We start from the raw sequence: 57,671 nt of genomic DNA, 5'->3' as shown, positions 1-57,671 counted from the left end.
CTCGGCACTGAAGCCGTGCTCAGCCTTCATTTCGGCAACGAAGGGTTCGACCCCCGGGTGTTCACTGGTGTAGTTGGCGGCCAATAGCCAGGGGCTCACGGCCGTCAGGGCACATGCCAGCGGCAGACGCAGCCAGCGCGAAACAGGTTTGATCATGAAAATCCGCATCTCCGAGCTTTTATCCTTGTGGCATCCATTTACGGTGGGTGTGGATCGACATCAGGATGCCGAACCCGGACAACAATGTCACCAACGAGGTACCGCCATAGCTGATTAATGGTAACGGCACACCTACCACCGGCAACAGTCCGCTGACCATACCGATATTGACGAATACGTAAACGAAGAAGGTCAAGGTAATACTGCCGGCCAGCAACTTGCTGAAACTATCCTGAGCCTGCAGGGTAATGTAGAGCCCGCGCGCGATTACCAGCAGATACACGCAGATCAGCAGGCACACGCCGACCAGACCAAACTCTTCGGCCAACACCGCGATGATGAAGTCAGTATGCCCCTCGGGCAAAAAATCCAAGTGCGACTGAGTGCCCTGCAACCAGCCCTTGCCATAGATGCCGCCAGAACCGATCGCGGCCTTGGACTGAATAATGTTCCAGCCTGCCCCAAGCGGATCGCTTTCAGGGTTGAGAAAGGTCAATACCCGACGCTTCTGGTAACCGTGCAAGACGAAGAACCACATCGCCAGCGCTGCCGGCACCAGCGCCACCAGAGCGCCCAGAATATAGCGCCAGCGCAACCCGGCCAGCAGCAGGGCGAAGACTCCCGAAGCACCGATCAGCAATGAAGTACCCAGATCCGGCTGCTTCAGGATCAGCAACACCGGCAAACCGATGATCAACAGGCTAATGAAAACATACTTGAAGCTGGGCGGCAGAGTACGCCGGCCCAGGTACCAGGCCACACTCATGGGCATGATTAACTTCATCACCTCGGAGGGCTGAAAGCGCATCATGCCGGGAATCGTCAGCCAGCGTTGGGCCCCCTTGGCTTCAGTACCGACAACCAGCACCGCTACCAACAGCATCAAGCCGCCAAGATAGGCCAAAGGCGTCCAGCGCTGCATGAACCGGGGCTGAAACTGGGCGATGGTCAGCATCACGGCCAAACCCACAGCAAAGGCGGCACCCTGACGGTAAAGCATCGCTGTACTGCGCCCACTGGCCGAGTACAGAACGAAGCCAGCAACCGTGGCCAGCACCAGGATCAGCAGCAACAGCCAGGGGTCAACATGAATACGTTGCCAGAACGGCTGCCGACGATGCATTCCCATGGCGGTGGGCGACGCCAGGCTACCCAGAGATTTCATTGACTGGTCTCCGCAGTGAAACTCATCGGTTCCTGGTCAGGCAACAGCCAGGCATCGAACAACTGACGAGCGACCGGCGCAGCAACCCGGCCACCGGACTCACCGTTCTCGACCATCACCGCCACGGCAATCTTCGGATCATCGACCGGCGCAAAGCCAACAAACAGCGCGTGATCACGATGACGCTCCTGCAGGGCCGCCGAGTCATATTTCTCACCTTGGGCGATGGCAACGACCTGAGCCGTCCCGGTCTTGCCCGCCATCCGGTAGGGCGCATTCTGTGCCGCACTGCGTGCAGTGCCTCGCTCACCATGCATCACAGCCTCCATGGCCGCAATGATGAAATCCCAGTCGCCGTCATTGCGCAAATGCACATTATCCGGGGTTTCGCTTTCATCCGGCGCCATACCCTCGGCATGCAGCAAAAGACGCGGCCGCTTCCATACCCCCCGATTAGCGATCAGGGCGGTACTGTGCGCCAACTGCAAAGGTGTGGCCAGCATGTAACCTTGGCCAATCCCGGCGATCAGGGTTTCCCCCGGATACCAGGGCTGACGCCGGGCATTGCGCTTCCACTCACGCGAGGGCATCAGCCCGGCCGCTTCCTCATGCATATCCAGCGACACCCGAGTCCCAATACCAAAGCGGGTCATGTAGTCATGCAGCCGATCAATGCCCAGCTTATGGGCCAGATCATAGAAATAGGTGTCGTTAGAGCGAACGATGGCCAGATGCATGTCAACCCAGCCATCACCACTACGGTTCCAGTTGCGGTACTTGTGGCTGTGGTTTGGCAACTGGTAGAAGCCAGGGTCGAAAACCCGACTGGTGCGGGTCACCACCCCGGTATCCAAACCGGCCAGAGCGACCATCTGCTTGATCGTCGAGCCTGGTGGATAGAGGCCGCGCACAACCCGGTTGAACAACGGCTGATCCAGAGAGTCGCGTAGCGCGCCGTAGTCGGCGTAACTGATGCCAGTGACGAACAGATTAGGGTTAAAGCCAGGCTGGCTTACATAAGCCAGCACCCCGCCGGTCTCCGGCTCGATGGCGATCACCGCACCGCGGCGATTACCAAGCGCATGCTCGGCTACCGCTTGCAAGCGACTGTCCAGATGCAGGGTCAGGTCACGCCCAGGTTCCGGATCAATCCGCTTGAGCACCCGCAATACCCGACCACGTGCGTTAGTTTCGACCTCCTCGTAACCAACAGTGCCATGTAGCCAGTCCTCGTAGTAACGCTCGATCCCGGTCTTGCCGATATAATGGGTGCCAGCGTAGGCGACCTGATCTATCCGGGCCATTTCCTGCTCGTTGATCCGGCCGACGTAACCAACGGCATGGGCGAAATGTTCGGCGAACGGATAGTGCCGAACGAAGCTGGCCTGCACCTCGACCCCAGGCAAACGAAATTGGTTGACCGCAATCCGGGCGATCTGCTCGTCGCTCAACTCGAACACCACCGGCACCGACTCGAACGGCCGGCGGCGAGTTTGGGTCAGGCGCCGTTGAGAGCGCTCGACATCCTCGTCGGAAAGTTCAAGCAGTGACTGCAGCAGGGCGAAGGTCGTATCCAGATCAGTCACCCGCTCCCGGGTGATGTTGAGGCTGAAGCTGGGTCGGTTCTCGGCCAGCACGATGCCGTTGCGGTCATAAATCCGGCCACGGGGCGGCGGCACCGGCTGTACATGCACCCGGTTGTTTTCCGACAGGGTTGAATGGTATTCGTACTGCACCACCTGCAGGTAATACATGCGCGCCACCAGCCCGGCCACCAGCGCCAGCATGAACACAGCCGCCAGCACCACCCGTCGCTGTACAGTACGGGCATCGCTGAGGTGATCCTTGAGCTGAATCGGCTTGGCCATCGATTACTTGTGATATGGGTGGCGGTTGAGAATGGTCCAAGCCCTATAGAGCTGCTCGGCCAGCAGAATACGCACCAGTGGATGCGGCAGGGTCAAAGGCGACAGTGACCAGCGCTGCTCACTGCGCGCCTGCACCTCTTCAGCCAGCCCTTCGGGCCCGCCCACCATCAGGTTGACCGTGCGCGCTTCCAGGCGCCAGCGCTCAAGCTGCTCGGCCAGTTGCTCGGTCGACCATGCACGGCCATTGACCTCCAGGGTCACGATTCGTTCCCCAGGCTGGGTTGCGGCCAGCATCTGCTCGCCTTCACGACGCATCAACCGGGCGACATCGGCATTCTTGCCGCGGGTCGTCAAGGGAATTTCCACCAACTCCAACGGCAGGTCAGGCGGCAGACGCTTGGCATATTCCTGATAGCCGTCCTCGACCCAGCGTGGCATCCGTGATGCCACGCTGATCAGACGCAGGCGCAAGACTGCTTACTCCGGGGTCGGTTGATGCTGGGCACGGCGCGACTCGGCACTTTGCCACAGACGCTCCAAGTCATAGAACTGGCGGGTAGCCGGTTGCATGATATGCACCACGACATCGCCCAGGTCGACCAGCACCCACTCTCCGGAATCCTGGCCCTCAACCCCCAACGGCTGACGACCGGCGGCCTTGGCCTTTTCCACCAGGTTGTCACTGAGCGAGGACACATGACGGGAGGAGGTACCGCTGGCGATGATCATGTAGTCAGTCACGCTGGTCTGCTCACGAACATCGATCTTGACCACATCCTTGGCCTTGAGCTCGTCCAGCTCATGCTCAACCAGTTTGATCAGGTCATCAATCTGCATAATAAGGGTTCAATCCTCAGTCACAGGGCCGTACAGCCCGTTGGTTTCAATATAGTCAAGCACCGCCTCCGGCAACAAAAAACGCGGCGACCGGTGGCTGGCCAGCAAGCTCCGGATATGCGTTGCCGAAATTGCCAGCGGCGTCTGCGCCAGGCAGACAATCTGCCCATGCAGTGCCTTGGCTTGCGCCGGTTCAGCGACCGAGCGGGCCGCCAGCAAATCCTTGAGTACTTCAGGCACGTCCAGATCGTAGTCTGGACGCTGTAATACCACGAGATTGGCCAGCTCCAGCAAACACTCCCAGCGGTGCCAGCTCGGCAATCCGCAGAAGGCATCCCAGCCAACGATCAGAAACAGCGCCACCTCCGGCCCCAACTCCGCACGCAAAGATTCCAGGGTATCCACCGTCCAGGAAGGCTTGTCACGTCGCAGCTCACGGTCATCCACCAGCAGCCCGGAGTCCACACCTGCCGCCAGACGCACCATGTTCAGGCGATGCTCGGCACTGCAGCCGGGCTGCTCCCGATGGGGCGGCCGGGCGCTGGGGATCAGCCGCAGCTCATCCAGCGCCAAAGCCTCATGCACCTCTACGGCACTGCGCAGATGGCCAAAATGGATCGGATCGAAGGTCCCGCCGAGCAGGCCGATACGCATCAGACAATCACTGACGGATATGACCGTCGCCGAATACCACGTACTTCTCGCTGGTCAGGCCTTCCAGGCCCACCGGCCCGCGGGCATGGATCTTGTCGGTTGAAATGCCAATCTCGGCGCCCAGACCATACTCGAAGCCGTCGGCGAAACGGGTCGAAGCATTGATCATCACCGAGCTGGAATCCACTTCGGCCAGGAAGCGCCGGGCCCGGGTGTAATCCTCGCTGACCATCGCATCGGTATGCTGCGAGCTGAAACGATTGATGTGCTCGATAGCGGCATCCATATCCGCGACCACCCGGATCGACAGGATCGGCGCCAGGTATTCAGTACTCCAGTCTTGCTCGCTGGCAGCGATAGCCTGCGGCAACAGTGCACAGGTAGCCGGGCAACCGCGCAACTCAACATCTTTCTGCGCATAACGCAGGGCCATGCGCGGCAAAAACTCAGCCGCCACTGCCTCATGTACCAGCAGAGTCTCCATGGCGTTGCAGACCCCATAGCGATGGGTCTTGGCGTTAAAACAGATGGCTTCGGCCTTGTCCAGATCGGCACGATCATCGACATAAACATGACAGATACCATCCAGATGCTTGATCACCGGCACCCGGGCCTCGCGGCTGATACGCTCGATCAGCCCCTTGCCGCCACGCGGTACGATCACATCGACATACTCGGGCATAGTGATCAAGGCTCCAACGGCGGCGCGGTCGGTGGTTTCCACCACCTGCACGACCTGATCCGGCAAGCCAGCGGCGGCCAGGCCGCGGCGCAGGCAGGCGGCAATCGCCTGATTGGAGTGAATCGACTCCGAGCCACCACGCAGAATGCAGGCATTGCCGGCCTTGAGACACAGACTGGCTGCCTCAACGGTCACATTGGGGCGCGACTCATAGATGATCCCGATGACCCCCAGCGGCACCCGCATACGTCCGACCTGAATCCCAGAGGGAAGAAACTTCATGTCACGAATCGCGCCCACCGGGTCCGGCAAGGCGGCAACCTGGCGCAGGCCTTCAATCATGCCCTGCAACCGCTCAGGGGTCAGGGCCAGACGGTCAAGCATCGCAGCATCCAGCCCGTTGGCTCGACCGGCCTCCAGATCCAGGGTATTGGCAGCCTCAAGCTCGGCAGTAGCAGCCTCAATAGCTTCAGCGGTAGCCAGCAACGCCTGATTCTTGACCGCCGTCGAAGCCCGGGCGATAACCCGCGAGGCCGCTCGGGCCTGGCTTCCCAGCCCCTTCATGTATTCGCTTACCTGTTCGCCACCCATGGACACCACCACTTGCCTGCGTTGCAAAAGGTGCATTATAACGGGCTGCCCTGACACTGGACAGGGCGCAGGCCTGCTATCATCGATTACATGCAAAACCCTGAGACACTGCCCTGGGCCACTGCTCGCCCACTGCCTGACAGCTTCTTCCAGCGCGATGCCCGCGAACTGGCTTGCGCCCTGCTTGGCAAGGTCATTCGCCGCCGCTATCAGGGACGCTGGCTATCGGCCCGTATCATTGAGACCGAAGCCTACCTGCTGGAAGAGAAAGGCAGCCATGCCTCGCTTGGCTATACCGAAGCCCGGCGGGCGCTGTTCATGGACGGCGGTACGCTCTACATGTACTACGCCCGCGGCGGCGACTCGCTGAACTTCAGCGCCGCTGGCCCAGGCAACGGGGTACTGATCAAATCCGGCCATCCACTGCTTGACACGGTCAGCGATCAGGCCAGCCTGCGCCTGATGCAACAACTCAACCCGGCTGCCAACGGCGACTACCGACCAGCGGAAAAGCTCTGCGCCGGGCAGACCCTGCTGTGCAAGGCGCTGGCACTGAAGGTTCCGGACTGGAACGCCCAACGTTTCGACACTGGGCAACTGTTCGTCGATGATGACAGCTATCGCCCGCAGCATATCCTGCAAACTACTCGCCTGGGGATTCCCGCCGGACGCGATGAGCACCTGCCCTATCGCTTTGTCGACGCCAGCTACGCCCGTCACTGTACCCGCAACCCCATGGGCCGCAACCGTATCGAGGGGCGCGACTACCAGCGCCTGAACGCACCATGGAAAGCCTGCTGAGCGACCACCTGAGCACCTGGCTCAGCAGCCATCAGAGCTGGCTGGGGCCGGTGATCTTCGCCATCGCCCTGCTTGAGTCACTGGCCATCGCCGGGCTGCTGGTCCCAGGCGTGGTATTACTGTTCGCAGTAACCGCCATCGCCGGAAGCAGCGACATGTCGATCCCGGTCATGCTTGGCTGGGCCTTTGCCGGTGCAGTCTGCGGCGACCTGCTGAGCTTTGTCCTGGGCCGCCTGTTTCACCAGGACATTCGCCGTCTGCGCCTGTTTCAGCGCTATCCGCAGTGGATCGATCAGGGGGAAGGTTTTTTCCGCCGCTACGGCATGATGAGCGTACTGATTGGCCGTTTCTTTGGCCCGGTCCGGCCGATCATCCCGATGATCGCCGGCATGTTCGACATGCCGTTTTGGCGCTTTTTGGCCGTCAGCCTGCTATCGGCACTGGCCTGGGCACCGATCTACGCTCTACCCGGCTACACTGCCGGACATGCTCTGACCTGGCCGGTGCCACAGTTTTTCTGGCCCCAGACCCTGGCTCTGACCGGCGCACTGGCCGGCCTTGGCCTACTTTGTCTATGGCTACTCAAAGCTCAGCACCGCTGGAGCAACCTGGCCTGCGCCGCGCTGCTGCTGCTCGGCGCCGTCAGCCTGCCAGTGGTCGAGCCCTGGCTGGAGGTGGTGCTGTTCACCAGCGAATACTGGATAAGCCAGCGCGCCCCGCTGCTGGGCTGGCACGCCTGGCTGACACCCTTGACCGACCTGGATACCACCCTCTGGCTACTAGTTCCCGGACTGGCCTGGCTAACCCTGCTCAGCCCCTATCGCCAGCCACTGTTCGCCCTGCTGACACTGGTCATCGCCCTTGGTCTGGGCTGGCTGCTGGAGATGAGTCAACCGGCTCTGATCCTCACCGGCCAGTGGACCTGGCTGGTTGTCGTCGCCATCTGCCTGGGCCGCGACCAAGGCTTCTGGATGCGTTGTCTCTGGCTGCTTTACCCCCTGCTGCTCGGAGCCCCCCTGGCATTTGCCAGCCTGGTGATCACCGACACCAGCATTCTCAGCATGTTGCAGGCCCTGCTACTAGCCCTGAGCGCCAGTGCACTGGCCAGCTGGGCAGTTGAGCGTGGCGCACCGATGCACCGCAGCCAGCGCTGGCGTAACCTGGTGCTACTGGCCTGGGCCCCGCTGGTGATACTCTCAGGCCTGCATTGACCGCAACCAGCGCTCAATCTGCTGCAGGCGCAACAATGGATCGGCCTGAGCCAGCAACTCCAGCTTTTCCTCAACATCCAGCGGCAGCAGATAAGCCAGTTGCCAGGCCAGACGCTGCTGACTGCCAGCCACCGCAGGCAACTTCAGCGCTGCCGCGATGGGATGCTCCAGCAAGGTTGTATGCAAGGCCAGCAAGTCGGCATGGCTAGCCAGTAATTCGGCATCTGGCTGCTCGACCAGCCAATCGACACTGGCGCTGAGCAAACCATCCGACGCGACCTCCACCGCACTCGCTTCGGCCCGCCGCCCTCCTTCGACCCGAATCCCCAGCAGACCATTGTCACGCCGTTCCCAGTCGATGATCCTGGCCTCACAACCCAGCGCCTTGAACCGCACCGCCCCCGGCCCGGCCTCAGCCCCTTCTTCCAGGGTTACCACCACAAATCCGGCATTTTGACGAAAACAGCGGCTGACCATATCCAGATAGCGCGGTTCGAAGATCTGCAGATCCAGCACACACCCCGGCAGCAACACCGTATTCAATGGAAACAGGGCCATCCGTTCAGTCATGCATTCCCCTTTCAGCTTGGTACCATCATTCAGCACACCAATGGTGAGCTCGCCCAATTGACCCTCTCGGCGCGGATTGCAAACATGTCAGCAGACAAGCTCGACCGTCTGTATTAACGTAGCGTGTAGCGGTTATCCGCTACCACCACAATAACAGAGCATGGAGAACGCCATGGCAGCTGCCGTACCCGCTTCCGAACTCACGTCCTACATTGGCAAGGATATGGGCCACTCAGACTGGCTGACCATTGATCAGGAACGTGTCAACCAATTTGCCGAGTGCACCGGTGACCACCAGTTCATTCACATCGACGAAGAAAAAGCCAAGCTGACTCCGTTTGGCGGCACCATTGCCCACGGTTTCCTCTCACTGTCACTGCTGCCGGTCCTGTCTGCCGGCCTGCTGATTCGCCCGCAGGGTCTGAAGATGGCAGTCAACTACGGCCTGGACAGCCTGCGTTTCATCCAGCCGGTACGTGTGGGCTCACGCGTACGCCTGCACGTGACGGTAGTCGATGTAACCGAGAAGAATCCTGGCCAGTGGCTGGTCAAGGCGCGCTCCACTCTGGAGATCGAAGGCGTGGACAAGCCAGCCTTCATTGCGGAAGGTTTAACCCTGTATTTCGTGTAACCCGGTTCGGCCCGCGCCAGCGGGCCGCGCACGCCAAAGTCTATTAATGGCATAGCGAGCTAGAGCCCTGTTTTTAACAACGCAGGGCCGACGCGCAGCAGGTCATGGACGGGCTCTTATAGCTTGATCCCAACATTAACCATCACCGCAGCCGCCCCCAGCAGCACCAGGTCAGCACCGACCCGCTGATAACTGACACCAACCGACGGAATAATCGCCGGCGCAACACCAAAGCGATTGAGCGGAATCTTGTCCCGGTACTCACCTCGATAGCCATGCAGCAAGCCTGCTGTCAGCTTGACATTGAACGGCGTACCCTCGAAGTCAAAACGTTTGCCGCCATAAGCGTAGTAGGAGCGATCTCCGAACGAATGACGAAAGGTCGCAGCGCCCCACAGATAGCTGTCAGCACGATGACGCTCCAGACCGATCAGATCCTGATTGTTGTTGTGGTCGGAGTCGGGGTTGAAATGGGCAGTCCAGACACTACCCTGAACATACCAGTAGGGCTCGGCCTCGACCGGAGCCAACAGCTTGCCGGCCAGCTCGCGGGACGACTCGAGCAAAGGACTCTCATTGGCCTGCCCGGCCACCGCCGGCAGCACAAAACTCCCCATGGCGAACGCCAGCGACGTCCGCAATCTGGTTTTACTGCAAAACATACATAATCCTGAAGGTGTCACTCACCCCAACGGGCAAGCAATGTCTGTTCTATCCCCAACTGGTTGAGGATGCGGGCAACGACGAAATCTATCAGTTCGTCAATGCTGTTCGGCTTATGATAAAAGCCGGGACTGGCGGGCAGGATAACCGCTCCCATCTGGCTCAACTTCAGCATGTTTTCCAGATGAATGCTCGAGTACGGTGCTTCACGCGGCACCAGAATCAGCTGCCGTCGCTCCTTGAGCGCCACATCGGCCGCCCGCTCGATCAGGTTGTTACTGGCCCCAGTGGCGATAGCCGACAGGGTACCGGTCGAACAGGGACATACCACCATGGCCCCAGGCGCGCCAGAGCCAGAAGCGACCGGCGCCATCCAGTCCTGCTTGCCGAACACCCGAATCTGACCCTCGGCAGCGGCCAATCGTTCCGTCAAAAAAACTTCCAGAGCCTGCGGCTTGGCCGGCAACTGCCAATCGGTCTCGGTCGCCACCACCAACTGCGCGGCCTGCGAGATCAGAAATGACACTTCGACATCGGCCCTGACCAGACATTCCAGCAGGCGCAAGCCATATTGGGCACCAGAGGCACCGGTCAGCGCCAGCGTCACCCGCCGCCGTTCAGCCATGCCGAGCCTCCAGCGCCTGAACCAGCTTGCGGTGAATCCCGCCAAAACCGCCATTGCTCATGACCACTACCCGTGCGCCTGGTCGCGCACGCGCCACCACGGCATCGATCAGCGCCTCGATACTGCTCAACACACAGGCCGGCACCGGACTGTCAGCCACGACCTGATCCAGCGACCAGTCCAGCCCTTCGGGCTGATACCAGAGCACTTCACTGGCATCGCTGACACTACCTGGCAAAGCAGCCATATGACTACCCAAGCGCATGGTGTTGGAGCGCGGCTCGATCACCGCAATAAGCTGCGCATCACCAATCTGTGCCCGCAACCCGGCCAAGGTGGTGGCAATCGCGGTCGGGTGATGGGCAAAGTCGTCATACACCCGAATGTCACCAACCTCACCGATCAGCTCCATGCGGCGCTTGACGCTGGCAAAACCACCCAGCGAGGCAATACCCTGCGCCGGAGTCACCCCCACATGCCGCGCCGCCGCCAACGCCACCAGCGCATTGGCAACACTGTGAGCGCCGGTCTGCGACCATTCAACTATGCCCTGCGAGACACCACCGAGCAGCACCTCGAAACATGAACCATCGGCCGCCAGCAGGCGCGCCTGCCAGTCACCGCCATCACCAGTGGTCTGGCAGGATGTCCAGCAGCCCATGTCAATCACTCGCTTGAGCGCCGCATCGGCCTGCGGGTGAATAATCAGCCCGGAGCCTGGCACGGTACGCACCAGATGGTGAAACTGTCGCTCGATCGCTGCCAGGTCCGGAAAAATGTCTGCATGGTCGAACTCGAGATTATTGAGAATCGCCGTCCGTGGGCGGTAATGAACGAACTTCGAGCGTTTGTCGAAGAAGGCGCTGTCATACTCATCAGCCTCGACCACGAAAAACGGCGTCCCACCCAGCCGCGCCGAGATCCCAAAGTTTTGTGGCACACCACCGATCAGAAAGCCCGGCGACATCCCGGCGTGCTCCAGAATCCAGGCCAGCAGACTGGAGGTAGTGGTCTTGCCATGGGTACCCGCCACAGCCAGCACCCAGCGCCCCTGCAGCACGTGGTCGGCCAGCCACTGCGGCCCAGACACGTAGGGCAAGCCCTGATCCAGCACATATTCGACCGCCGGATTGCCGCGCGACATGGCGTTGCCAATCACCACCAGATCCGGGGCCGGCTGCAGATGCGCCGGCTCATAGCCTTCCATCAGGGTAATCCCCTGGGCTTCGAGCTGGGTGCTCATTGGCGGATAGACGTTGGCGTCCGAGCCCGTCACCGTATGCCCCAACTCCCGCGCCAACAACGCCAGCGAACCCATGAAAGTACCGCAGATACCGAGGATATGGAGGTGCAAAGACGGACTCCTTGTGTTGGTCGTGTAACGGCATTAAGGAAACACTGATTAAATCAGTCTAGGTGTTGGCCCAATTGGCGCTGAGTTTGCGTGCAATTAATTCAGTATTTCCTTTTTAAAGCTTCGCGAGATATTACCACGCCCGCCCAACGGCCATGCAAAGCGCACCGCTTTCGGCTATCATGCGCGCCATTGGCCGTAGCGCCCCGCCGCTCCCTGCGGGAACCCCAAAAAACCGCCACCCGATTCAAGCACATGGAGTCAGCATGACCGTCAAAAACGCCTTCTACGCCCAGTCGGGCGGAGTCACCGCCGTGATCAACGCCTCCGCCGCTGGCGTGATCGAAACCGCTCGCCAGCACCCGGACCGAATTGGCAAGGTCTATGCCGGGCGCAACGGCATCATCGGCGCCCTGACCGAAGACCTGATCGACACCAGCCTGGAATCACCCGAAAATATCGCCGCTCTGCGTCACACCCCCTCCGGCGCCTTCGGCTCCTGCCGCTACAAACTGAAAAGCCTGGAAGCCAACCGCGCCGAATACGAGCGCCTGATCGAGGTGTTCAAGGCCCATAACATCGGCTACTTCTTCTATAACGGCGGTGGCGACTCGGCCGACACCTGCCTGAAGGTCTCGCAACTGGCAGAAAAGATGGGCTACCCGATTCAGGCCATCCATGTACCCAAGACCGTCGACAACGACCTGCCGATCACCGACTGCTGCCCCGGCTTCGGCTCAGTGGCCAAGTATGTCGCCACCTCGATTCGCGAAGCCGGTTTCGACGTTGCCTCTATGGGCGCCACTTCGACCAAGGTCTTCATCCTCGAAGTCATGGGCCGTCACGCTGGCTGGATTACTGCGGCCTGCGGCCTAGCCAGCGAAGGTGAAGGTCAACCGCCACACATTCTGCTGTTCCCCGAAGTCCAGTTTGACCAGGTCAAATTCCTGGCCCGGGTCGATGAGTGCGTCAAGACTTATGGCTATTGCGTGATTGGCGTTTCCGAAGGGATCAAGAACAGCGACGGCAAGTTCCTCTCCGAAACCGGCCTGACCGACGCTTTCGGCCATGCCCAGCTGGGCGGCGTGGCGCCGACCATCGCCAAGCTGGTCAAGGATGAACTGGGTTACAAGTATCACTGGGCCGTGGCCGATTACCTGCAGCGCGCCGCCCGTCACATTGCCTCCAAGGTCGATGTCGAGCAAGCCTATGCGCTAGGTCAGGCAGCGGTTAACATCGCCTTGGAAGGCAAGAACTCGGTGATGCCGGCAATCCGCCGCCTGCAGGATGCGCCCTACCAGTGGGATATCATTGAAGCCCCGCTCAAGGACGTGGCCAACGTCGAGAAGTTCATGCCCCGCGAGTTCATCAGCGAAGACGGCCTGCACATCACCGAGGCCTGCCGCCGCTACCTGTCGCCGTTGATTCAGGGCGAAGACTACCCGCCATTCAAGAATGGTCTGCCCGATTATGTGCGTCTGCAGAATCTGGCCGTGGAGCGCAAGCTCCCGGAATTCAAGATCTGATCGCGAAACGGGACGGAACCGAAAAGGGCTGGTATCAACCAGCCCTTTTTTGTATCACTCGAAAGCCGGCACCACGGCGCCCTGATACTTCTCTTCAATAAAGGCCTTGACCTCGGCACTGTGCAGCGCCTGAGCCAGCTTCTGGATCGCCGGGTTGTCGGCATTGTCGACGCGGGTCACCAGGATGTTGACGTAGGGCGAGTCGGAACCCTCTATCACCAACGCATCTTCACTCGGATTCAGCCCGGCCTCCAGCGCATAGTTGGTATTGATCAGTGCCAGATCAACCTGACCCAGAACCCTCGGCAGGGTCGCTGCTTCCAGTTCACGAACCCGGATGCGCTTGGGGTTGTCGGCGATGTCGCGCGGGGTAGAAAGGATATTACCGGCATCCTTGAGCCCGATTAGCCCAGCCTTCTGCAGTAACAGCAGCGCCCGACCACCGTTGGTGGCATCGTTGGGAATCACCACATTGGCGCCATTGGGCAGATCATCCAAGCTCTCGACCTTCCGTGAATAGGCACCGAACGGCTCAATATGCACACCAGCGACGCTGACCAGTTCAGTGCCGCGGCTGCTGTTGAACTCGTCAAGATAGGGCTGGTGCTGAAAGAAGTTGGCGTCTAGGCGTTTCTCCGCCACCTGCACATTGGGCTGGACATAATCGGTGAACACCCGGATATCCAGCTCGACGCCCTCACTGGCCAGGGCCGGCTTGACGAATTCGAGAATTTCCGCGTGAGGCACCGCCGTAGCGGCGATACTGATCTTGTCGGCGGCCTGCGCCGGCAGCACACCAAGACCGGCGGCGACAGCAAAGGCAGTCAGCAATTTTTTCATCATTAAGCTCCTTGTGGGATTTGATTCAGGTGCGCAGCGGATAACCCTGCACCTGTGTTTTCTATTTAAACAGCACATCACTTACGGGAAAAATGCACCACCAGCCGGTCACCAACGCTTTGCAGCACCTGCACCAGCACCAGCAGCAATACCACGGTCACCACCATCACATCCGGCTGATAGCGCTGATAACCATAGCGCACCGCCAAATCACCCAGTCCGCCGCCACCGATCAGCCCGGACATCGCGGTGTAGGACACCAGGGTAATGGCGGTAACCGTGGTCGCCGCCACGATACCCGGCAACGCCTCTGGCAGCAGCGCATTGATCACGATCTGGCGTGGTGTGGCCCCCATGGCCTGGGTCGCCTCGATGATCCCGCGATCGACTTCACGCAGCGCAGTCTCGACCAGACGGGCGAAAAACGGCGTGGCCCCCACAACCAGTGGCGGAATAGCCCCAGCCACTCCCAGCGAAGTCCCGGTGATCACCACGGTAAAGGGAATCATAACGATCAGCAAAATAACGAACGGCACTGAACGAACAATATTCACCAACAGCGACAGCAGACCATAGAAGGCTTTCTGCTCGAACATCTGGCGCGGACCAGTAAGAAACAGCAAAACCCCGAGCGGCAAGCCAAACAACACAGTAAACAGCATTGAGCCGCCTAGCATGCTCAGGGTATCGAGACTGGCCTGCCAGATTTCCGGCCAGTTGACGTTGGGCAGCAGAGCATCCATCAGCGCAGCACCTCCAGATGCACATCGGCCCGGGCAAAGCAGGCCAGCGCCGCCTCGATGTCGCCACCGGTGAGCGCCAGCGTCAACTGGCCATAGGGGGTTTGCTTGATCCGGTCGATACGCCCGGCCAGGATGCTGTAATCCACCCCGGTCTCACGCGCCACGCTACCAAGCAGCGGTGCGTAAGTCGCCTCACCCTGGAAGGTCAGACGCAGGATGCGGCCCTCGACATGGGCAAAATCATCACGCTGCTCGCTTTCATCAACCTGCTCGGATTCCAGTACGAAACGCCGGGTGGTCGAATGCTGCGGATGCAGGAACACCTCGGCTACCGGCCCCAGCTCGACAATCTGCCCAGCGTCCATGACCGCCACCCGGTCGCAAACCCGACGGATCACATCCATCTCATGGGTAATCAGTACGATCGTCAGGTTCAGCTCGCTATTAATCTGAGCCAGCAACTGCAACACCGACGCAGTAGTCTGCGGATCAAGGGCACTGGTGGCCTCGTCGCAGAGCAGAATCTTCGGCCGGGTAGCCAGTGCCCGGGCAATTCCGACCCGCTGTTTCTGGCCGCCGGACAACTGCGCCGGATACTTGTTAGCGTGCTCATTGAGCCCGACCCGCGCCAGCAATTCGTCGACCCGCCGGGCGATCTCGGCGCGCGACAATTCACCCGCCAGTCTGAGCGGCAGCGCCACGTTATCGGCCACGGTCTTGGACGACAGCAAATTGAAATGCTGGAAAATCATCCCGACCTGCTGGCGAAACCGCCGCAACCCGGTAGCCTGTAGCCCGGTGACATCTTCGCCATCAATCACGATCCGTCCACCCGAGGGCTCCTCGAGCCGGTTGATCAGGCGCAGCAAGGTGCTTTTGCCTGCCCCGGAATGACCGATGATGCCGAATACCTCTCCGCGAGCTATTTGCAGATCGGTCGGCTGCAGCGCCGGGATCGACTGCCCAGCAACACGATAGGCCTTGTGGACCTGGTGAAAATCAATCACGCATTAACCTTTTAACAGAATGCAGATATAAGAAGCTGTCGGCCGGCATGTTTGGCCCGCCACAGCCCAGACCGCAAAATCGTCATAAACCGTGCATTATAGCTAGATAAGATAACTAACTCCCAGCACCACGGGACCAGTTGCCAAGCGCGACTACCCGGTCAGTGTTGGCGATTGAAGATTTCCAGCGTCTGGGGCAGGATGTACTGACCGGCACAACAGTACCGGGCACTATCTGACCAGCATCGAGGATTGAGTATGCGAATTGTGCAGGCCGGCGTGGATCGCCTCGACGATATCACCCCGTTGTTCATCAAGTATCGAGAGTTCTACGGCCAGTTGCCCAAGCCCGAAGCATCACGCCGCTTTCTCCATGATCGACTGGTCAACGAACAGGCCATCATCCTACTGGCAGAAGATGAAACCAGCGGCAAGGTATTGGGCTTTGCCCAGTTCATCCCCAGCTTCTCGGCTCTGACCTTGCACCCCAGCTGGGTTCTCAAGGGTATCTATGTGATTGAAGAGGCCCGCCGCCAACTGGTTGCCGATCGCATGATTAACCGCGCCAAGGAGATGGCCCGGGCTGCCGGCATCCAGCGTATGACCGTCATGACTGGCGAAGACAACAGTGCAGCTCAAAGCCTGTATCGCTCCCTGGGTTTTTCCGACGACGCTGACTTCCACTACTTCGCCCTCAAACTCTGACGCCACTTAGCGGGCCAACGCACCTGCCGGTATCTCGCCAGGTGCGTGCATGGCTACCCAGGTGACACCTTCACAGCGGCAAACCAGTACTTTTGCCCATACGACCATAGTTTTACCGGTTTTACTTGGTATCGCCGCCCTGAACGCCTATAATCCCGCCCCAATATTTCACATGCCCGAGTCAGGTATCCCATGAGCTACGACCAGATCCCCGCAGGCAAGGACATCCCTAACGACATTTACGTCGCCATTGAAATCCCGGCTCAGCACGCGCCGATCAAATATGAAATCGACAAGGACAGCAGCACCCTGTTCGTCGATCGATTCATGGCCACCCCGATGTTCTATCCGGCCAACTACGGTTATATCCCCAATACCCTGGCCGATGACGGCGACCCGCTGGACGTGCTGGTGGTAACGCCCTACCCGGTCGCACCGGGTTCGGTAATCCGGTCACGTCCGGTAGGCGTTCTGCACATGACCGACGATGGTGGCGGTGATGCCAAGCTGGTCGCCGTACCGCACGACAAGCTGAGCGTGCTGTACCGTGACGTCAAGGAATACACCGACCTGCCTGAACTGCTGATCCAGCAGATCCAGCACTTCTTCGAGAACTACAAAGATCTGGAAGCCGGCAAATGGGTCAAGATCGACCGTTGGGGCAACGCTGATGAAGCCCGTGCGGAAATCGTTAAGGCTGTGAACGCTTATCAAAAATAAGCGTTCGGCCCCAGTGCCCTGTCCGCTGCATTCAGCTCCGCTCTGAAGCGATAACGAACCTAGCGGACAGGGCACTCCAAAAGCCGGCCACAAGCTGGCTTTTTTTATGCCTGAATAACAGACCTGCTAGAGGAACACTGATTAAATCGTTTCGGTGTTAGCCCAATTGTCGCGGACCTGTTCTGGACACGCCGTGACCCCCCTCCGGGTCCGGCCAACCGATCACAGATCGGTCGGCGTTCGGCTGCGCACGAAGCATGCTTCGTAAACGCTTGCCTCACCCATGGGGGGCTTGACGATGCCCGTTCGACCGCCAGGGATGGCGGAAGTGTCGAAAATGCAGGAGCAATTTTCGACCAGGGCATCGACAGTCCAGAACAGGTCAGCGACAACCGGGCTACTAAGCTTGCGTGTAATCAATCAGTGTTTTCTTAGGAGCCAAGCATGGACGACCGCTATTTTGACCAACTGAGCAGTCATCTGGCGCAGAAAATCTATGCTGGCCCCAAGGGTGCCATTCGTCTGGCCGTACTGACCCGCGACCTGCAGGAGTGGCTGGCAGAGCTGCCGGCACGGCCCCTGCGGATTCTGGACGTAGGGGCCGGGCTTGGCCACATCAGTGCCTGGCTGGCCGCCCAGGGACATCAGGTCACCGTCAGCGAGCCCGCCAGTGCAATGCTCTCAGCCGCTGAGCAACGCCTGCAAGCGGCCGGCACCCCCGCTGTGGCTTACTGGCCGTTGCCGCTGCAGGACCTGCCGGCTCAGGGGCAAACCTTCGACCTGGTCATCTGCCATGCCGTACTGGAATGGCTGGCCGCCCCACATCAGGCCCTGCACCACCTGCGCGCCCTGCTCAACCCGCAAGGCGCCCTGTCGCTGGCGTTCTACAACCGTGACGCACTGATCTACCGCAACCTGATCAAGGGCCAGTTTCGCAAACTTGAGCGCCAACAACTGGCAGGTGTCGGCCAGCGCGGCCTGACCCCACAACACCCGCTGGACCCGCGCGAGGTCCAGCAGTGGGCCAGCCAGGCCGGCCTGCACAAACAGCAGGCCAGTGGTATCCGGGTGTTTTATGACTACATGCCACCACACTGGCAACAACAGGTCAGCCGCGAAGAGCTGATACGCGAAGAGCTGGCCTACAGCCGCCACCCGGCTTACCAGCACCTGGGCCGTTACCTGCATTGGTGGTTACGGGCAGAGTGACCGCTGCCAGCATAAGCACCAGCCACAGCGCCTACGGATTGGGAAACCAGCGATCCTGGCGCCACAGATAGACGAACCAGCCGCCGAGCAAAGCCCCGCGCGCCAGCATGAACAGATGAAAGCCCAGCCACAGGCCATGGTTACCGCTATCACGTAGCAGCCAGGCCACCGGCACATACAGACCGAACACCGCCAGCAGCATGCTGTTGCGCATCGCCCGAGCCCGAGTCGCGCCGATAAACAGCCCATCAAGCAGATAGCTCCAGACCGCGACCAGCGGCATCAACGCCATCCAGGGCAAATAGGCCTGGGCCACTGCACGCACCTCGTCGAGATTGGTCAGGCGATTGATGATCCATGGGCCAAACAGACTGAAAGCCAACACAAAGCCCACGCCAACCAGCAGCGACCAGCCCAGAGTCACCACCAGCACCCGCTTGAAAGCCGCACGATTGCGTTGACCCAGAGCATGCCCTCCCAGCGCCTCAACCGCATGGGCCAAGCCATCCAGGCCATGGGAGGTCAGCAACAGAAAGTTCAATAACACCGCATTGGCCGCCACCACCGCATCGCCCTGGCGCGCACCCTGCAGCACCAGCAGGTAGAACACCAGTTCCAGTGCCAGGGTACGGATCAGAATATCGCGATTGACCCGCAGTAACGGTGCCGCGCCGCGCAGCCGGATCGCCGCCAGCCAGTCCAGCCGCCCCGGATGCTCGGCCAGCAACTGACGCACCAACAGCAAGCCCAGCAGCAAACCCAGATAATCGCTGATCACCGTGGCCAGAGCTGCACCAGCCACGCCCCACCCCAGGCCAACTACCAGCAGCAGGTCCAGCAGCACGTTACTCAGATTGACGGTCAGCAGCAGATACAACGGTGCCCGACCGCGCTGCATACCAATAAACCAGCCCACCAGGACGAAATTGGCCAGCGCCGCCGGCAGACTCCACAGGCGGATTTCCACATACAGGCGGGCTTGCTCCAGCAGCTCGGGCGAGCTGTCGATAAAGTACAGGCCGGCGGCAATCAACGGCGCCTGCAAGACCAGCACCGCCAGCGCGATCAGTACGGCCAGCCACAGCGGTTGTAACAAGACCCGGCGAATACCATCACCATCGCCGCTGCCGCAGGCCTGGGCGGCAAAGCCGGTGGTGCCCATGCGCAGGAAACCGGCTGCCCACAGCACAAAGGTGATCAAGGCAGTGCCAACCGCCACTCCACCCAGGTAATGGGCTCCGTCCAGGTGACCGATTACCGCCGTATCGACCAGTCCCACCAGCGGCACGCTGATATTGGACAGGATCATTGGCGTGGCCAGCCCCCAGACTTTGCGCTGGGTTTCACGATCGCGCCAGGCCTGGCGCCAGCTACCCAGGCCAGATGTCGGGCTTGAGAAGTTCATCAGCCTCCGGCGCGCTTGACCTTGAATCCTTCGGCAGTCAGCAACTCACAGACCAGCTCGGCCTTGTCGCCCTGAATCTCGATCACCCCACCCTTGACTGCACCACCACAGCCGCAGCGGTTTTTCAGACGCTTAGCCAACGTCTTCAGCTCATCGCCAGCCAACAAGACACCACTGACTGTGGTCACGGTCTTGCCACCACGCCCCTTGGTCTCGCGCCGCACCCGTACCACCCCATCTCCCGAGGGCATAGCGGCCTGGCCGCAGCAGCACTGTTCGGCCGGTTGGCGACAGTCAGGACACATGCGCCCAGCATCGGTTGAGTACACCAGGCCACCGAGGGCCTCGAGTCCTTTGGCTTTTTTCATCTATTCATTCCAGCAACTGCCCGGCCCGCCAGCGCTCCAGGGCCAGCAGCGAGTCCGGGGTATAACGTTCATCATCCTGGCGCCAGTCTGTGTCCAGATCAATCCAGCGCACCGCCAGCACCTCTTCCGGCTGCATTTCAATCGGGCCATCCCAGCGACAACTGAATACTGCACCCCACAACCGACTTTCCGGGGCATCGTAGAAAAACCGCCCATGGCTGTGCAAATCGACCCCGGCCACCCCCAGCTCCTCAGCCAGTTCGCGCCGGGCGCCCTCAAGATAACTTTCCCCGGCAGCCACCAGACCGCCTGCGGCGACATCCCAATACCCCGGATAGAGCCGCTTGTGCAGAGTGCGCTGATGCAGGCACAGCTGCCCGGTCGCATTGAACACGAAGATGTAGGTACAGCGGGTAATCAGTCTCTCGCTCTGAACCTGCGCCCGACTGACCTGCGCCAGCGGCTGATCCTGCTCATCGACACTGAGTACCTGCTCAGCCGCCGAGCGGGCCAGATAGGCATCGATTTTCCGACTATCCACGCTCAGCCCTGCTCCAGCAGACGGCGCAGATCGATAAGCGCAGCATTGGCCCGCGACAGGTAATTGGCCATGACCAGCGAATGATTGGCCAGCACCCCGAAGCCGCTACCGTTGAGCACCATAGGGCTCCATAGCGGCGCCTGGGTCGCCTCCAGATCGCGAATGATCTGCTGCAGGCTGACCTGGGCATTCTTTTTGCCCAGCACCTCGGCATAGTCCTGCTCCACCGCCCGCAACAGGTGAACCAACGCCCAGGAGGTGCCCCGCGCCTCATAAAACACATCGTCGATTTGGGTCCAGGGTGTACTTTCACGCGCGCGCCCACTATCGCCCAAAGGTTCGCGACCGACACTGGCCGACAGTCGCTGCGACAGCGAACCGAGCCGGGTGCTGACATCACCTAGCCAACTGGCCAGACTGTCGGCTCGGGGATAAAAGGCCGCCTCGCCCTGCTGCAGACGCTGTTCATAGCTGGCCAGTGCGCGCAGCCCGTCACGGTACTCACTTTCACTGGCGGGCATGGCCCAGCTCTTGTTGTCGAAATGAAAGCGTGGCTCGGCCCGCGCCAAATCACGGTCTTCAGCCGATTGTGACTGCGAGCGGGCCATATCACGACGCAGTGCCCGGGTCATGTCGCGCACCTGCACCAGCACGCCAAACTCCCAGTTCGGCATATTGTCCATCATCAAGCCGGGCGGCATGATGTCGTTGCTGATGAAGCCGCCAGGTTTGTCCAGCAGCGTTGTCATCACCGCCTGCAAGGTCTGCACGGTCAACTCGCCCTCGACTCGCTCCTCACGCGCAGTAACCAGCGGCTCAAGGCCCGGCTCACGACTCCAATACCAGCCCAGCAGCAGGCACAGTAGTACATAGGCCAGTACCACGAGCCCCAGCAGCTTGCTGATCAACGGCCCACCCAGCCAGGCCCGTGCTGACTCCAGACTGTCTCCAAGACGCTCATTGGCGTCCTGCATGGAACGCTTGGCAAATTTCATCGCCACTCTCCCTTGTTATCCGACAACAGGATATCATCTCCCAAGGCCTACTGCCGTGTCCCGCACCCCATTGCCGCTGCGCCCGGAAACAGCCTGGGACAGATTGCCTCTCGGCAGAGCCTGCGCAACTCGATATGATGGCAACAACTCAAAACTCGGATACCCCATGCAGTTGTTACGCCTTCTACTGATTTGCTGGCTGACCTTCGCCGGTCTGGCCCAAGCCAACCCCTTCAGCCAGAGCAGTACAGGCGCGCTCGGGCTGCTTGATGGCAGCGGCGGTCAGGCCAACTTTCTGCCAGTCCATGAAGCTTTCCGCCCGGGTATTGTCGAAGCCGACGCCGAGCGCATTGTGCTCATCTTTGAAATCGCGCCCGAATACTATCTCTACCGTCACCGGCTGGATTTCCAGCTCCAGGGCGGCAGCCAGTCGATCCAGCAGGTCCTGCTGCCCGACGGCCTGCACAAGACCGACGAGTTCTTTGGTGATGTCGAGGTCTACTACAACCAGTTGCAGGTCGAACTGCGGCTGAGCGCCGGCACCCAACCGGGCCGGCAACTGCGGGTTGACTTCCAGGGCTGCGCCGACGCCGGCCTGTGCTACCCACCGGAAACCGTGCTGCTGAATCTGCCTGGAGCAGGAGCAGAACCCACTCTGCCGGCCGCCGGTTCCGGAGTTTTTCAGGGCCTGCTCGACAACCAGCAACTGGGCTGGGCGCTGCTGCTGTTCTTCCTCGCCGGACTGGGGCTGACCTTCACCCCCTGCGTCCTGCCCATGCTGCCGATTCTGTCCAGCCTGGTGCTCGACCGCCAGGATATCGACCGGTTTCGCGCCTGTGCCCTGGCGCTCAGTTATGTACTGGCCATGGCCATCAGCTTTGCCCTGATCGGCTCCCTGATCGGGCTGTTCGGCGCGGCGCTGAACATTCAGGCGCGATTGCAGTCGGCCTGGGTTCTGGGTACTTTCGCCGCGTTCTTCAGCCTGTTCGCGCTGGCCATGTTCGGGGTATTCGAGCTGCGCCTGCCAGCCGTGGTGCGTGAACCATTGGAGCGCCTGGGCAGCCGCACCCGCGGTGGCTCGCTGACTGGTGCAGCCCTGCTGGGCGTGCTGTCGACCCTGGTAGTGTCACCATGCATCTCCGCGCCCCTGGCCGGCGCCCTGGTCTACATCAGCGCGACCGGCGATGCCGTGGGCGGCGCCGCCAGCTTGTTCGCTTTGGCTCTGGGCATGGGCCTGCCGCTGCTGCTGGTGGCGATTTTCGGCAGCGCCCTACTACCCCGCTCCGGCCCCTGGCTGGTCACGGTCAAGCATATCTTTGGCTTCGGCTTGCTCGGTGTCGCCATCTGGCTACTGGAGCGAGTCATACCTGGCCCCCTGAGCCTGGCGTTGTGGGCTGCTCTGGCCGCTGGCTTGGCGGTGCGTCTGGGCCTGTTCGATCGCATGCCGCATGGCGCTGGTGGACGCATTGCCCAGACCCTGTCGCTGCTGGCGGCGGTATACGCTGCGGCTGCGCTATTCGGTGCGCTGGCCGGCGGCAATGACCCACTACGCCCACTGGCACCACTGACTGGTAGCGCAGCCCCTGCCAGCAATAATAACAGCGGCTTTTTTACCCTGGTCGATGATCAGGCCGGCATCGCTCGTGAACTGGCTCAGGCCAAAGCCCTGAACCGTCCAGCCGTCATCGAGCTGTACGCCGACTGGTGTATCAGTTGCAAGATCATCGAACGCCAGGTCCTCAATCAACCCCAGGTGCGCCAGCAGCTGGAGGGTTTTGCCCGCATCAAGCTCGATCTGACCAGCAACAGCGCCGACCAGCGCCAATGGCTTAGCGAGCAGCAACTGTTCGGCCCGCCGGCGTTTCTGTTCTATGACCCTGCAGGGCAGGAACTGCGCGCCCTGCGCCTGCAGGGCGAGGTCGATCTTGAGACCTTCACCAGCCGCCTGAGTGCTATCCCACAAGGATAATTTTCGGCGTATATGCGGGCATCATGCCGGTATCTGATGGCAATCGACTGATTCTGGACAGCGCGCCAGGATTCCGGCAAACTCCAGCCCATAACTGACCCATGGGTCACCACTGTCGCCATTCATGGAACAACAACTAATGGCTAGCATTCTGGTCCTGCACGGCCCCAACCTGAATTTGCTCGGCACCCGTGAACCGGGCGTCTACGGCGCAACCACGCTGGAACAGATCAACCAGCGCCTGCGCGAACGCGCCACCGCACTTGGCCACCATTTGCTGAACCTGCAAAGCAACGCCGAACACGAACTGATCGAACGCATTCATGCCGCGCGCGATGAAGCCATCGACTTCATCATCATCAATCCGGCTGCTTTTACACATACCAGCGTGGCAATACGTGACGCATTGCTGGCTGTGAGCATCCCATTCATCGAAGTGCATTTATCCAACGTGTATAAACGCGAAGCGTTCCGCCATCACTCGTACTTCTCGGATGTTGCCGAGGGCGTGATTTGCGGGCTCGGCGCTCAAGGGTACGAACTGGCCCTGGAAGCGGCAATACACAACATTGAACAACGTAACTGAACAATCTACGCCACCCTACAGCTCTGGAGTGCAAGCACCAATGGATATCCGCAAAGTCAAGAAACTGATCGAACTTCTGGAAGAGTCCGGCATCGACGAACTGGAAATTCACGAGGGTGAGGAATCAGTCCGTATCAGCCGCCACAGCAAGCAGCTTGCCGCTCCCCAGCAGTTCTACGCTCCGCAGGCCCCGGTAGCCGCCGCGCCAGCAGCGCCAGCTGCCGCTGCTGCTCCGGCCGCAGAGGCCCCAGCTACCGAGCCCAGCGGCCATCTGGTTCGCTCGCCGATGGTTGGCACTTTCTATCGCTCGCCCTCACCGTCGGCACCGTCCTTCGCCGAAGTTGGCCAGACCGTCAAGGCAGGCGATGTCCTGTGTATCGTTGAAGCCATGAAGATGATGAACCACATCGAGGCCGACAAGAGCGGCGTGATCCAGGCCATCCTGGTCGATAACGGTCAGCCGGTGGAATTCGATCAACCCCTGTTCAGCATCGCCTGAGCCCAAACCGGAGGCTGCGATGCAAAAAGTCCTGATTGCCAACCGCGGTGAAATTGCCCTGCGCGTTATTCGTGCCTGCAAGGAACTGGGGTTGAAAACTGTGGCCGTGCACTCCACGGCTGACCGTGAACTCATGCACCTGGCACTGGCCGACGAAACCGTCTGTATCGGCCCAGCCAATGCCACCGAGTCCTACCTGAACATCCCGGCGATCATCAGCGCCGCCGAAGTCACCGGCGCCGACGGCATTCACCCCGGCTATGGTTTCCTGGCCGAACGTGCCGACTTCGCCGAGCAGGTTGAGCGCTCCGGCTTCACCTTTATCGGCCCCAGCGCCGAGGTGATTCGGCTGATGGGCGACAAGGTCTCAGCGATCGAAGCAATGAAGAAGGCCGGCGTTCCTACGGTGCCGGGCTCTGATGGCCCGCTGCCGGAAGACGATGACCAGCGCTGCCTGGAAATCGGTCGCCAGGTCGGCTATCCGGTGATCATCAAGGCCGCCGGTGGCGGCGGCGGGCGCGGCATGCGTGTGGTGCACCAGGAAGAGGATCTGCTCAAATCGATCCGCCTGACCCGGACCGAAGCCGGTGCCGCCTTCGGCAACCCGATGGTGTATCTGGAAAAATTCCTGACCAACCCGCGCCACGTTGAAGTCCAGGTGCTCTCAGATGGCCAGGGCAACGCCGTTCACCTGGGAGATCGTGACTGCTCGCTGCAACGCCGACACCAGAAAATCATCGAGGAAGCCCCAGCCCCAGGCATCGACGAGAAGGCCCGGGCCGAAGTTCAGGCCCGCTGCGTCAAGGCCTGTATCGATCTTGGCTACCGTGGCGCCGGCACCTTCGAGTTCCTCTATGAAGACGGTCGTTTCTACTTCATCGAGATGAACACCCGTGTCCAGGTAGAGCACCCGGTTTCGGAGATGGTTACTGGCATCGATATCGTCAAGGAGCAGATTCTGGTCGCCGCCGGCAACAAGCTGAGCATTTCTCAGGACCAGGTAAAGGTCTTTGGGCATGCCATTGAGTGCCGGATCAACGCCGAAGATCCGAAAACCTTCATGCCCAGCCCTGGTACCGTGACGTTCTTCCATGCCCCCGGCGGCAACGGCGTGCGGGTCGACTCACACCTGTACAGCGGCTACAAGGTACCGCCGAACTACGACTCGCTGGTCGGCAAGCTGATCACCTATGGCGCAACCCGCGACGAGGCTCTGGCCCGGATGCGCAACGCCATCGACGAGTTGGTGGTGGACGGCATCAAGACCAACACCGAGCTGCACCGTGAACTGGTCCGCGACCCTGGGTTCTGCAAGGGAGGCGTGAACATTCACTATCTGGAACACAAACTGGGTTTGAAATAAAATCCGCCCAACGCTGAAGACAGGAACCTCAAACAGCTCCAGTCTTCGGTCACAAGCCTCAAAGCCCGGGCCTGCCCGGGCTTCTTTTATTTGGAATGCCCATGTCCTGGCTGCAACTACGTCTTGCCATCTCTCCCGATCAGGCCTCCGACCTGGAAGGTCGCCTGCTTGAACTCGGCGCGGTATCCGTGACCTTCATGGATGCCGAAGATCAACCGATTTTCGAGCCAGATCTGGGCACCACGCCACTGTGGTCCAACACCCATCTACTGGCCCTGTTCGAAGCCGATACCGACCCTGACGCACTGATCAGCCATCTGACCCTGCTATGCGGCGGCCAATTGCCCGATTACAGCCTGGAACAGCTTGAGGACCAGGACTGGGAACGCAGCTGGATGGACAACTTCCAGCCGATGCGTTTCGGCCAGCGGCTGTGGATCGTCCCGAGCTGGCACCAGGCGCCTGAACCTGAGGCTGTCAACCTGCTACTGGATCCGGGCCTGGCTTTCGGTACCGGCACCCATCCGACCACGGCCCTGTGTCTGGAATGGCTCGACAGCGAGCCGCTGGCCGGCAAAACCCTGATCGACTTCGGTTGCGGCTCCGGCATTCTGGCCATCGCCGCCCTGCTACTGGGTGTCGACCAGGCTATCGGTACCGACATTGATCCCCAGGCGCTGGAAGCCTCGCGCGACAATGCCCAGCGCAATGGCATTGCCGACCAGCGCTTTAGCCTCTATCTGCCCGAAGCCATGCCGCCCCAGCCCGCCGAAGTGCTGGTCGCCAACATCCTGGCGGGACCACTGGTCAGCCTGGCCCCGCAACTCGCCAGCCTGGTTCTGCCAGGTGGACGCATTGCCCTGTCCGGTATCCTGGCCGAGCAGACCGATGAGATACTCGCGGCCTATCGCCCCTGGTTCAACCTCGACCCGGTCACGGAACGCGACGGCTGGATACGTGTCAGCGGAGCCCGCCACTTGGCGGCTTGAACCTCTTAAGGGCACAATAGCCATCAATCCTGTCCGATGAAGGCGCACCGTTCCCCATGAGTGAGTTGCTGGTCACACAATGCCCCTATTGTCAGACCCGCTTCCGGCTGTCTCAGGAGCAACTCAATGCCGCCGCCGGACACGTCCGCTGCGGCGCCTGCCTCAAGGTGTTCGATGCCCGCAAGGTACTGGCTGAACCGGCGACCGAACCCGAGCAACCGGCAGCCGCTCCGGCCCAGCCGACCAGAGTGCCGCAACAAAGCAGCCTGTTGATCCATGATGATCTGGAACTCGACGAACTGGACCTGGAGGCCCTGGGGCTCGACGAGTCAATCATCGAAGAGATCAATCCATCACATTCGGCACCACCGGAACTGGCACCCGAGTCCCCTACTCAGTCGCTTCCCCCCCCAGCGCCCGAGCCGGAATACACGGCACCAAGCTCTGAGCGCAGCTCGCCCCCGACTGCAAGCCAACGCTTCCAACCACTGGTGGCTGAACGCGATGACCACGGCGTGTTCCGCCCTGGACACACGCGAGCAGCCCCAGCAGACAAGCCTTCTGTTTTAACCGAGGATGATAACGAGCAGCGCAATGAACCCCGGTTTGGTGAGCACCTAGGACTCGACGACCTGGATGACGAGCCGCTGCTGCTGGACGACCTGCCACGCCCGCGGCGGCGGCGCCGGCACAATGGCTTGTGGACCGTTCTCTGCGTCCTTGCTTTGCTCGGCCTGCTCGGTCAGTACGTCACTTACAACTTCGAGGCTCTGGCTCATGATGACCGCAGCCGCCCCTGGATCGAGCAGGCTTGTCTGCTGGCTGGCTGTGAGTTGCCTGCTCGGGTCGATATAAGTCTGATCCGCAGCAGCAACCTGTTGGTACGCCCGCATCCGGAGTTTCCCCGTGCGGTCGCCATCGACGTTATCCTGTATAACCGCGCCAGCTTTGCCCAACCTTTCCCGGTACTGAGCATGAGTTTCAGTGACAGCCAGGGCCGGGAACTGGCCAACCGCCGGTTCCGTCCGGAGGAGTATCTGGCTGGTGAGCTGGCCGGCGTTACCCTGATGCCCTCGCAGACCCCGATTCATGTTGCCCTCGACATGCTTGACCCAGGCCCGCAAGCGGTCAATTACCAGCTCGACTTTCACAGCCCTTGATACAACACCAGGCATTTGCCTCAGCCCCCAAGACTTGGTAGTCCGCAACCGGACAGGCCGCCCAAAGCCGCCGGTCAATCTGTTCAAATATCGACCAGCTCAGTCTTTATATGGTCACTCTTTACAGGTATGATTGACGGCCTTTTCACACACCAATCAACCTCTGAGCGCCCTGAAATCTTTCTGGCCGGCGTCCTCGGAGACGTGCCACCGCCGACTGGACAGTACAGGGATGGACCATGCAGTGATCAGTATCGGACCTTACCAACTAGCCAATCGCGTTATCCTGGCTCCCATGGCCGGGGTCACCGACCGCCCGTTCCGGCAACTGTGCCGGCGCCTGGGTGCGGGGTTGGTAGTGTCGGAAATGGTCACCAGCGATACCCGACTGTGGCATAGCCGCAAATCGCGCCAGCGCCTGGACCATAGTGGTGAAGCTGAGCCCCGTTCAGTCCAGATCGCCGGCGGCGATCCCGGCATGATGGCCGAAGCCGCGCGCATGAATCAGGACTTCGGCGCCCAGATCATCGATATCAACATGGGCTGCCCTGCCAAGAAGGTCTGCAACAAGGCCGCCGGCTCGGCACTACTGCGCGATGAAACCCTGGTTGCCGAAATTCTCGAAGCCGTAGTCAGTGCTGTACAGATTCCAGTCACCCTGAAAGTCCGCACCGGCTGGGACCGGGACAACCGCAACGGTCTGCGGATCGCCCGGATCGCCGAACAAAGCGGCATCCAGGCTCTGGCCGTACATGGCCGCACGCGTGCCGACCTGTATACCGGCGAGGCTGAGTACGACACCATCGCCGCCATCAAACAAGCCATTAGCATCCCGGTTTTCGCCAATGGCGATATCGATTCTCCAGAGAAAGCCCAACGGGTGCTGCAGCACACCGGAGCCGACGCAGTCATGATTGGCCGCGCAGCTCAGGGACGCCCGTGGATTTTTGCCGAAATCGATCACTATCTGCGTCATGGATGTCACCGCCCGCCCCTGCCACTGCCTGACCAGCATGCCATCCTGCTTGAGCATCTCGATGCACTGCATGGCTTTTATGGTTTCGAGCAGGGCGTACGGATCGCCCGCAAGCATGTGGGTTGGTATTTGCAGACGTTACCCGGCGCTGGGGAGTTTCGCCGGGCATTCAACCGCATCGACGACCCAGCAGAGCAGCGCCAGGCGATCGAGCAGTTTTTCACCCGCTTGTTGGAAGGAGACCTGGCGGCATGACTCTACTCAACACTACAACGATCAACGGAACCCACCCCGTGAGCGACACCAGCGAACCCGGCCTGACTGACACCAGGCCCGACAGCAACGAACGCAGCCGCACCCTGCGCGACAATGTTGAACAAGCTCTGCGCAACTACTTCGACCACCTTGACGGCCAGGACGTAACCGACGTTTACGACATGGTCCTGTCCGAGGTCGAAGCGCCGCTGCTTGAGTGCGTTATGGATTATGTCAACGGCAACCAGACCCGCGCCTCAGAAGTGCTGGGCCTGAACCGTGGCACCCTGCGCAAAAAACTCAAGCAATACGGACTGCTGTAAACACCGGCGCCCTACCTGAATACCCGAAAGCAACCCAGGACCCAAGATGACCGACCAAACCACCCGCCTGCCGGTACGTCGCGCGCTGATCAGCGTGTCTGACAAGACCGGGATCGTTGAATTCGCCCGTGAACTGGCTGCCCTGGGCGTGGAGATCCTGTCCACCGGCGGCACTTTCAAGCTACTGCGCGAACAGGCTATCGACGCCGTTGAAGTGGCCGACTACACCGGCTTCCCGGAAATGATGGACGGCCGGGTAAAAACCCTGCACCCGAAAATCCATGGAGGCATTCTCGGCCGCCGCGATATTGACGGCGAGGTCATGCAGCAGCACGGCATTCAGCCAATCGACATGGTGGTAGTCAATCTGTACCCATTTGCTGCCACCGTGGCCAAGCCCGGTTGCAGCCTGGCCGATGCGATTGAGAATATCGACATCGGCGGCCCGACCATGGTCCGCAGCGCCGCCAAAAACCACAAGGATGTCGCCATCGTGGTGAACGCCAGCGACTACGCAGGCATTCTCGATAATCTCAAGACCGGCGGTTTGACCTATGCCCAGCGTTTCGATCTGGCGCTCAAGGCCTTTGAACACACCGCCGCCTACGACGGCATGATCGCCAACTATCTGGGCAGCATCGATCAGAGCGCCGAACCCCTGAGTACCGAAGGTCGCATCGCCTTCCCGCGCACCTTCAACAGCCAGTTCATCAAGGCCCAGGACATGCGCTACGGCGAGAACCCGCACCAGAGCGCGGCCTTCTATGTCGAGCATGCCGCCGAGGCCTGCGTGGCCACAGCCGTGCAGCTACAGGGCAAAGAACTATCGTTCAACAACGTCGCCGATACCGACGCTGCACTGGAGTGTGTGAAGAGCTTCAGCAAACCAGCCTGCGTGATCGTCAAGCATGCCAACCCTTGCGGCGTAGCTGTAGTGCCGGAGGCCGATGGCGGCATCCGCAAAGCCTATGACCTGGCCTGGGACACCGACAATGAGTCGGCCTTCGGCGGCATCATCGCCTTCAACCGCGAGCTGGACGGCGAGACCGCCCAGGCCATCGTCGAGCGCCAGTTCGTCGAAGTCATCATCGCCCCCAAAGTCTCCGCTGCTGCCCGCGAAGTAGTAGCTGCAAAAGCCAATGTGCGCCTGCTTGAATGCGGCGAATGGGGCCCTGCACGGGCCGCTGGCTGGGACTTCAAGCGGGTCAATGGCGGCTTGCTGATCCAGAGCCGCGACATTGGCATGATCACCGAAGCCGACCTCAAGGTGGTGACCCAGCGCGCCCCGACCGAGCAGGAAATGCACGACCTGATCTTCGCCTGGAAAGTGGCCAAGTTCGTCAAGTCCAACGCCATCGTCTACGCCAAGAACCGCCAGACCATCGGCGTTGGCGCCGGCCAGATGAGCCGGGTCAACTCGGCGCGCATCGCTGCAATCAAGGCTGAGCACGCCGGACTGCAGGTCGCCGGCGCGGTCATGGCCTCAGACGCCTTCTTCCCGTTCCGCGACGGCATCGACAACGCCGCCGCCAACGGCATCAGCGCGGTAATCCAGCCGGGTGGCTCGATGCGTGATCAGGAAGTGATCGACGCCGCCAACGAAGCCGGCATGGCCATGGTGTTTACCGGGATGCGGCATTTCCGCCACTGAGTAAGGGTTACGGCCGCGCCGAAGCCGCATCTGCTGCGTTGCCGGTGACTTCGCCAATGCTCATTGCCTCCAGGCAACTGCGCGTGTCGAAGTCACCGGCGCCTTGCATCTACTGGCTTGATCGCGACCTTGTTTCGAGTTGCTAACGGAAAACCCCAAATGAATTTTGAGGTAACAGCATGAACGTATTGATTATCGGCAGCGGCGGGCGTGAACACGCACTGGCGTGGAAAGTGGCGCAGGATGAGCGCGTCGAGAAGGTGTTTGTCGCTCCGGGCAATGCCGGTACCGCCACCGAAGCCAAGTGTGAAAATGTCGCCATTGATGTGCTGGATCTGGACGCGCTGGTGGCCTTCGCCCGCGACAACGTGGCCCTGACCATCGTCGGCCCCGAGGCTCCACTGGTCGCCGGCGTGGTCGATCGCTTCCGCAGCGCCGGGCTGAAATGCTTTGGTCCAACCGCCGCCGCAGCTCAGCTGGAAGGCTCCAAGGCCTTCACCAAAGACTTCCTGGCCCGCCACCAGATTCCCACCGCCGAATACTGCAACTTCACCGAGATCGAACCCGCGCTGGCCTATCTGCGCGAAAAAGGCGCGCCCATCGTGATCAAAGCTGACGGTCTGGCTGCCGGCAAAGGCGTGATCGTCGCCATGACTCTGGACGAAGCCGAAGCCGCCGTGCGCGATATGCTGGCCGGCAATGCCTTTGGCGAGGCCGGTTCACGCGTCGTGATCGAGGAGTTCCTTGATGGTGAAGAAGCCAGCTTCATCGTCATGGTCGATGGCGAGCATGTGCTGGCCATGGCCACCAGCCAGGACCACAAGCGTGTCGGCGATGGCGACAGCGGCCCGAATACCGGCGGCATGGGCGCCTACTCTCCGGCCCCGGTGGTCACCGACGCAGTGCACCAACGGGTCATGGATGAGGTGATCTGGCCAACCGTGCGCGGCATGGCCGCTGAAGGCAATGTCTATACTGGTTTCCTCTACGCCGGCCTGATGATTGATGCCACTGGCGCGCCTAAGGTCATCGAGTTCAACTGCCGTTTTGGCGACCCGGAGACCCAGCCTGTCATGCTGCGCCTGCAGTCGAGCTTAGTGGAACTGGTCGAAGCCGCCCTTGATACACGCCTGGATCAGATTCAGGCCCAATGGGATCCGCGTCCGAGCCTGGGCGTAGTACTGGCCGCCGGCGGCTACCCGGGCGACTACGCCAAGGGCGCGCCAATCAGCGGTTTGAGCGCTGGCAGTGCCGAAGCCAAGGTGTTCCATGCTGGAACCGCCCTGAAGGACGGCCAGATAGTCACCAGCGGTGGCCGCGTGCTCTGCGCTACCGCTCTTGGCAGCAGCGTACGCGAAGCCCAGCAGCGCGCCTATCAGTTGGCCGCAGATATCAGTTGGGACGGTTGCTTCTACCGCAAGGACATCGGCTACCGTGCGATTGCCCGGGAGAGCTGAGGTTCATAGTGGATTGGCCGGCAGGGACAACCTCCCGGCCGACCAATCCATACCGCTTGCCATGGCCATCAGCTATACTCCCGGCAATATACCGAGCCTGAGTTGCCCGATGCCCATGGACAGGACCCAGTCAACGTGACCGCCTATCGGTTGTTAGTCTGCAGCCTAGTTGGCTTGTTTCTGCTCTTCAGCCCCCTGAGTCAGGCCAGCGGCCATCCACAAACCGGCTTACGTACTTTCGTCGACGCCAGTGGTGAGCTGGATCTGGCCGACATGCTTTCCAACCGTTATATCAACCGCTTCGTTCCCGCTCCGCCAGGACCTCTGCAACTGCCCGGCCAAGGTGCCGCCCTGTGGCTGATGCTGCCACTGGCCGACAATCACCCTAAGTGGCTGGAACTGGACAACCGGGTTATCCCCAGTATCCACTTCTACCTGCTCGAAGACGGTATTCCACGTAGCCGCTTCCACACCGGCGCCTATCAGCCGCCCAGCCAGCGCCCACTTCCCCATGCAGCATTCAGCTTTCCAGTCGAACCCCAGGCTGAAAGCCAGGCCGTCATCTACCTACGTCTGCACAGCGACTATGCCATGACTACCGGCCTGCACCTGCACGATACCCCAACAGCCATTGCCGAACACACTCTGGGGCAGGCCCTGAGCGGAATCCTGGTCGGCCTGATGCTAGCCATTATGCTCCATGGCCTACTCCAGGGCCTGGTTGGTCGCGACTTGTTACACCTGCTGCTGGCCCTGAGCGGACTGATTCTCAGCCTGTCCAGCCTGGGTACGATAGACTGGGCTGCCCGCCAGATTCCTCTGCTATACGGTCCGGCCAGCGATTTTCTCCACTTGCTGGCCATGCCGATCATTCTGCTATTGACTCTGGGCATGCTACCCGAACGCGACCCCACTCCAGCCCGTCGCGCCGTACTGGCCGGGGCGCTGCTTTGCGCCGCCTGTGCTTTGCTTGCCGCGCTGCAACCGGGGCTGATGCCGCATCTGTCCAGCCTGCTGCATCTGGGCGTACCACTGTTCACCATGGCCCTGATCGGTCATCTGTGGCTGCGCCAACAAGGTATCGACCGGACTTTCCTGTTTGGCGCGCTATTGATGATCGCCAGTTGGCTGGTGGAGACCGAACAATTACAGTTGGTTCACCACCAGAATCTGGCCGATTTCGTACTCTGGCTGGCCCTCGTCAGTTTTGCCTGGAGCCTGCACAAACGCCTGCAGCGCCAGCTTGCCAACCAGCGGCGCAGCAACAGCGCCGAGGCCACCCACCAAGCCGAGCGCCGGGCCAAAGCCGAGTTTCTGGCCCGCATCAGTCATGAAATCCGCACCCCTATGAACGGGGTACTGGGCATGAGCGAGCTGCTGCTCGATACCGCGCTGTCGGCCAAGCAACGCGATTACGTACAGACCATTCACAGTTCAGGCAATGACCTGCTCAACCTGATCAACGAAATTCTCGACATGTCACGCCTGGAATCAGGGCAACTGATTCTGGAAAACGTCCAATTCGACCTGCATGCGCTGGTCAATGACTGTTTGGATATTTTCCGCAGCCGGGTCGATGGTCACAGTCTGGAACTGATCAGCTTCGTCCATCCAGAGGTACCCAGAACCCTACAGGGTGATCCGACTCGCTTGCGCCAGATTCTGCTTAACCTGCTCACCAACGCCCTGCGCCACACCAGCCAGGGAGAGATCATGCTGGCAGTAGCCCTGGAAAAGAAATCCCGCGATGAACAGGTACTGCGCTTCGCGGTTCAGGACAGTGGCACCAGCATGCCCAGTGAAGCCCGTGACTGCCTGCTGCGCGCCGACCCGGGCCGCAGTCAGGCCGGACCATATGACGGCAGTGGGTATCTTGGCCTGGCCATCAGCCGTCAGCTCATCCATATGATGCACGGCCAACTCGGCATCAAGCAGGGCAACGAACAGGGCAATACGGTCTGGTTCACCCTCCCCGCTCAAGCAGTCACAAGCCAGACTGAACCCGACAGTGAGGGTCGCTGCCTGCAGGAGCGCAGCGTACTGATCGTCGACGACAACGCCACCTGCCGTAAGGTTCTCCAGCAGCAGACCAGCGCCTGGGGCATGCAGCCGCAAGTTGCCGCCAGCGGCAAAGAGGCACTAGCGCTCTTGCGTAGCCAAGCCAACCTGGGCACGCCTTTCGATATTCTGCTGGTCGATCAGTCGATGCCCGGCATGAGCGGCCTGGAACTGGCCAGCCGGCTCAAGGACGACCCCGGCATTCCCGACGACCTGCTGATCATCATGCTGACCGGCATCAATCAGCTTCCCAGTCGCGTGGTGGCTCGCAATGCCGGTATTCGTCGGGTGCTGAACAAGCCGGTGGCCGGCTATACCCTGCGTACCACCCTGATCGATGAGTGGCTCCAGCATCACGAACAAGCCCATACCGAAGCGCTAACAACGGAGTCCGATGCCAGCCTCGGCACTCCGTTTCGGGTACTGATCGCCGAAGATAACAGCATATCGACCAAAGTAATACGCGGCATGCTGAGCAAGCTCAAGATCGATGCGGAAGCCGTCAGCAATGGTCAACAGGCCCTGGAAGCGGCCAAGAGCGGACGTTTTGATCTAATTCTAATGGACTGCGAAATGCCCGAAATGGACGGTTTTACCGCCGCCGAACGCATTCGTCAGTGGGAGCAGCACAACGGTCGTCAGCCGTTGCCGATCATTGCCCTGACCGCACACATCTTGCCGGAACACCGTGAACGGGCACGCAAGGCCGGAATGGACGGCCACATGGCCAAACCGGTCGAACTGTCGCAACTCAAGGAACAGATGAGTTACTGGATTGAGCGCAGGAGCCTGAAAGCCTGAGCGGCTCAGGCATCACATTGAAAGCCTGGGCATCAGCTCACAATCGCTGACAGACTCAGTCGCCACTCCACTTGAGGCGGCGGCATAGCAGGCGAAGACATTACTCATCAGTTTGACAATCGACATGACAGATTCCTCCTGAAGCTGTTTGATCAGCTTAGTTGGCCCATGTCGACAACGCCATTAGAAAGCCTGTATGACCCTCATAGAGAAGCGTCAGCGCCCCGGACGCTGACGTCCCGGCTTACGCTTGGCCGGCTTACCGGCGCCAGTCTCGCGCGGCGGCAGGCCTGTATGCTGGGTCAGAATGCGTCCGGCCTTCTTGCTGCCGAGCGGTGTCGAGTTCTTGCGTCGGGCACTCTGGTAGCCATCGACCGCTGGCTGGAAAGTCGGGATCAACTGATGCTTGCCATTGCCGATCAGATCGGTCCGGCCCATGGCCTTGAGCGCTTCGCGCAGCAGCGGCCAGTTGTTCGGATCGTGATAACGCAGGAAGGCTTTGTGCAACCGGCGCTGACGCTCACCCTTGACGATGGTCACCCCATCACTCTTGTAGGTCACCTTGCGCAATGGGTTCTTGCCACTGTGATACATCGCGGTGGCAGTGGCCATCGGCGAAGGATAGAAGGCCTGCACCTGATCGGCCCGGAAACCATTGCGCTTGAGCCACAGCGCCAGGTTCATCATGTCTTCATCGGTGGTGCCCGGATGCGCAGCAATGAAGTACGGGATCAGGTATTGCTCCTTGCCCGCCTCCTTGCTGTACTTCTCGAACATCTGCTTGAAGCGGTCATAGGAACCGATGCCCGGCTTCATCATCTGATTCAGCGGCCCCTCTTCGGTATGCTCAGGGGCGATCTTCAGATAGCCACCAACATGATGAGTGACCAGTTCCTTGACGTACTCCGGCGACTCCACCGCCAGGTCATAGCGCAGCCCCGAGGCGATCAGAATCTTCTTGACCCCTGGCAACTCACGGGCCTTGCGGTACAGACCGATCAGTGAAGAGTGGTCGGTATTGAGGTTGTCACAGATGCCAGGGAACACGCACGAGGGCTTACGACAGGCTGCCTCAATTTCCGGACTCTTGCAGGCAACCCGATACATGTTGGCGGTTGGCCCCCCCAGATCGGAAATCACCCCAGTGAAACCCGGCACCTTGTCGCGGATTTCTTCGATCTCACGGATGATCGACTCATGCGAACGGTTCTGGATGATCCGTCCTTCGTGTTCGGTGATCGAGCAGAAGGTACAACCACCGAAACAGCCACGCATGATGTTGACCGAGAAGCGGATCATCTCGTAGGCCGGAATTTTCTCACCACCATAGGCCGGATGTGGCACCCGGGCATAGGGCAGCCCGAACACATAGTCCATTTCCTCGGTCGACAGCGGAATCGGCGGCGGATTGAACCAGACCTCCTGATCACCATGGCGCTGTACCAGCGCCCGGGCATTGCCAGGATTGGTTTCCAGGTGCAACACCCGATTGGCATGGGCATACAGTACAGGGTCGCTCTTGACCTTTTCATAAGCCGGCAAGCGAATCACCGTGCGATCACGCTCCAGACGTGGATGCGGCAGCAACTGCACCACCTGCGCACCGTCATCGGCTTCCGGCTCAGGGCCTTTGGCCTGCTCGACCGCACAGGCGCTGGTGTCCTGAGTATTGATATAGGGATTGATGATCTTGTCGATCTTGCCCGGCCGATCGATCCGACTCGAATCCAGCTCAAACCAGCCCTCTGGGCTGTCTCTGCGAATGAAAGCGGTACCACGAATGTCGGTCAACTGTTCGACTGCCTCGCCGCGGCTGAGCCGCTGGGCGACTTCGACCACCGCCCGCTCGGCATTGCCGAACAGCAGCAAGTCGGCCCTGGCATCGACAAGAATCGAGCGCCGCACCTTGTCCTGCCAATAATCGTAGTGGGCGATCCGGCGCAGCGAGGCCTCAATCCCACCGAGGATGATAGGCACATCCTTATAAGCTTCACGGCAGCGCTGACTATAGACCAGGCTGGCCCGATCCGGCCGGCTGCCACCCTTGCCACCAGCGGTATAGGCATCATCGGAACGGATCTTGCGGTCCGCGGTATAGCGGTTGATCATCGAATCCATATTGCCGGCGGCCACCCCGTAGAACAGGTTGGGCTTACCCAGCTTCATAAAGTCGGCCTTGCTGTGCCAGTCCGGCTGACTGATGATCCCGACCCGGAAGCCCTGAGCTTCAAGCAGCCGACCAATCACCGCCATGCCGAACGATGGGTGGTCGACATAGGCATCGCCGGTGACGATGATGATGTCGCAGCTATCCCAGCCAAGCAGATCCATCTCTTCCTGCGACATGGGCAGAAAGGGTGCCGGACCAAAGCATTCAGCCCAGTATTTCGGATAATCGAACAGCGGTCGTGCCGCCGGCATGCTGGGGGCCAACATCATTACTCCTCCCCGTAGCCCTGGTAGGCGCCGGGGGCAAGGTTCTCGAAACGGGTGTACTTACCCAGGAAGGCCAGTCGGCAGGTACCGATCGGGCCGTTACGCTGTTTACCGATAATGATCTCGGCTATCCCCTTGTCTTGGGTGTCCGGGTGATAGACCTCGTCACGGTAGACGAACATGATCACGTCGGCGTCCTGCTCGATCGCTCCGGATTCACGCAAGTCGGAGTTGATCGGACGCTTGTTCGGGCGCTGCTCCAGCGAGCGGTTGAGCTGCGACAAGGCCACCACCGGAGTATTGAACTCCTTGGCCAACGCCTTGAGTGAGCGCGAGATTTCGGAAATTTCGTTGGTCCGGTTCTCCGAACCACTACCACCGATGCGCATCAGCTGCAGGTAGTCGATCATGATCAGGGCAATGTCGCCATGCTCACGGACAATCCGTCGAGCCCGGGCTCGCATCTCCATCGGCGACAGACCAGCGGTATCGTCAATAAACAGCTTGCGGTCGTTGAGCAGGTTTACCGCCGAGGTCAGACGCGGCCAGTCATCATCGTCAAGCCGACCCGAGCGCACCTTGGTCTGATCAATCCGCCCCAGCGACGATAGCATACGCATGATCAACGACTCACCCGGCATCTCCAGCGAGAACACAAGGACGACCTTGTCGCTGCGCAGCACCGCATTCTCGACCAGGTTCATGGAAAAAGTGGTCTTACCCATCGACGGACGACCGGCCACAATCACCAGATCCGCTGGCTGCAACCCGGATGTCATGTTGTCCAGATCGGTGAAGCCGGTCGACAGGCCGGTAATCGAGCCTTCGCTGTTGAACAGCGTATCGATACGATCAATGGCCTTGGTCAACAGGGTATTGACCGACTCGGGACCACCGGTCTTGGGTCGGCTCTCGGCGATAGCAAAGATCTTGCGCTCGGCCTCATCGAGCACCTCGGTCGCCTGCATCCCCTTGGGATTGAAGGCTGTGTCGGCAATATCAGAACTGATGCTGATCAACTGGCGCAAAGTGGCGCGCTCGCGAATGATCTGCGCATAGGTGCCGATATTGGCGGCCGAAGGAGTATTCTTGGCTAACTGCCCCAGATAGGCCAGACCTCCGACCTGATCAATCAGGCCTTCACGGTCCAGCTCCTCGGCCAGGGTCACCACATCAAACGGCATGTTGCGCGCAGCTAGACTGACCAGTGCACGGAAAATAAGCCGATGATCATGGCGGTAGAAATCGTTGTCGCTGACCTGTTCGGCCACCCGATCCCAGGCGCTGTTTTCCAGCATCACCCCACCCAGCACAGCCTGCTCGGCTTCAATCGAGTGCGGGGGAATCTTTAGCGCACTGGTCTGTAAGTCCAGTTCCGCGGTGCTAGCAACCATCGAATCATTCATCGGGACAGACTCAAAACAGCGACATCAGAAAAAGCAACACGGCGCCTGTCTGCGACAAGCGCCGTGTCCAGTCTAGCGGCAAAGTCCAGGCAAATCATCCGCAACGCCTCAACGTTGGCGACAATTGCCCCAGGCCCGCCTCCAGAGCACTGCTTAGCCGGCGATGACGACCAGCTTGACAGTGGCGTCCACATCGGTGTGCAGCTGCAGAGCGATTTCGAACTCACCAATGGCGCGCAGAGCACCTTCGGGCAGACGAACTTCGCTCTTCTCGATTTCAACACCGGCAGCGGTAACTGCGTCAGCGATGTCACGAGTACCGATCGAGCCAAACAGCTTGCCTTCTTCACCGGCATTGGCGGCGATAGTGACAACCAGGCCTTCCAGCTTGGCAGCACGAGCTTCGGCAGCAGCTTTCTTCTCGGCAGCAGCCTTCTCCAGCTCGGCGCGGCGAGCTTCGAAAGCAGCGATGTTATCGGCAGTTGCCTGAGTGGCCTTGCCGAACGGCAGCAGGAAATTGCGTGCGTAACCAGCTTTAACAGCGACCTTGTCGCCCAGGTTACCCAGATTCGCGATCTTTTCGAGCAGGATAACTTCCATTGCGATGACCTCTTGAAATTCAATCTCGGCCGTTCGAGTCGTCACCGTTGCGCGGCCCTTGTGCCGGCGCCATGCGGGAACGAAAATCGAACAGACTATCAACAAACGCCAACAACATAATCAGGGGGAAAGCAAACTGGGCAAAGACCAGCAGCAGCACATAGGTCACTACCAGCCAGGCGCTGCCCAGTCCCTTCAGACCGACCACGCCATGCACCAGAGCCAGACCGGCCAATACCAGCGGTACGCTGGCCACTGGCGACAGCAGGGCCAACTGACCGAACTGCGGACCGAACACGGTCAGTGCCAGCAGAACAATAGCCGCCACGCTCGGCAGGCGTAGACGATGGAACTCCTGACGGAAACCACCAGGGTTATACAACCCGGCCTGCCAGGAACGACCAATCATCAAGGCTACCAGCGCCATCATGGCGTGTACTGCGCCCATCAGGCCAGCCAGCAGCGGTACCAGCAAGCGCTCCAGGCGCGCCAGTACCGCACTATCGAGTTCGCCCAGCATCTGCGGCAACAACTGCTGAATCTGCCCGGCCAGGGCCTGCAGCGGCTCAGCCAGAAACAGCATCAGCACCAGGGCGTATACCAGCCCCAGCGGTACTGCCGCCAACACTACCGGCACCCAGTCACTGCGCTGACGCAGCAACACAGCCAGGCCCACACTACCAGCAAGCACCAGCAGCGGCGTCAGATCGCCTACAAAAGCCCAGGCCAGCGCTGGCAGCGCGCCCCAGACCATGACCGGCATGGCATCAGCCAGCCCCCGGCGCAGCACGATCAGTGCCAGCGCAGCAGCGCCCAGCCAGAACAGCAACGGAACGGCAGTCGAAACAGCCACCGCCAGGGTGGCCTGTTTGCGACCACGCATGATGTATTCCGCTAACGCGCGCATACCGGTTAAAACCCCTGATTACCTGTGACCGTTAACGATCAACGGCCGTGGCTATCGGTGTAAGGCAGCAGAGCCAGGTAGCGGGCGCGCTTGATAGCAGCAGCCAGCTGACGCTGATACTTGGCCTTGGTACCGGTGATACGGCTGGGTACGATCTTGCCGGTTTCGGTGATGTAGGCCTTCAGGGTGTTGAGATCCTTGTAATCGATCTCTTTTACGCCTTCAGCGGTGAAACGGCAGAACTTTCTGCGACGGAAAAAACGTGCCATGGCAGCGTCTCCTTAAAATTGGAAAAAATGAACCGGAAAACTTACTCGTCGTCGCCGTCTTCGGCGTCGTTGCTGTCAGCATCGTTATCGCTGTCGTTATCGCTATCAGCGCGCTCACGACGCTCACGACGCTCACCACGACCACCATCTTCGGGCTTGAGCATGTCAGACTGTTCGGTGATGGCTTCGTCACGACGGATGACCAGGTTACGAATAACCGCATCGTTGTAACGGAAGTTCTCGGTCAGTTCTTCCAGGGCATTGGCGCTGCACTCTACATTCAGCATGATGTAGTGAGCTTTGTGGATCTTGTCGATCGGGTAAGCCAGCTGGCGACGGCCCCAGTCTTCCAGGCGATGGATCTTGCCACCATCTTCCTCGATGAGCTTGGTGTAACGCTCAACCATGCCGTTAACCTGCTCACTCTGGTCCGGATGAACCAGGAATACGATTTCGTAATGACGCATAGGTGCTCCTTACGGGTTATAGCCAGCCGCCCAATACGGTCTGGCAAGGAGTGGAACATAGGATTGGGCCGGCCATTCTAGAGAACGACCGGGTTACTGGCAAGGGAAAACGCTGGCGCAACCGATCAAGGCTGCGAACGCTGGCGAACCGCCTCGAACAGACAGATACCGGTGGCAACCGAGACATTGAGGCTACTGACACTGCCAGCCATCGGCAGCTTGGCGAGAAAATCACAGTGCTCACGGGTCAAACGGCGCAAGCCGCTGCCTTCAGCGCCCATGACGATCACCGTAGGCACACTCATATCGACCTGATAGATCAACTGTTCGGCCTCGCCGGCAGCGCCGACCACCCACAGTCCACGCTGCTGCAACTGCTTAAGGGTGCGGGCCAGATTGGTCACGGCGACCAGAGGCACGGTTTCCGCCGCACCACAGGCCACCTTGCGCACCACCGGCGTCAACCCGGCGGAACGATCCTTGGGAATAATCACCGCCTGCGCCCCGGCGGCATCGGCGCTGCGCAGACAGGCTCCCAGATTATGCGGATCGGTGACGCCGTCGAGCACCAGCAGCAGTGCCGGTGTATCCAGCTTGTCGAGCAGGTGTCCGAGCATTTCCTCAGACCAGAGCTGGCTCGGTGCAACCTCTGCTACCACGCCCTGATGTACACCATCGGCCAACTGCTCCAACTCGTCAGCCCCCACCCGCTCAAGCTTCAGCCCCTGCGACTCGGCCAGATCCACCACAGCCTGCACCCGCCCATCCAGGCGACCACGCTGCAACAGCAGACGCTTGACCCGCTTGGGATTGCGCTGCAACAAGGCCTGCACCGCATGCAGGCCGAATACATATTCCTTGTCACTCATTTACTATCTACCTGGCCTTGCGTTTACGCGGTGCCCGCCCACCCGGAACCCCCTTGTCGGCAGTCGGCTTGCCCTTGCCCGGCGCCGGAGCCCTGGCTGTCGCCGACTTGCCGGTCTTGGCTTTTTTGCCTGCGACCTTTGCGCCTGACTTGCCCGAGCCCTTACGCTCCGACCTGCCTTTGCCTTCGGCCTGACGCACTTCGGCCATCAACCGTTCGCGCACTGCACGACTGGCATTCGGGTCGGGCTTGAGCGATCCGGCATCGACCACCAACTCGAAATCAATCTTGCGATCATCCAGATCAACCCGAGCCACCTTCACCCGCACCAGATCGCCCAAACGGAAGCTGCGCCCGGCGCGCTCGCCGGTCAGGCGATGGTGAATCTGATCGAAGTGGTAATAGTCGGCCGGCAAGGCGGTGATGTGCACCAACCCTTCGACATAGATGTCACGCAACTCAACGAACAGACCAAAGTTGGTCACCGCAGTCACCAGACCGTCGAAGTCCTCGCCGACCCGATCCTGCATGAACTCACACTTGAGCCAATTGACCACATCACGGGAAGCCTCATCGGCACGCCGCTCGTTCTGCGAACACTGAACCCCCAACTGATCGAGTTGCGGCAATTCATAGGGGTATATCCGCGCCTTGGGAATCACCCCACCACCAGCGCGTTGCACCCGGTCGGTCTTGCGCCGCGAGCGGATCACACTACGAATGGCGCGGTGAGTCAGCAAGTCCGGATAGCGCCGGATCGGCGAGGTGAAATGGGTATAAGCCTCGTAATTAAGGCCGAAGTGCCCAGCATTGTGCGGGCTATATACCGCCTGACTCAGCGAGCGCAGCATCACCGTCTGGATCAACTGGGCATCAGGCCGGCTCTGGATTTTCTGCAATACCGCACTGTAATCCTCGGGCGTGGGATCGCCCTTCTTGCGCGTCAGACTCAGACCCAGCGCCGACAAGAACTGACGCAGGCGCTCGAGCTTTTCCGCCTGAGGAGCATCGTGCACACGGTACAGCGCCGGAATTTCCAGCTCCTGCATGAAGCGCGCGGTGGCAACGTTGGCCGCCAGCATGCACTCCTCGATAATCTTGTGCGCGTCATTGCGCGTGGTCGGCAGAATCTCGGCGATCTTGCGATTCTCGCCAAACAAAATCCGCGTTTCTGTAGTTTCAAAATCAATCGCGCCACGCCCCTGACGAGCCTTGAACAGCGCCTTGTAGAGCTCGTAGAGATCCTTGAGGTGCGGCAGTACCGTAGCGAACTCCTGACTGAACAGCTTGCCTTCCTTGCTACGCGGGTGCTCAAGCATGGCCGAGACCTGGTTATAGGTCAGCCGGGCGTGAGAGTGTATCACCGCTTCGTAGAACTGGAAATCAGTCAGCTCGCCGTGCTTGGAAATAGTCATTTCGCAGACCATCGCCAACCGATCAACATGCGGATTGAGCGAGCACAGACCGTTGGACAAGGCCTCAGGCAACATCGGGATCACTTCGCTGGGGAAATACACCGAAGTACCACGCAGCTCGGCTTCGGCATCCAGCGCCGAACCAATAGTCACATAGTGAGACACATCGGCAATCGCCACATACAGCTTCCAGCCGCCGGAAAACAACTTCCAGCCGCTGGCCTTGTGCGGTTCGCAGTACACTGCGTCATCGAAGTCGCGAGCGTCCTCACCGTCGATGGTGACCAGCGGCAGGTGACGCAAGTCGACCCGTTTGAGCTTATCTTTTTCTTCAACATAATCCTTGAGCCGGGCGGCTTCATCCAGCACCGCCTGCGGCCAGACGCTGGGGATATCGTAGCTACGCAGAGCCACTTCAATCTCAACCCCGGGCGCCATGTAATCGCCCACTACCTCAAAGACTTCACCCTGCGCCGGCCGGTGCAGAGTCGGCCACTGGGTGATCCGCACTTCCACGTACTGACCATGCACGGCTTGGCCGGCACAGCCCGGCGGAATCAGCACTTCATGATTGATCTTGGCGTTATCAGCCACCACGAAGGCAATGCCGTTTTCCTCATAGAAGCGCCCAACCAGGTATTCGTGGGCCCGCTCCAGTACCTCGACGATCGCACCTTCGCTGCGTCCGCGGCGATCAACTCCGGTGACCCGACCCAGCACTCGATCACCATCGAATACGAAGCGCATCTGAGCCGGACCGAGGAACAGATCTTCCCCGCCTTCATCAGGCACCAGAAAACCGAACCCGTCACGATGACCAACCACCCGCCCCTTGATCAGGTCGAGTTTGTCAACGGGAGCATAAGCCCCGCGCCGGGTATAGATGAGCTGGCCATCACGCTCCATGGCTCGCAGGCGACGACGCAAGGCTTCGATCGCCTCGTCATCGTGCAAACCAAACTCGGCCTGTAGTTGAGCCCGGGTCGCCGGCGCACCGCGCTCGGCCAGCAGCCGCAGAATCAGTTCGCGACTGGGAATGGGGTTGTCGTATTTCTCCGCTTCACGCTGGGCGGCCGGATCGAATTGAGTCCAGTCGAGTACCCCGGCGGAGTCGGGGAAACCAGCGTTGCTCGGCACGGAGGCCGAGGCTTTGGATTTGCTTTTCTTCGTCATAGACACCTATTGAACCGCGAAACGACGTTTCATGCACCTTTTATCAATAGCCGTGAATTTTTTTTGCAAACAGGGGTTTACAAGCCCTCCACAGCTTCGTATTATGCGCGCCGTCGACAGGGAAACAGTTGAACACAGCTAACCAAGACTGGTTAAGCTTAGTTCAAACAGCCCAAACGGCACGCCCAGGTGGTGAAATTGGTAGACACGCTAGCTTCAGGTGCTAGTGGCCTTACGGCCGTGGAAGTTCGAGTCTTCTCCTGGGCACCAATTCAAGAAACCGAGTCCTTGTGACTCGGTTTTTTCGTTTCTGCTCCACAACCCTTCTTAGCAGAACACACTTGCTCCCTGCGTGCCGTAAACAGCAAAAAGGCGCCCGCAGGCGCCTTTGGCTTTTTACTCTGCGCTCAGAAAACCTGGCGCAGAATAATGGTCTCGTTCCGATCCGGACCGGTCGAGATAATATCGATCGGTGCACCAACCAACTGCTCGATCCGCTCGATATAAGCCCGGGCATTGGCCGGCAACTGCTCCATGGTCTTGGCCCCGACAGTCGATTCGTGCCAGCCAGGCACATCCTCGTACACCGGCTCCAGGCCGATATAGCTGTCAGCATCGGTCGGCGCTTCGATCACAGCACCCTCGGCATTGCGATAACCCACACAGATGCGAATCACGTCCAGACCATCGAGTACGTCCAGCTTGGTCAGACACAAGCCGCTGATACTATTGATCTCGATTGCCCGACGCAGAATCACTGCATCGAACCAGCCGCAGCGACGCGCACGCCCGGTGGTCGAACCAAACTCATGACCACGCTCGGCCAGGCGTGCACCAACATCATCGAACAGCTCGGTCGGAAACGGACCAGAACCAACCCGCGTAGTGTAGGCTTTGGTAATGCCCAGCACATAATCCAGATACAACGGACCAAAACCCGAACCAGTAGCGGTACCACCAGCCGTGGTGTTGGAGCTGGTCACAAACGGATAGGTGCCGTGGTCGATATCCAGCAAGGAGCCCTGCGCACCCTCGAACATGATATTGGCGCCCTTGCGACGCAACTCATGCAGATGCGCAGTCACATCGGTCATCAGCGGCGCCAGCCACTCGGCATAGCCCATGGCCTCATCCAGAGTCTTCTGGAAGTCGATCGGATCGACCTTGTAGTAATGCTGCAGCGCGAAGTTGTGGTAATCCAGAACCTCACCCAACTTGGCAGCAAAGCGCTCACGATGAAACAGATCAGCCACTCGCAGACCGCGACGCGAGACCTTGTCTTCATAGGCCGGACCAATACCGCGCCCGGTAGTGCCGATCTTGGCCTCACCGCGAGCCTTTTCCCGAGCCTGATCCAACGCCACGTGATAGGGCAGAATCAGCGGACAGGCCGGGCTGATACGCAGGCGCTCACGCACCGGCACGCCGCGCTCTTCAAGCTGGGTCAACTCCTTGAGCAACGCCTCAGGCGACAGCACCACGCCATTACCAATCAGGCACATGACGTTGTCACGCAGGATGCCCGATGGAATCAGATGCAGCACGGTCTTCTGGCCATCAATCACCAAGGTGTGACCGGCATTGTGTCCGCCCTGATAACGCACCACGGCAGACACCTGATCGGTCAGCAGATCAACGATCTTGCCCTTACCCTCATCGCCCCACTGAGTGCCCAGAATGACAACATTCTTACCCATGTTCAGCTATTGCCTCGTTCGTAATGGACTGGCCCACGGCCATTGAATCAGTTAACCAGCGCCACGACCTGCCAGCGGTCGTGACTGAAACGCAGAATTCGATCACACCCATGCTCACGGGCAGCGCCATCGAGCTGCCCCGGCAGCGCGACAATTACCCGTTCGCCCGCCGCCCGCAAAGCGGCCACCTCAGCCTGTAGTCCAGGTTCCTCGGCATAGGGCGCCCAAATACCCGCCGAGCGTCGACCCCGAGCCACCTGCCCCCGCTCGACCAGGAACCGCAAATCGGTGGAAAAGCCCGTTGCCGGACGGGCACGACCGAAGTCGCGACCGATATCATCATAGCGACCGCCCTGCGCAACACTCTGACCCACCCCTGGCACAAACGCCGCAAACACGACGCCCGTGTGGTAATGATAGCCACGCAGCTCACCCAGATCGAAGTACAACGGTACATCCGGATAACGCCTGGACAGCGTCTGAGCAATCTCACTGAGGTCATCCAGCGCAGCCATCACCGATTCCGGCGCACCATCGAGCAGGGCATGAGCCCGTTCCAGCACCTCAGTCCCACCAGACAGCTCGACCAGGCTGCAGAGCATGGCCGCCAATGAAGCCTGGCCGATCTGGGCGGTTAGCACCTTGACCTCATCGACAGCTTTGCGCTGCAACGCATCGAACAGCGCGCGCTCAGCCACTTCATCGAGACTGGCGGCCTGAACCAAACCACGATAGATGCCAACATGGCCGATATCCAGATGCACGCCCTCAACCTGACAGGCGGTCAGGGTTTCCAGCATCAACGACATGACCTCGATGTCACTGGCACTGGAGGCGTCGCCATACAGCTCGGCACCCAGTTGAATCAGACTCCGGGCAGTAGACAGCGGTCTTGGCAGGGTATGCAGCACGCTACCGCAGTAGCACAGGCGGCTAGGGCCTTCGGCACCCAGGGTGTGAGCATCAATCCGGGCAACCTGCGGAGTGATGTCGGCGCGCAGACCGAGCATGCGCCCGGAAAGCTGATCGATCATCTTGAAGGTTTGCAGCTCCAGATCATGCCCGGCGCCGGTCAGCAGGGACTCCAGATACTCGATATGAGGGGTGATGACCAGGTCATAGCCCCAACAGGCGAACAGGTCCAGCAGTTGGCGACGTGCGGCTTCGATACGGGCGGCCTCTTCGGGCAGCACTTCCTCGATGCCATCGGGCAACAGCCAGCGATCAACAATCGGCATTTTCACAACCTTTCATTCGCGATGGCGGGCGATGGTCAGCGTATCAGATACAGCAAGGCGGTGCCGGTCAGCATGCTGGCCAACCCGATCACTCGCAACTGGCGATCACTGACCTGACTTACCGTGATCAGCATACGCTTCCAGCGAGCCGGTGCCAGAAACGGCATCAACCCCTCGATCACCAGCACCAGGCACAATGCTGTCGCCAGACTCTGCCACATTGCCCCACCCTTCGATTTGCCGGGTACCCGGAAAGAGCACGCCGGTCACAAAAAAGCCGGGATTTCCCGGCTGCGCGATTGTAACACGTTTTTTTCCAACCACACCCGCCGAAGCGACGGGTGTGGTTGCTCAACAGACTCAGCGTCGCTGTGCACCCTGCAAATACTTAAAGAACTCGCTATCCGGATCCAAAATCAGGATATCCGACTTGCTGGCAAAGCTCTCACGGTAGGCCTGCAAACTGCGGTAGAACGAGTAGAACTCGGGATCTTTCTGGTAGGCCTCGGCATAGATAGCCGCTGCCTGCGCATCACCATCACCACGAATCTGCTCGGCTTCACGGAAGGCCTCAGCCAGGATGACCCGCTGCTGACGGTCGGCATCAGCGCGAATACCCTCACCCAGTTCTCGACCCTTGGCACGGTGCTCACGCGCTTCGCGCTCACGCTCGGTGCTCATCCGCTCAAATACGCTGCGGTTGACCTCGCGCGGAAGATCGATAGCCTTGACCCGCACGTCCAGCACTTCGATCCCCAGCTCACGCTGGGCGCTGGTATTGAGCGTAGCAGTGATATCGGCCATCAACTGATCGCGCTCACCGGATACCACCTCATGCAAGGTCCGACGTGCCACTTCGTTGCGCAGCCCTGACTCCAACTGGCGCGACAACCGCTCTTCGGCAATCGAACGCAGACCCGAGGTCGCGGTATAGAAGCGCTGCACATTGGCGATCCGCCACTTGGCGTAGGAATCGACCATCAGCGCTTTCTTTTCCAGAGTCAGATAACGCTGGGTCGCGGTATCCAGGGTCAGCAAGCGGCCGTCAAACAAATGTGCCTCTTGAACGAACGGCAATTTGAAGTGCAGACCCGGACTCAGATCGTCGCGCACAACCTTACCAAACTGCAGGACAATGCCCCGCTCGATCTGGCTAACCACGAAGAAACTTTGCCAGCCAACCACCACCAGAACCAGAGCGGCAATCAGCCCAAACATCGACTTGTTACTCATCAGCGGGTCTCCCTGGAACGCAGATCACGCTGCTGCAATTGAATGGGCAGGCGAGCGGTGCCGGTGTCAGCGCCACTTGCCGAAGCTGAACCACTTGGACTGGCGGAAGCACCAGCTCCCTGCTGAATCAGCCGATCAAGCGGCAGATAGAGCAAGTTGTTGTTGCCATCGCCACTGGAAACCAGAACCTTGCTGGTGTTCTGCATCACATCCTGCACCGTTTCCAGGTACATGCGCTCACGCATGACGCCAGGCGCCAGACGATACTGTTCGACCAACAGATTGAAGCGCTGGGCTTCACCATCGGCGCGAGCCACGACTTCATCACGATAACCGTTGGCCTCTTCCAGCAGACGCTGGGCCCGACCGCGTGCTTCAGGAATCACGCTATTGGCGTAAGCCTCGGCCTGATTGCGCTCACGCACCTCGTCCTCACGGGCCCGGATCACGTCATCGAACGCATCCTGAACCTCGGCCGGTGCCTGGGCGCTTTCGATGTTGACCTGCACTACGGTAATGCCGGTGTTGTACAGATCCAGGTAGCGCTGCAGACGCTCGGTCACTTCAACCCCCATCTGCTCACGACCTTCGGTCAACACCTGATGCATAGAGGTCGAGCCGACCACATGACGCAGGGCACTCTCGGTAGCATGACGCAGACTGGTCTCAGGATCTTCGACCTTGAGTACAAAGTTCTCCAGATTGGAGATCCGATACTGAACCGCCAGCGGCACTTCAACGATGTTTTCATCTTCGGTCAGCATTTGACCGGCTTGCCGATAGGAACGTACCTGGGTCACGTTGCGTTGAAACTTGCGCTCAACCGGCGGGAAGTAAAGGTGCAGACCCGACTCGACGGTACGATTGTATTCACCGAAGCGCAGAATCACTGCCTGCTCCTGCTCGTCAACCATGTAGACCGCATTGAACAGCCAGAAAACAAACAGAATCAGGCCGGCAATGGCCCACAGCCCCTTGGGAATCCCCTGACCGCCACCTGCGCCGCGACCACCGCCCTTGTTGTCATCACCGCGCTTGTTGCTGCCGAACAGATTGTTCAGGCTGTCCTGCAGCTTGCGCAGTGCTTCATCGAGATCCGGCGGACCTTGTTTGCCACCACGGTTACCACCGCGGTTACCGCCGCTTCCCCAGGGATCCTGGTTATTCGAATTGTTACCACCACCAGGCTCATTCCAGGCCATAGCGTTCTCCGTTGTCCAAACCACCATCGCGCCACAGGTTGCCGAAAAGCTCCCGCGGCCGTTTCGCCAATCGTACCGCAAATGCTCGACGCTGCGCGAACCGCAGCGCCGTCCATTATTGCAAAGTATGTTGAGTCAGGAAGGCCTCGGGCTGCCAACCCTCGCGCTTGAGCAATCTATTGAAGTCGCTGCGCGGCAAACGCAGATCAAGTTGCTGGCGACCATCATCAGCGATCGACTCATGCACAACTGCACCGAGCGCATAGAACTGGGCGCGCAAGCGCGCCTCGGCATGCTCCAGCACAATACGCTGCTGCAGAACATCTTCGCCCAGACGCTCAGCCATTGCCTGAGCCAGCAGATCAAGCCCCAGACCATCACGCGCAGACAGCCAAACCCGAATGGCCACCCCCTGCTCGTCACGTTGAATTCGTGGCTCGAATTCGTCCAGCAGGTCGATCTTGTTGTAGACCTCCAGCACCGGCAGCTCGGCAGCACCAATCTCATCCAGCACCAGATGAACCTGTTCGATATTCGACTGCCGCTCGGCATCCGCAGCATCAATCACATGCAACAGCAAGTCGGCCTGGCTCGATTCTTCCAGCGTAGCGCGGAAAGCCTCAACCAGCTTGTGCGGCAAATGACGGATAAAACCTACGGTGTCAGCCATGACCACCGGACCAATCTCGCTGAGTTCAATGCGTCGCAATGTCGGGTCCAGCGTCGCGAACAACTGGTCAGCAGCGTACACCGCCGAAGCGGTCACGGTATTGAACAGGGTCGATTTGCCGGCGTTGGTATAGCCTACCAGCGACACTACCGGAATTTCCGCACGACGACGCCCGCGCCTAGCCTGCTCGCGCTGGCTACGCACCTTTTCCAGCCGCTTGAGGATCTGCTTGATACGCCCGCGCAACAAGCGCCGGTCGGTTTCCAGCTGAGTTTCACCTGGCCCGCGCAAACCGATCCCGCCCTTCTGCCGCTCAAGGTGGGTCCAGCCTCTGACCAGACGAGTGCTCAGATGTTCGAGCTGAGCCAGCTCGACCTGCAGCTTACCCTCATGGGTACGGGCTCTCTGGGCGAAAATATCGAGAATCAGACCGGTACGATCGATCACCCGACACTCCAGCTCACGCTCCAGATTGCGCTCCTGGCTGGGAGTCAGGGTGTGGTTGAAAATAACCAGATCAGCCTCATGCCCCTTGACCAGGGCACGCAGCTCCTCAACCTTGCCGCTGCCAATCAGGAAGCGCGGGCTGGGCTGCTGTCGGTTGATCGTCAGAAAGGCAGCGATGTCGGCACCCGCAGAGCGGGCGAGTTCGAGAAATTCCTGGGGATCTTCGCGGGTCAGGTCATCCAGGCCTTCGAGGTGAACGAGTACCGCACGTTCACCTCCTTCATGGCGCTCAAAAAACAATCAGGCCTCCTGAACTACCATCAGGCGTTACCGCCCTCGGCTTCATCAACACCGCCCTGAGCCGGCAGACGTACGGGACGGCCAGGTACGACGGTAGAAATAGCGTGCTTATAGACCATCTGGCTGACAGTGTTCTTCAGCAGAATGACAAACTGGTCGAAAGACTCGATCTGGCCCTGCAGCTTGATGCCGTTGACCAGGTAAATGGATACCGGAACACGTTCCTTGCGCAGAACGTTCAGGTAAGGGTCTTGTAGAGAATGCCCTTTTGACATCGCTCACTCCTTATGGAAACCGTTTTTTTGAGCATTAAAAATGCGTTTTATCCAACCTGTCCATTATCCTTAAGACGGGTTGGCCTGATTAAATGACTGCAAAAACAAGATTAGCAGAACACGCCGATCCTATATGGCGATAGTTTGCAAGGCTTTCAAGGCCTGCTCGAATCTTTTCGGATCCAGGCTATCAAGCCAGTCGATAGGATCGGACCAGCCCCGCAGCCAGGTGAACTGCCGCTTCGCCAATTGACGCGTGGCGATAACCCCCCGTTCGACCATGCCATCATAGGAGAGCTTCCCCTCCAGATAATCCCAGGCCTGACGATAGCCAACCGCGCGCACTGACGGCATCGAGCTGTCCAGATCACCGCGGGCATACAAGGACTGCACCTCGGCAATAAAGCCTTGCTGCAACATCAGAGAGAATCGCTGAGCGATACGCTCATGCAGGATATGCCGCTCCGTTGGAGCAACAGCCAGATAATGCATAGTATAAGGCATATTTTGCCCAACGGGCGGCTCTGAACGGGCTTTTTCCGCCGACTGGCGGGCGTGCCAGCCACTCCAGGGCACACCACTGAGCAAAAAGACCTCATAGGCCCGCTGAATTCGCTGCGGATCGTTGGGATGAATCCGTGCAGCCGACACCGGATCGACCTTGGCAAGCTCTGCATGCACCCCTGGCCAGCCAATCTCGGCGGCCTGCGCCTCAATCCGCTGACGCACCGCCGGATCGGCAGCCGGCATTGGCGCCAGCCCTTCGGCCAACGCCTTGTAGTAGAGCATGGTGCCACCAACCAGCAGCGGCAAACGCCCACGGCCATGAATGTCATGGATCAGTGCCCGGGCATCTTCGGCGAAGCGAGCGGCCGAGTAGGCCTCGGCCGGATCAAGGATATCCACCAAGTGATGCGGGTAGGCCGCCAAGGTGGCTGCATCAGGCTTGGCCGTACCGATATCCATACCCCGATAGACCAGTGCCGAATCGACACTGACCAGCTCACAAGGCAAATGATCGGCCAGATACAGCGCCAGATCAGTCTTGCCTGCTGCGGTCGGCCCCATCAGGCAGATGACCGGAAGAGCCGGCGCACTCATGCAACACTCCGACACAGACTCATATCTCAACGCCCACGCAGGAACAGCTTGTCCAGCTCTGCCAGGCTCATCTGGGTCCAGGTCGGGCGCCCATGATTGCACTGACCACTGCGCTCGGTCTGCTCCATATCACGCAACAGCGCATTCATTTCCGCCAACGTCAGGCGCCGATTGGCCCGAATCGCGCCATGGCAAGCCATGGTCGCCAGCAGTTCATTACGGTGCGCCTGAATCCGATCACTGCTGCCATACTCCAGCAGGTCGGCCAGCACATCACGTACCAGTTGCGCCGCATCGGCCTGCCGCAGCAGCGCCGGAATCTCGCGAATCGCCAGGGTTTCAGGGCCCATGCGCTGCAGACCGAAACCCAACTGGGCAAACCAGGCGGCATGTTCCTCAGCGCAATCGGCCTCGCGCTGACTGACCGCAATCGATTCCGGCACCAGCAACGGCTGACTGCGCAGCCCCTCACTGTCCATGGCCTGCTTCAAGCGCTCATAGGTGATCCGCTCGTGGGCCGCGTGCATATCCACCACCACCAGCCCCTGGGCGTTCTCAGCGAGAATATAGATACCTTGCAACTGCGCCAGGGCATAGCCGAGCGGCGGCGCTTCTCCGGCTTCAGCGGCTGGCAGCTCGGGGCGCTGCAGCACTTCGCCAGCTCCGGCATACAGCTCAGCATACCCCTTAAGGACACCCGCTACCGCCTCGCTGGATGGTCGCTCCGGCACCTTGGGCGCTGGATTCCAGGCCGCCGCAGGCTCATTCAGCGGCATGCGCTCCTGGCCGGAAAAGACCCCAGCTGCCAGGCCACTGACGACCGGCTGAGCGACAGCTGGCTGCAGTCCTGGCTCGTCACTAGCCGCCCCAGCATCACCGGGACGCTGATCGGCCAGCGCCCGGTACAGAGTGCTGAACAGAAAATCATGCACCATCCGCCCATCACGGAACCGCACCTCATGTTTGGTCGGGTGCACATTGACATCCACCACCGCCGGATCCAGCTCCATGAACAACACGAACGTCGGATGCCGTCCATTGAACAGCACATCCCGATAGGCCTGGCGTACCGCATGGGCGACAAGCTTGTCCTTGATCATCCGGCCATTGACGAAGAAGTACTGCAAATCGGCCTGGCTGCGCGAAAAGGTTGGCAATCCGACCCAACCCCACAGGCGCAGCCCGGAGCGCTCGGAATCAACCTGCAACGATTGCTCGACAAAGGCCGGACCACAGACCGTGGCCACCCGCCGCCGGGCCTCTTGCTCGGTATTGGCTGGACGCAATGAGAAAATGGTCTTGCCATTGTGACGCAGACTGAAAGCCACATCGAAACGCGACAACGCCAGGCGCTTGACCACCTCTTCAAGGTGCGCGAACTCGGTTTTCTCGGTACGTAGGAACTTGCGCCGGGCCGGGGTATTGAAAAACAGATCGCGTACCTCAACCGTCGTACCCTGAGGATGGGCCGCCGGCTGTACTCGCGGAGCCATGTCGCGCCCCTCGGTCTCGACCTGCCAGGCCTGATCGGCGCTGGCGGCCCGTGAGGTCAGGGTCAGACGCGAAACCGAGCTGACCGAAGCCAGTGCCTCACCACGAAAGCCCAGCGTGGCAACCCGCTCCAGATCGTCAAGATCACGAATTTTGCTGGTGGCATGCCGCGACAGCGCCAAGGGCAGATCGTCTTCGACAATCCCGCCACCATCATCACGCACCCTGAGGAGCTTGACCCCGCCCTGCTCAACATCGATATCGATACGTGTGGCGCCGGCGTCCAGGCTATTTTCCAGCAACTCCTTGATAACAGAGGCGGGCCGTTCAACGACCTCCCCTGCCGCGATCTGGTTGGCCAGTCGCGGACTAAGCAGATGAATACGGGACATAATCAGTTCTGAACCAGCATACTACCGGCCGGCACCTTGAGTACCTGGCCGACACGAATCTGGTCGTTGGTCAGATTGTTGGCCTGGCGCAAACTGGCCAGGGAGACACTGTAGCGGGTAGCAATCATAGACAGGGTATCACCGCGCACCACGGTATGCTCGCGCGGCCCCTGGGCCTGCAGCCTGCCTTCGGCACGCAGTGCTGCCAGCCGGGTACCGGGCGGCGGGTTACGGTGAAAATAGTCGCGAATCCCATTATGCATGGCTCTGGCCAGGGTCTGCTGGTGGCTGCGGGTTACCAGTTTCTGCGCCTCGCCCGGATTGGAGATAAACCCGGTCTCGACCAGAATCGATGGGATATCCGGCGACTTGAGCACCATAAAACCCGCCTGCTCGACCCGCCGCTTGTGCAGCGGCGTAACCCGGCCAATCGAGTTGAGTACCAATTGCCCCACATCCAGGCTGGCCGACAGGGTGGCTGTCATGGACAGGTCCAGAAGCACGCTGGCCAGCACCTTGTCCTTGTCGTCCAGGGTCACGCCACCGACCCCACCGATAAGGTCCGAACGGTTCTCCCGGTCAGCCAGCAGCCGCGCGGTCTCGGAGGTGGCACCGCGATCAGACAGCGCGAAAACCGAGGCACCAAAGGCGCTGGCACGGGTAAAGGCGTCGGCATGAATCGAAACGAACAGGTCAGCATTGTGCTGACGGGCGATCTCGGTACGCCGACGCAGCGGAATGAAATAGTCCCCGGTCCGCACCAGTACCGCCTTGAACCCTGGCTCGGCGTCGAGCATCGCTTTCAGGTCACGGGAAATCGCCAGCACCACGTCCTTCTCACGGGCACCGCGATAGCCAACAGCGCCCGGATCTTCGCCACCATGGCCGGCATCCAGCGCAACAATGACGTCGCGATTGCCCGACTCGGCAGTACGCGCCGGCTGTTGCGGCAGTGGTGAGGCGCTGGGCTGGGTCGGAGCGGGCAGATCACTGCGTGGCGGTTCCTGATCAAACAGGTCAATCACCAGACGATGACCGTACTGTTGATTCGGCGGCAAACTAAAGCTTTTCGGGTTAACCTGACGCGATAGATCCAGCACCACCCGCAGGTCGCTGTCATTGCGTGGCGCCGAACGCATTCCGGTAAGCGGAGTACCTTCCAGCGGCAAATTGGCGGTATTGGCCGACAGCCGGGCACCGTTGATATCGATCACGATACGTTCGGGACTCGACAGGGTGAACAGAGTGTGGTCGGCTGGGCCCGACAGGTCAAAAACCAGGCGAGTGTTGTCCGGAGCGCGCCAGAGGCGCACATTGTTGATTTCAGCGGCTTGCACTAGCCCACTGAAGGCGCTGACCAACCCTGCCCCCAAGCAGAGCGACGCCAATTTCAACATTCCCCCGATTGCCTTTGTCACGATTGTGCTTCACCCCTTATGTCACGCAGCCGCTGGCATGCCATCACTCCCTGGGCGCTGTGATGCTCAAGCGTCAGGAGGCGTCCGCCACCCTCTGCGCCTATGGTAATCGTCAGGTCTGGACTTGGCAAAACACCTGTGCCTTTTTCTGGCCACTCAACCAGACACAGGCTGTCATCGCGAAAATAGTCGCGAATCCCAAGAAACTCCAGCTCTTCCGGATCGACCAGCCGGTACAGGTCAAAATGGTAGATATTCAAGCCGTTCAGTTCATAGGGTTCAACCAGCGTGAAGGTCGGACTTTTTACCGCCCCAACATGCCCCAGGCCGCGAATCAGGCCTCGACTGAGGGTGGTCTTGCCCGCGCCCAGGTCGCCGTGCAGATACACTACCCCACGCCCCTCAAGGGCCCGACCCAACTCAGCCCCAAACGCCTCCATCACCTGCTCACCCAGCAGTTCCACACGATACTTCATGCTCGACCCCAAAAAATCAGGAAAACACTGATTAAATAAGTCCAGTGTTGGCCCAATTGTCGCTGACCTGTTCTGGACACGCCGTGAACCCCCTCCGGGTCCGGCCAACCGATCACAGATCGGTCGCCGTTCGGCGGCGCACGAAGCATGCTTCGTAAACGCTTGCCTCACCCCTGGGGGCTTGACGATGCCCGTCCAGGGCATCGACAGTCCAAAACAGGTCAGCGCCAACT

General features: G+C 60.1%; 54 protein-coding genes, 1 tRNA gene and 1 pseudogene (1 of these 56 running past the window's edge). 19 read left to right on the top strand and 37 right to left on the bottom strand.

The window, feature by feature from the left end; genetic code table 11:
* The 7 genes in view from mltB to C2846_RS01250 are tightly spaced (at most 38 nt apart) and all read right to left on the bottom strand, a layout consistent with a single transcriptional unit that may run on beyond the window.
* On the bottom strand, positions 1–156 hold the start of the coding sequence (gene mltB, locus C2846_RS01280; RefSeq protein ID WP_080051683.1) for a lytic murein transglycosylase B. It extends 852 nt beyond the left edge of the window; 156 of the gene's 1,008 nt are visible here — the first part of the coding sequence; its start codon is at positions 154–156; its stop codon lies beyond the left edge, outside the window.
* A 22-nt stretch (positions 157–178) separates the two neighbouring features.
* Positions 179–1,282 carry a rod shape-determining protein RodA gene (gene rodA, locus C2846_RS01275; protein WP_080051682.1) on the bottom strand — a complete coding sequence of 368 codons (1,104 nt, stop codon included), beginning with the start codon at positions 1,280–1,282 and terminating at the stop codon, positions 179–181.
* Positions 1,283–1,320: 38 nt separating this feature from the next.
* Complete coding sequence (gene mrdA / locus C2846_RS01270; RefSeq protein WP_080049758.1) at positions 1,321–3,192, bottom strand: penicillin-binding protein 2; 1,872 nt, start codon at positions 3,190–3,192, stop codon at positions 1,321–1,323.
* 3 nt (positions 3,193–3,195) lie between these two features.
* Complete coding sequence (gene rlmH / locus C2846_RS01265) at positions 3,196–3,663, bottom strand: 23S rRNA (pseudouridine(1915)-N(3))-methyltransferase RlmH (protein WP_080049757.1); 468 nt, start codon at positions 3,661–3,663, stop codon at positions 3,196–3,198.
* Between the two features lie 6 nt (positions 3,664–3,669).
* Entirely contained in the window at positions 3,670–4,029 is a 360-nt protein-coding gene (rsfS, locus tag C2846_RS01260; RefSeq protein ID WP_080049756.1) for a ribosome silencing factor, read from the bottom strand.
* Positions 4,030–4,038: 9 nt separating this feature from the next.
* Positions 4,039–4,683 (bottom strand): nicotinate-nucleotide adenylyltransferase, encoded by a 645-nt coding sequence (gene nadD, locus C2846_RS01255; RefSeq protein WP_080049755.1) that lies wholly within the window; start codon positions 4,681–4,683, stop codon positions 4,039–4,041.
* A gap of 7 nt (positions 4,684–4,690) precedes the next feature.
* The gene (locus C2846_RS01250) at positions 4,691–5,956 is read right to left on the bottom strand and encodes a glutamate-5-semialdehyde dehydrogenase (protein ID WP_205890073.1); all 1,266 of its coding nucleotides are present in this window, start codon (positions 5,954–5,956) and stop codon (positions 4,691–4,693) included.
* 90 nt (positions 5,957–6,046) lie between these two features.
* On the opposite strand from C2846_RS01250, the gene C2846_RS01245 reads away from it, so the two are divergent.
* Together C2846_RS01245 and C2846_RS01240 are read left to right on the top strand one after the other, a co-directional pair.
* A complete protein-coding gene (locus tag C2846_RS01245; RefSeq protein WP_119700498.1) occupies positions 6,047–6,757 on the top strand; it encodes a DNA-3-methyladenine glycosylase in 711 nt (236 codons plus the stop codon).
* A complete protein-coding gene (locus tag C2846_RS01240) occupies positions 6,742–7,968 on the top strand; it encodes a DedA family protein (protein ID WP_080049752.1) in 1,227 nt (408 codons plus the stop codon). The genes C2846_RS01245 and C2846_RS01240 overlap by 16 nt, the downstream gene beginning before the upstream one ends.
* On the opposite strand, the gene C2846_RS01235 is transcribed toward C2846_RS01240, so the two are convergent.
* Complete coding sequence (locus C2846_RS01235; protein ID WP_080051681.1) at positions 7,954–8,538, bottom strand: LON peptidase substrate-binding domain-containing protein; 585 nt, start codon at positions 8,536–8,538, stop codon at positions 7,954–7,956. The two genes, C2846_RS01240 and C2846_RS01235, sit on opposite strands and share 15 nt — an antisense overlap.
* 172 nt (positions 8,539–8,710) lie before the next feature.
* Here C2846_RS01235 and C2846_RS01230 point away from each other — a divergent pair, with 172 nt between their 5' ends.
* Entirely contained in the window at positions 8,711–9,169 is a 459-nt protein-coding gene (locus C2846_RS01230) for a MaoC family dehydratase (RefSeq protein WP_119700497.1), read from the top strand.
* 116 nt (positions 9,170–9,285) lie between these two features.
* Here the strand turns inward: C2846_RS01230 and C2846_RS01225 are convergent, their stop codons facing one another.
* From C2846_RS01225 to mpl, 3 genes are all read right to left on the bottom strand, one after another.
* Complete coding sequence (locus C2846_RS01225; protein ID WP_080049750.1) at positions 9,286–9,786, bottom strand: sn-glycerol-3-phosphate transporter; 501 nt, start codon at positions 9,784–9,786, stop codon at positions 9,286–9,288.
* Positions 9,787–9,848: 62 nt separating this feature from the next.
* The gene (locus tag C2846_RS01220; RefSeq protein WP_080049749.1) at positions 9,849–10,457 is read right to left on the bottom strand and encodes a flavin prenyltransferase UbiX; all 609 of its coding nucleotides are present in this window, start codon (positions 10,455–10,457) and stop codon (positions 9,849–9,851) included.
* On the bottom strand, positions 10,450–11,811 hold the full coding sequence (gene mpl, locus C2846_RS01215; RefSeq protein ID WP_080049748.1) for a UDP-N-acetylmuramate:L-alanyl-gamma-D-glutamyl-meso-diaminopimelate ligase: 1,362 nt from the start codon (positions 11,809–11,811) through the stop codon (positions 10,450–10,452). The genes C2846_RS01220 and mpl overlap by 8 nt, the downstream gene beginning before the upstream one ends.
* Before the next feature lie 266 nt (positions 11,812–12,077).
* On the opposite strand from mpl, the gene C2846_RS01210 reads away from it, so the two are divergent.
* Positions 12,078–13,337: a 6-phosphofructokinase gene (locus C2846_RS01210; RefSeq protein WP_080049747.1), complete on the top strand. Its 1,260-nt coding sequence runs from the start codon at positions 12,078–12,080 to the stop codon at positions 13,335–13,337.
* A 54-nt stretch (positions 13,338–13,391) separates the two neighbouring features.
* Here C2846_RS01210 and C2846_RS01205 read toward each other — a convergent pair whose 3' ends face one another.
* From C2846_RS01205 to C2846_RS01195, 3 genes are all read right to left on the bottom strand, one after another.
* Complete coding sequence (locus C2846_RS01205; protein WP_080049746.1) at positions 13,392–14,177, bottom strand: MetQ/NlpA family ABC transporter substrate-binding protein; 786 nt, start codon at positions 14,175–14,177, stop codon at positions 13,392–13,394.
* Between the two features lie 77 nt (positions 14,178–14,254).
* Entirely contained in the window at positions 14,255–14,920 is a 666-nt protein-coding gene (locus tag C2846_RS01200) for a methionine ABC transporter permease (RefSeq protein WP_080049745.1), read from the bottom strand.
* Positions 14,920–15,927, bottom strand: coding sequence for a methionine ABC transporter ATP-binding protein (locus C2846_RS01195; protein WP_080049744.1), 1,008 nt, complete (start codon positions 15,925–15,927; stop codon positions 14,920–14,922). Before C2846_RS01195 ends, C2846_RS01200 begins: the two co-directional genes overlap by 1 nt.
* Positions 15,928–16,185: 258 nt before the next feature.
* On the opposite strand from C2846_RS01195, the gene C2846_RS01190 reads away from it, so the two are divergent.
* The 3 genes from C2846_RS01190 (at position 16,186) to C2846_RS01180 (ending at position 18,561) form a co-directional block, all read left to right on the top strand.
* The gene (locus C2846_RS01190; RefSeq protein WP_080049743.1) at positions 16,186–16,632 is read left to right on the top strand and encodes a GNAT family N-acetyltransferase; all 447 of its coding nucleotides are present in this window, start codon (positions 16,186–16,188) and stop codon (positions 16,630–16,632) included.
* Between the two features lie 192 nt (positions 16,633–16,824).
* A complete protein-coding gene (ppa, locus tag C2846_RS01185; RefSeq protein ID WP_080049742.1) occupies positions 16,825–17,352 on the top strand; it encodes an inorganic diphosphatase in 528 nt (175 codons plus the stop codon).
* Positions 17,353–17,796: 444 nt separating this feature from the next.
* The gene (locus C2846_RS01180) at positions 17,797–18,561 is read left to right on the top strand and encodes a methyltransferase domain-containing protein (protein ID WP_119700496.1); all 765 of its coding nucleotides are present in this window, start codon (positions 17,797–17,799) and stop codon (positions 18,559–18,561) included.
* A gap of 31 nt (positions 18,562–18,592) precedes the next feature.
* Here the strand turns inward: C2846_RS01180 and C2846_RS01175 are convergent, their stop codons facing one another.
* Genes C2846_RS01175 through C2846_RS01160 form a run of 4 tightly spaced genes read right to left on the bottom strand, consistent with a single transcriptional unit; the run spans position 18,593 to position 21,870 of the window.
* A complete protein-coding gene (locus C2846_RS01175; RefSeq protein WP_119700495.1) occupies positions 18,593–19,966 on the bottom strand; it encodes an MATE family efflux transporter in 1,374 nt (457 codons plus the stop codon).
* Positions 19,966–20,334: a translation initiation factor Sui1 gene (locus tag C2846_RS01170; RefSeq protein ID WP_119700494.1), complete on the bottom strand. Its 369-nt coding sequence runs from the start codon at positions 20,332–20,334 to the stop codon at positions 19,966–19,968. Before C2846_RS01170 ends, C2846_RS01175 begins: the two co-directional genes overlap by 1 nt.
* 4 nt (positions 20,335–20,338) lie before the next feature.
* Positions 20,339–20,875 (bottom strand): NUDIX hydrolase YfcD, encoded by a 537-nt coding sequence (gene yfcD / locus C2846_RS01165; protein ID WP_231705584.1) that lies wholly within the window; start codon positions 20,873–20,875, stop codon positions 20,339–20,341.
* A gap of 2 nt (positions 20,876–20,877) precedes the next feature.
* Positions 20,878–21,870 carry a DUF2333 family protein gene (locus tag C2846_RS01160; RefSeq protein WP_119700493.1) on the bottom strand — a complete coding sequence of 331 codons (993 nt, stop codon included), beginning with the start codon at positions 21,868–21,870 and terminating at the stop codon, positions 20,878–20,880.
* Positions 21,871–22,036: 166 nt separating this feature from the next.
* Between C2846_RS01160 and dsbD the strand changes: the two genes are divergently transcribed.
* The 11 genes from dsbD to C2846_RS01105 all read left to right on the top strand — a co-directional run bounded on the left by dsbD (position 22,037) and on the right by C2846_RS01105 (position 35,957).
* The gene (gene dsbD / locus C2846_RS01155; RefSeq protein WP_119700492.1) at positions 22,037–23,839 is read left to right on the top strand and encodes a protein-disulfide reductase DsbD; all 1,803 of its coding nucleotides are present in this window, start codon (positions 22,037–22,039) and stop codon (positions 23,837–23,839) included.
* Positions 23,840–23,978: 139 nt separating this feature from the next.
* Entirely contained in the window at positions 23,979–24,425 is a 447-nt protein-coding gene (gene aroQ, locus C2846_RS01150; RefSeq protein WP_080049735.1) for a type II 3-dehydroquinate dehydratase, read from the top strand.
* 40 nt (positions 24,426–24,465) lie between these two features.
* The gene (accB, locus tag C2846_RS01145; RefSeq protein WP_119700491.1) at positions 24,466–24,924 is read left to right on the top strand and encodes an acetyl-CoA carboxylase biotin carboxyl carrier protein; all 459 of its coding nucleotides are present in this window, start codon (positions 24,466–24,468) and stop codon (positions 24,922–24,924) included.
* A 19-nt stretch (positions 24,925–24,943) separates the two neighbouring features.
* Complete coding sequence (gene accC, locus C2846_RS01140) at positions 24,944–26,287, top strand: acetyl-CoA carboxylase biotin carboxylase subunit (RefSeq protein ID WP_119700490.1); 1,344 nt, start codon at positions 24,944–24,946, stop codon at positions 26,285–26,287.
* 101 nt (positions 26,288–26,388) lie between these two features.
* A complete protein-coding gene (prmA, locus tag C2846_RS01135) occupies positions 26,389–27,276 on the top strand; it encodes a 50S ribosomal protein L11 methyltransferase (RefSeq protein ID WP_119700489.1) in 888 nt (295 codons plus the stop codon).
* A 56-nt stretch (positions 27,277–27,332) separates the two neighbouring features.
* Positions 27,333–28,436, top strand: a complete 1,104-nt coding sequence (locus C2846_RS01130; RefSeq protein WP_119700488.1) for a DUF3426 domain-containing protein — start codon at positions 27,333–27,335, stop codon at positions 28,434–28,436.
* 232 nt (positions 28,437–28,668) lie between these two features.
* Positions 28,669–29,667: a tRNA dihydrouridine synthase DusB gene (gene dusB, locus C2846_RS01125; RefSeq protein ID WP_119700487.1), complete on the top strand. Its 999-nt coding sequence runs from the start codon at positions 28,669–28,671 to the stop codon at positions 29,665–29,667.
* Entirely contained in the window at positions 29,664–29,990 is a 327-nt protein-coding gene (fis, locus tag C2846_RS01120; RefSeq protein ID WP_080049729.1) for a DNA-binding transcriptional regulator Fis, read from the top strand. Before dusB ends, fis begins: the two co-directional genes overlap by 4 nt.
* A gap of 46 nt (positions 29,991–30,036) precedes the next feature.
* The gene (gene purH / locus C2846_RS01115; RefSeq protein WP_119700486.1) at positions 30,037–31,641 is read left to right on the top strand and encodes a bifunctional phosphoribosylaminoimidazolecarboxamide formyltransferase/IMP cyclohydrolase; all 1,605 of its coding nucleotides are present in this window, start codon (positions 30,037–30,039) and stop codon (positions 31,639–31,641) included.
* Positions 31,642–31,820: 179 nt separating this feature from the next.
* Positions 31,821–33,098: a phosphoribosylamine--glycine ligase gene (gene purD, locus C2846_RS01110; RefSeq protein WP_080049727.1), complete on the top strand. Its 1,278-nt coding sequence runs from the start codon at positions 31,821–31,823 to the stop codon at positions 33,096–33,098.
* A 174-nt stretch (positions 33,099–33,272) separates the two neighbouring features.
* A complete protein-coding gene (locus tag C2846_RS01105; RefSeq protein WP_131038195.1) occupies positions 33,273–35,957 on the top strand; it encodes a response regulator in 2,685 nt (894 codons plus the stop codon).
* 255 nt (positions 35,958–36,212) lie between these two features.
* On the opposite strand, the pseudogene C2846_RS01100 reads toward C2846_RS01105, so the two are convergent.
* The 8 genes and pseudogenes from C2846_RS01100 to rnr all read right to left on the bottom strand — a co-directional run.
* Positions 36,213–38,378 (bottom strand): annotated as a pseudogene (locus C2846_RS01100) (YgiQ family radical SAM protein); the annotation flags it as partial.
* Between the two features lie 17 nt (positions 38,379–38,395).
* Positions 38,396–39,787 carry a replicative DNA helicase gene (gene dnaB / locus C2846_RS01095; protein WP_373279486.1) on the bottom strand — a complete coding sequence of 464 codons (1,392 nt, stop codon included), beginning with the start codon at positions 39,785–39,787 and terminating at the stop codon, positions 38,396–38,398.
* Positions 39,788–39,952: 165 nt separating this feature from the next.
* The gene (gene rplI / locus C2846_RS01090; RefSeq protein ID WP_080049724.1) at positions 39,953–40,399 is read right to left on the bottom strand and encodes a 50S ribosomal protein L9; all 447 of its coding nucleotides are present in this window, start codon (positions 40,397–40,399) and stop codon (positions 39,953–39,955) included.
* Positions 40,400–40,418: 19 nt separating this feature from the next.
* Positions 40,419–41,306 carry a hypothetical protein gene (locus C2846_RS01085; RefSeq protein WP_080049723.1) on the bottom strand — a complete coding sequence of 296 codons (888 nt, stop codon included), beginning with the start codon at positions 41,304–41,306 and terminating at the stop codon, positions 40,419–40,421.
* Positions 41,307–41,344: 38 nt separating this feature from the next.
* Positions 41,345–41,575, bottom strand: coding sequence for a 30S ribosomal protein S18 (rpsR, locus tag C2846_RS01080; RefSeq protein WP_080049722.1), 231 nt, complete (start codon positions 41,573–41,575; stop codon positions 41,345–41,347).
* A 41-nt stretch (positions 41,576–41,616) separates the two neighbouring features.
* Positions 41,617–42,042 carry a 30S ribosomal protein S6 gene (rpsF, locus tag C2846_RS01075; RefSeq protein ID WP_080049721.1) on the bottom strand — a complete coding sequence of 142 codons (426 nt, stop codon included), beginning with the start codon at positions 42,040–42,042 and terminating at the stop codon, positions 41,617–41,619.
* Positions 42,043–42,167: 125 nt separating this feature from the next.
* Positions 42,168–42,911, bottom strand: a complete 744-nt coding sequence (gene rlmB / locus C2846_RS01070) for a 23S rRNA (guanosine(2251)-2'-O)-methyltransferase RlmB (RefSeq protein WP_080049720.1) — start codon at positions 42,909–42,911, stop codon at positions 42,168–42,170.
* A gap of 7 nt (positions 42,912–42,918) precedes the next feature.
* Positions 42,919–45,498 (bottom strand): ribonuclease R, encoded by a 2,580-nt coding sequence (rnr, locus tag C2846_RS01065; protein WP_119700485.1) that lies wholly within the window; start codon positions 45,496–45,498, stop codon positions 42,919–42,921.
* A gap of 183 nt (positions 45,499–45,681) precedes the next feature.
* On the opposite strand from rnr, the gene C2846_RS01060 reads away from it, so the two are divergent.
* Positions 45,682–45,768 (top strand) — tRNA-Leu (locus tag C2846_RS01060).
* Positions 45,769–45,905: 137 nt separating this feature from the next.
* Here the strand turns inward: C2846_RS01060 and C2846_RS01055 are convergent.
* The 11 genes from C2846_RS01055 to tsaE all read right to left on the bottom strand — a co-directional run bounded on the left by C2846_RS01055 (position 45,906) and on the right by tsaE (position 57,438).
* Positions 45,906–47,195 (bottom strand): adenylosuccinate synthase, encoded by a 1,290-nt coding sequence (locus C2846_RS01055; RefSeq protein ID WP_080049718.1) that lies wholly within the window; start codon positions 47,193–47,195, stop codon positions 45,906–45,908.
* A 47-nt stretch (positions 47,196–47,242) separates the two neighbouring features.
* Complete coding sequence (locus C2846_RS01050; protein WP_080049717.1) at positions 47,243–48,433, bottom strand: ATP phosphoribosyltransferase regulatory subunit; 1,191 nt, start codon at positions 48,431–48,433, stop codon at positions 47,243–47,245.
* A 35-nt stretch (positions 48,434–48,468) separates the two neighbouring features.
* Positions 48,469–48,654, bottom strand: coding sequence for a DUF2065 domain-containing protein (locus tag C2846_RS01045; RefSeq protein WP_080049716.1), 186 nt, complete (start codon positions 48,652–48,654; stop codon positions 48,469–48,471).
* 139 nt (positions 48,655–48,793) lie between these two features.
* Positions 48,794–49,666: a protease modulator HflC gene (gene hflC, locus C2846_RS01040; RefSeq protein ID WP_080049715.1), complete on the bottom strand. Its 873-nt coding sequence runs from the start codon at positions 49,664–49,666 to the stop codon at positions 48,794–48,796.
* Complete coding sequence (gene hflK, locus C2846_RS01035) at positions 49,666–50,868, bottom strand: FtsH protease activity modulator HflK (protein WP_080049714.1); 1,203 nt, start codon at positions 50,866–50,868, stop codon at positions 49,666–49,668. Before hflK ends, hflC begins: the two co-directional genes overlap by 1 nt.
* Before the next feature lie 115 nt (positions 50,869–50,983).
* Positions 50,984–52,285, bottom strand: coding sequence for a ribosome rescue GTPase HflX (gene hflX / locus C2846_RS01030; protein ID WP_080049713.1), 1,302 nt, complete (start codon positions 52,283–52,285; stop codon positions 50,984–50,986).
* 20 nt (positions 52,286–52,305) lie between these two features.
* Entirely contained in the window at positions 52,306–52,560 is a 255-nt protein-coding gene (gene hfq / locus C2846_RS01025) for an RNA chaperone Hfq (RefSeq protein WP_080049712.1), read from the bottom strand.
* Between the two features lie 129 nt (positions 52,561–52,689).
* Positions 52,690–53,661, bottom strand: coding sequence for a tRNA (adenosine(37)-N6)-dimethylallyltransferase MiaA (gene miaA, locus C2846_RS01020; RefSeq protein ID WP_119700484.1), 972 nt, complete (start codon positions 53,659–53,661; stop codon positions 52,690–52,692).
* Positions 53,662–53,687: 26 nt separating this feature from the next.
* Positions 53,688–55,544, bottom strand: a complete 1,857-nt coding sequence (mutL, locus tag C2846_RS01015) for a DNA mismatch repair endonuclease MutL (RefSeq protein ID WP_080049710.1) — start codon at positions 55,542–55,544, stop codon at positions 53,688–53,690.
* A gap of 2 nt (positions 55,545–55,546) precedes the next feature.
* On the bottom strand, positions 55,547–56,941 hold the full coding sequence (locus C2846_RS01010) for an N-acetylmuramoyl-L-alanine amidase (RefSeq protein WP_119700483.1): 1,395 nt from the start codon (positions 56,939–56,941) through the stop codon (positions 55,547–55,549).
* 17 nt (positions 56,942–56,958) lie between these two features.
* Positions 56,959–57,438, bottom strand: coding sequence for a tRNA (adenosine(37)-N6)-threonylcarbamoyltransferase complex ATPase subunit type 1 TsaE (gene tsaE, locus C2846_RS01005; protein WP_080049709.1), 480 nt, complete (start codon positions 57,436–57,438; stop codon positions 56,959–56,961).
* Positions 57,439–57,671: the final 233 nt, after the last annotated feature.

This window comes from Pseudomonas jilinensis, assembly GCF_003586265.1.
GTDB lineage: Bacteria > Pseudomonadota > Gammaproteobacteria > Pseudomonadales > Pseudomonadaceae > Halopseudomonas > Halopseudomonas phragmitis.
The sequence above is the reverse complement of the archived record's forward strand: the minus strand, read 5'-3'. Positions and strand labels throughout refer to the sequence as shown.

Bases quoted from the DNA above. Each gene is read 5' to 3' on its own strand.
- rodA (WP_080051682.1), bottom strand. From the start codon at position 1,282: ATGCATCGTCGGCAGCCGTTCTGGCAACGTATTCATGTTGACCCCTGG.
- mrdA (WP_080049758.1), bottom strand. From the start codon at position 3,192: ATGGCCAAGCCGATTCAGCTCAAGGATCACCTCAGCGATGCCCGTACT.
- rsfS (WP_080049756.1), bottom strand. From the start codon at position 4,029: ATGCAGATTGATGACCTGATCAAACTGGTTGAGCATGAGCTGGACGAG.
- nadD (WP_080049755.1), bottom strand. From the start codon at position 4,683: ATGCGTATCGGCCTGCTCGGCGGGACCTTCGATCCGATCCATTTTGGC.
- C2846_RS01250 (WP_205890073.1), bottom strand. From the start codon at position 5,956: ATGGGTGGCGAACAGGTAAGCGAATACATGAAGGGGCTGGGAAGCCAG.
- C2846_RS01245 (WP_119700498.1), top strand. From the start codon at position 6,047: ATGCAAAACCCTGAGACACTGCCCTGGGCCACTGCTCGCCCACTGCCT.
- C2846_RS01240 (WP_080049752.1), top strand. From the start codon at position 6,742: ATGGAAAGCCTGCTGAGCGACCACCTGAGCACCTGGCTCAGCAGCCAT.
- C2846_RS01235 (WP_080051681.1), bottom strand. From the start codon at position 8,538: ATGACTGAACGGATGGCCCTGTTTCCATTGAATACGGTGTTGCTGCCG.
- C2846_RS01230 (WP_119700497.1), top strand. From the start codon at position 8,711: ATGGCAGCTGCCGTACCCGCTTCCGAACTCACGTCCTACATTGGCAAG.
- C2846_RS01225 (WP_080049750.1), bottom strand. From the start codon at position 9,786: ATGGGGAGTTTTGTGCTGCCGGCGGTGGCCGGGCAGGCCAATGAGAGT.
- C2846_RS01220 (WP_080049749.1), bottom strand. From the start codon at position 10,457: ATGGCTGAACGGCGGCGGGTGACGCTGGCGCTGACCGGTGCCTCTGGT.
- C2846_RS01210 (WP_080049747.1), top strand. From the start codon at position 12,078: ATGACCGTCAAAAACGCCTTCTACGCCCAGTCGGGCGGAGTCACCGCC.
- C2846_RS01205 (WP_080049746.1), bottom strand. From the start codon at position 14,177: ATGAAAAAATTGCTGACTGCCTTTGCTGTCGCCGCCGGTCTTGGTGTG.
- C2846_RS01200 (WP_080049745.1), bottom strand. From the start codon at position 14,920: ATGGATGCTCTGCTGCCCAACGTCAACTGGCCGGAAATCTGGCAGGCC.
- C2846_RS01190 (WP_080049743.1), top strand. From the start codon at position 16,186: ATGCGAATTGTGCAGGCCGGCGTGGATCGCCTCGACGATATCACCCCG.
- ppa (WP_080049742.1), top strand. From the start codon at position 16,825: ATGAGCTACGACCAGATCCCCGCAGGCAAGGACATCCCTAACGACATT.
- C2846_RS01180 (WP_119700496.1), top strand. From the start codon at position 17,797: ATGGACGACCGCTATTTTGACCAACTGAGCAGTCATCTGGCGCAGAAA.
- C2846_RS01175 (WP_119700495.1), bottom strand. From the start codon at position 19,966: ATGAACTTCTCAAGCCCGACATCTGGCCTGGGTAGCTGGCGCCAGGCC.
- C2846_RS01170 (WP_119700494.1), bottom strand. From the start codon at position 20,334: ATGAAAAAAGCCAAAGGACTCGAGGCCCTCGGTGGCCTGGTGTACTCA.
- C2846_RS01160 (WP_119700493.1), bottom strand. From the start codon at position 21,870: ATGAAATTTGCCAAGCGTTCCATGCAGGACGCCAATGAGCGTCTTGGA.
- dsbD (WP_119700492.1), top strand. From the start codon at position 22,037: ATGCAGTTGTTACGCCTTCTACTGATTTGCTGGCTGACCTTCGCCGGT.
- aroQ (WP_080049735.1), top strand. From the start codon at position 23,979: ATGGCTAGCATTCTGGTCCTGCACGGCCCCAACCTGAATTTGCTCGGC.
- accB (WP_119700491.1), top strand. From the start codon at position 24,466: ATGGATATCCGCAAAGTCAAGAAACTGATCGAACTTCTGGAAGAGTCC.
- accC (WP_119700490.1), top strand. From the start codon at position 24,944: ATGCAAAAAGTCCTGATTGCCAACCGCGGTGAAATTGCCCTGCGCGTT.
- prmA (WP_119700489.1), top strand. From the start codon at position 26,389: ATGTCCTGGCTGCAACTACGTCTTGCCATCTCTCCCGATCAGGCCTCC.
- C2846_RS01130 (WP_119700488.1), top strand. From the start codon at position 27,333: ATGAGTGAGTTGCTGGTCACACAATGCCCCTATTGTCAGACCCGCTTC.
- dusB (WP_119700487.1), top strand. From the start codon at position 28,669: ATGGACCATGCAGTGATCAGTATCGGACCTTACCAACTAGCCAATCGC.
- fis (WP_080049729.1), top strand. From the start codon at position 29,664: ATGACTCTACTCAACACTACAACGATCAACGGAACCCACCCCGTGAGC.
- purH (WP_119700486.1), top strand. From the start codon at position 30,037: ATGACCGACCAAACCACCCGCCTGCCGGTACGTCGCGCGCTGATCAGC.
- purD (WP_080049727.1), top strand. From the start codon at position 31,821: ATGAACGTATTGATTATCGGCAGCGGCGGGCGTGAACACGCACTGGCG.
- dnaB (WP_373279486.1), bottom strand. From the start codon at position 39,787: ATGGTTGCTAGCACCGCGGAACTGGACTTACAGACCAGTGCGCTAAAG.
- rplI (WP_080049724.1), bottom strand. From the start codon at position 40,399: ATGGAAGTTATCCTGCTCGAAAAGATCGCGAATCTGGGTAACCTGGGC.
- C2846_RS01085 (WP_080049723.1), bottom strand. From the start codon at position 41,306: ATGCGCGCGTTAGCGGAATACATCATGCGTGGTCGCAAACAGGCCACC.
- rpsR (WP_080049722.1), bottom strand. From the start codon at position 41,575: ATGGCACGTTTTTTCCGTCGCAGAAAGTTCTGCCGTTTCACCGCTGAA.
- rpsF (WP_080049721.1), bottom strand. From the start codon at position 42,042: ATGCGTCATTACGAAATCGTATTCCTGGTTCATCCGGACCAGAGTGAG.
- rlmB (WP_080049720.1), bottom strand. From the start codon at position 42,911: ATGAGTGACAAGGAATATGTATTCGGCCTGCATGCGGTGCAGGCCTTG.
- rnr (WP_119700485.1), bottom strand. From the start codon at position 45,498: ATGACGAAGAAAAGCAAATCCAAAGCCTCGGCCTCCGTGCCGAGCAAC.
- C2846_RS01055 (WP_080049718.1), bottom strand. From the start codon at position 47,195: ATGGGTAAGAATGTTGTCATTCTGGGCACTCAGTGGGGCGATGAGGGT.
- C2846_RS01050 (WP_080049717.1), bottom strand. From the start codon at position 48,433: ATGCCGATTGTTGATCGCTGGCTGTTGCCCGATGGCATCGAGGAAGTG.
- C2846_RS01045 (WP_080049716.1), bottom strand. From the start codon at position 48,654: ATGTGGCAGAGTCTGGCGACAGCATTGTGCCTGGTGCTGGTGATCGAG.
- hflC (WP_080049715.1), bottom strand. From the start codon at position 49,666: ATGAGTAACAAGTCGATGTTTGGGCTGATTGCCGCTCTGGTTCTGGTG.
- hflK (WP_080049714.1), bottom strand. From the start codon at position 50,868: ATGGCCTGGAATGAGCCTGGTGGTGGTAACAATTCGAATAACCAGGAT.
- hfq (WP_080049712.1), bottom strand. From the start codon at position 52,560: ATGTCAAAAGGGCATTCTCTACAAGACCCTTACCTGAACGTTCTGCGC.
- miaA (WP_119700484.1), bottom strand. From the start codon at position 53,661: ATGAGTGCGCCGGCTCTTCCGGTCATCTGCCTGATGGGGCCGACCGCA.
- mutL (WP_080049710.1), bottom strand. From the start codon at position 55,544: ATGTCCCGTATTCATCTGCTTAGTCCGCGACTGGCCAACCAGATCGCG.
- C2846_RS01010 (WP_119700483.1), bottom strand. From the start codon at position 56,941: ATGTTGAAATTGGCGTCGCTCTGCTTGGGGGCAGGGTTGGTCAGCGCC.
- tsaE (WP_080049709.1), bottom strand. From the start codon at position 57,438: ATGAAGTATCGTGTGGAACTGCTGGGTGAGCAGGTGATGGAGGCGTTT.